Source organism: Patiriisocius hiemis (genome assembly GCF_031846325.1).
Taxonomy (GTDB): domain Bacteria; phylum Bacteroidota; class Bacteroidia; order Flavobacteriales; family Flavobacteriaceae; genus Patiriisocius_A; species Patiriisocius_A hiemis.
Genome location: NZ_JAVRHZ010000003.1, coordinates 173,015 through 213,986, shown reverse-complemented (window position 1 = coordinate 213,986; position 40,972 = coordinate 173,015). Strand labels below are relative to the sequence as shown.

The following is a 40,972-nucleotide window of genomic DNA, read 5'->3' as shown; positions in this document are numbered from 1 at the left end:
ATGGAGATTGTGATGGTGATGGAGTAACTAATGGAGATGAAGTAATAGACGGTACAAGCCCAACAGATCCTTGTGAGTTTATGCTAGAGAATGCAACTGTTCCTCAGACACCAGAATGGGAAGCATTAGACTGTGATGGCGATGGTGTTACTAACGGAGATGAACTTATAGATGGTACAGACCCATTAGACCAATGTGACTTAGATGTTGCTAGTCAAACAGTACCACCAAGTCAAGATTGGATTGATGGTGACTGTGATGGTGATGGAGTAACCAATGGCCAAGAAGTGATTGATGGTACTGATCCAGTAGATCCATGTGAGTATGACCCAGCTAATCAAGACGTAACTATAGTTACAACTGAGTGGAATGACTTAGACTGTGACGGTGATGGAGTAACTAATGGTGATGAGTTAGCAGATGGTACAAATCCGCTTGATCAATGTGACTTAGTATTCACAAGCCAAACAATATCGCCAAGTCAAGAATGGATTGATGAAGATTGTGATGGAGACGGTGTAACTAATGGACAGGAAGTAATAGATGGAACTAATCCTGTAGATCCGTGTGATTATGATACAGATAGTCAAGACACAACTATTATTAGCGATGATTGGGATATTCTTGATTGCGATGGCGACGGTGTAACCAATGGAGATGAAATAGCAGATGGAACAGACCCATTAGACATATGTGATTTTGTTTTAGCAAGTCAAACACTACAGCCAAGCCAAGAGTGGTTAGATGCTGATTGTGATAACGATGGCTTAACTAATGAAGAAGAAATCTTAATTGGTACAGACCCACTTGATGAAGATACAGATGGAGATGGTGTGCTTGATGGAGATGAAGTAAATGATGGTACAGATCCATTAGACGAGTGTGATTTAGTATTTAATAATCAATCTGTAACACCTTCAGATGAATGGTTTGATTTAGACTGTGATGGTGATGGTGTAACAAATGATCAAGAAATTGAAGATGAAACAGACCCAACAGATTTATGTGACTTTGTTTCAACAAGTCAAGATATATCTCTTGTAAGTGAAGAATGGTTAGCTGCAGACTGTGATGGTGATGGATTCCCTAATGGTGATGAAGTTGCAGATAATGATGATGACGGTACTCCTGACTATGAAGAAGAAAATAATGGAGATCCAGACGCAGAGATAACTGTCTTCGATATCATGACGCCTAATGGTGATGGATTAAATGATGTTCTTGTTATTCAAGGAATACAAAACTTCCCTAACAACACTGTTAGAATATACAACCGTTGGGGTGTACAAGTATATGAAACAAGAGGATATGGACAAGGAGATAACTTCTTTAGAGGCTTCTCTAACGGAAGAGCAACCATTAAAAATGGTGAGCAGTTACCAGTAGGTACCTACTACTTTGTTATTGAATATGTAAACGCTAATGGAGAAAACAAAAACCTTGCAGGACCATTATATATTAATAGAAAATAAGAAAATAAGTTAAAAATACCTGCCAAGTTTTCTTGGCAGGGTAAATATGAAACCAATGAAAAATTTTAACATAGCTATTTTAGTTCTTTTTGCACTAGGCTTATTTACTACAAATTCCTATGCACAACAGGATGCTCAGTACACTCAATATATGTACAATCCAATGAGTATAAACCCTGCTTATGCTGGCTCAAGAGATGTACTTAGTTTAGTAGGAATATATAGAAGTCAATGGGTAGGCTTAGATGGAGCTCCTCGTACTTTAAACTTTTCTGGACATACTCCAGTAGGCGAAAAAGTAGGCTTAGGTTTAAATATCACCAGAGATGAAATATTTATTGCAAATGAAACATACATTAACGCAGCATTTAGTTATACTGTTGATGTTTCAAGTGGAGGAAAATTAGCTTTTGGAATTCAAGGAGGAGCACATTTACTTGATGTAGATTCCAGAAGAGCAAATACTGGAGCTTTTCAAAATGAAAATCAAGATCCTTTTGCAAATATTTTTATTGACAACAAATTTTCGCCTCAGATTGGAGTAGGAACATACTATTATACAGATAAATTTTATATGGGCTTAAGTGTTCCAAACTTTATTGAAACCGAACATTTTGATGATTCTGAAAACAGTAACTCTAGTGCAACTGCAAAGGAAAAAATAAACATATATGGATTAATAGGATATGTTTTTGACCTTAATGAAGATGTAAAATTTAAACCAGCAGGTTTAGTTAAGGTTGTTGAAGGTGCACCATTGCAACTAGATTTATCTGCTAATTTTTTAATTAAAGAGAAAGTTACCTTAGGTGCTGCATATAGATGGAGTGCTGCTTTAAGTGGAATGGTAGGGTTTCAATTAAGTGATCAGTTAATGATTGGGTTTGCTTATGATAGAGAAACTACAGAACTACAACAATACAATGATGGTTCTTATGAAATTTTATTACGATACGAATTATTCAATAACAAGAAAAGATTATTAAGTCCAAGATTCTTCTAGACAAAAAATATATATAATATGAAAAATAAATATCACATAGCTCTTTTTATTTTTTTGAGTGGTATAACACTTTTTGCTCAAGAAAATAAGGTAGAAAAGGCAAACGAAGAATTTCAAGATTTAGCTTTTATTGATGCTAGAAAAGCCTATTTAAAAGTTGCAGAGGATGGATATAGATCTGCAGATATGTTAATGAAGCTTGGAGATTCATATTACTTTACTGCAGATTATGAAAACGCAGCAAAATGGTACGGTGCATTACGTGAGCTTTCTCAAGAAACGCCTTCAGAATACTTGTACAGATATGCCTTGTCATTAAAGAGCACTAAAAATTATCTAGCTTCAGATAAAATAATGGAGGAGTTTTATGCTTCCAAAGGTGAAGATTATAGAGCAAACCTTTTTCTAAACGAGCGTAATTACCTTTCAGAAATTGAACAACAATCTGGAAGATTTGAGCTTATAAACGTTGGCTTTAATTCTGAACTTTCAGATTTTGCTCCTGCATTTAATCAAGGCTCTTTAGTATTCGCTTCAAATAGAGCTAGGAGGGGAGCAAGTAGAAATATTCATGAATGGAACAATCAACCATTCTTAGATATTTATGGTGTTTCGGACACAAGTGGTTCAGAAACAAATAAATTAGATAAGAATATTAATAGTAAGTATCATGAGTCTACCGCTACTTTTAGCAGCGATGGGCAAACCATGTATTTTACTAGAAATAACTATACAAAAAAGAAATTTAAAAAAGACAATGAAGGTACCAATCGCTTAAAATTATATAGATCAACATGGAGTGATGGCGAATGGTCAACTGCTGAAGAGTTACCTTTTAATAGTGATGAATACTCAGTAGCACATCCAGCACTTAGTAAAGACAATAGTATATTGTATTTTGCTAGTGATATGCCTGGTGGGAAAGGACAAAGTGATTTGTATAAAGTTTCTGTTGAGGAAAGTGGCTTTGGTGAACCTGTTTCACTTGGAGACAATATTAATACAGAAGGAAGAGAAACATTTCCTTTTATAAGTGAAGATGACAAGTTATATTTTGCATCAGACGGGCATATTGGTCTAGGAGGCTTAGATGTTTTTGTTACTGATATAACTGAAGAAGGTTTTGGTGATGTATACAATATTGGACGCCCAGTAAATAGCCCTCAAGATGATTTTACTTTTATTATAAATAGTACAACAGGAATTGGATATTTTGCGTCAAATCGTGATGGTGGAGTAGGAGATGATGATATTTATAGTTTTAGGTCTATAAAACCACTTATTACAAAATGTGATCAAACTGTTACTGGAACGGTAAGAGATGAAAATACTAGTGAGATAATTGCTGGAGCATCTGTTTACTTGTTAAGTGACACAAACGATATAATTTCTGAAACAACTTCTGCAGAGGACGGTTCTTTTACTTTTGAGTTAGAATGTGCAATGCAATATTGCTTAAGGTCTATAAAGGAAGGATATACTACTGCAGAAAAGTGTTTTGCTACTACAAGTGAACTTGGTAAAGTAAATAATAAAACGCTGTTTATGAAGTCTGGAAAAGACTTAGGTATTACAGCTGCTCCTATTGGTTCAGATTTATTCAAACTTTTAGGGTTAAATCCAATCTATTTTGATTTAGACAAATCTGATATTAGGCCTGATGCTGCTTTAGAACTCCGTAAGGTGTTGGCAGTAATGCTAGAGTACCCAACTATTAAAATTGATGTAAGATCTCATACAGATAGTAGAGCAAGAGATGCGTATAACTTAGATTTATCTCACAGAAGAGCTCTTTCTACAATTAACTGGTTAGTAAATAATGGAGTCTCAAGAGACAGGATTACTGGTAGAGGATATGGAGAAACCCAGTTACTAAATAGATGTGATGATGGGGTTGCTTGTAGTGAAGGTGAACATCAAATTAATAGGAGGTCTGAGTTTATAATTGTTGAAAAATAAATACTTAAGAAGTAAATATGTATTTATAAAAAAACCCTGCAATCGCAGGGTTTTTTGTTTTTTAAGAAGATAATGTTTTATTTACCTCCGTCAACAGCTTCTTTCATGTCATCCCCTGCTTTATCTGCAGCATCTTTCATGTCGTCTGCAGCGTCTTCCATCGCATCTCCAGCTTCTTTCATAGCATCTTCAGTTTCTTCAACAGCATCTTCTACTGCTTCTTCAACATCGTTTGCAGCCTCTTCCATTGTGTCTTCAGCTTTTTCCTTTGTAGTTTCACGACAAGATGATACTGCTACGATCATGCTAAGTGCCGCGAATGATAAAAATAATTTTTTCATTATTGATTACGTTTAGTGTTAATATTAGTAAAAGTACGATAATTTTTAAAATGGTTGCTTTTCTGATAGATATTTCCAATATCTTTTAGGCACATGTTTAATATGTAATTTCATGTTTTTTCTAGATTCAATATTTGTGCTTTTAAAATAGTTTTTCCAAAGCTCTTGAAATGCTTGTTCTTTTTCAGAAAAATAGAGAGATTGTTTAGATTCCTTTAAAGAGTCTTTTTCAAGCGCTATTTCTATAAAATTAACCTCTTTTAAATTGTAATGAACACCATACTTTCTTTTTAGGTCATAAATAATCCATTCTTGGTCTGCAAATCTGTTTTTAAAGTGAGAAACATTAAGTGGTAAAACATTAAAGTCGGGCTCTATAGTTGCAAAGTAGACACCATCTTTAGTTTGTTTAAAACGAACAAAAGCATCCATTCTATGTTTTTCACGACGAACCACTTTAACAACTTGAGCAATTTTTAAGATTATAGGGTCTGCGTAATTACTATTCCAATGCTGTTTTGAGGATAATTCAAGTTGAATGTAATAGGATAGTTTGTCTTCAATGTCCGGAAATTCACTTAAAAATGCACGATAAATATTTTTTCTTCCATTTACAGAACATTTTTTTGAAATGCCTTTCCAAACCCTTTTAGCTTTTTCTGTTTCAGTAGGTATAGTTATTGTTTCATCAAAAAAAGTTGTAGTGGCTAGGCTATCTTTTTTTATGGAAAAGTGGGAAAGCTTTTGCTCATAGGCATAAAAAATAGTGGAGAGAAAACCTTCAAAAGAACCATCGTATTTTAAAATAAAACTCACGCCAGTATTTTGTTTTCTAAAGTGCTAAATAAATTAAGTTGATTACTGTATGTTTTGTGAAATTTACTCTTACTGTTTTGTAAAATCAATCCTTTTATTTGAGCTGCTGTTCTATCTTTAGTTTCAAAATCTTTAGAATTGCATGTGATAAAGTATTTTGCTCTGTTTAGTGCAATTCCTATGGCTTTTAGATTTTCCCAACTAAGCCTTCTGTATCTTCGTGCTTGGATAATTTTATGAACAGATTTCATGCCTACACCTGGAATTCTTGCTAACATTCTTTTGTTTGCCTTATTAACGTCAACTGGAAAGTGTTTTAAGTTGCGTAATGCCCAGCTTAATTTGGGGTCAATATCAGTATCAAGATTAGGGTGCTGTTTGTTTAGTAGTTCGGTTACTTCAAATCCATAAAAACGCAGCAGCCAATCTGTTTGATAAAGTCTATTTTCTCTTAATACAGGCACTTCTGTCCCAATAGAAGGAAGTCTTTGGTCATAACTTATCGGGATGTAACCAGAATAATACACACGCTTCATATTATAATTTTTGTAGAAAAAGGCAGATGTGTACATAATTTCTGCGTCTGTTTCCCCACTAGCACCCACAATCATTTGTGTGCTTTGCCCAGCGGGTGCATATACAGGCGTACTTTTTATAATTTTCTTTTCATGACGATATTGTATTATTTCATTTTTTACCTTTTTCATGGGTTTTATAAAATCCTTCCTATCTTTATCTGGTGCCAATAGTTTTAACCCCTTTTCTGAAGGAATTTCTATATTAATTGATAATCTATCTGCATACAATCCGGCCTCTCGCATTAACTCATCACTTGCTCCAGGAATAGATTTTAAATGAATGTAGCCGTTAAAGTTTTCTTCTTCTCTTAATTTTTTTGCCACTTGAATAAGTCGCTCCATAGTATAATCTGCATTTTTAAAAATACCGCTACTTAAAAAAAGTCCTTCTATATAATTTCTTCGGTAAAAATTGATGGTAAGATCTACTACTTCTTGTACTTTAAAAGCAGCTCTTTTTATATCATTGCTTTTTCGAGTAACACAATAGGCACAATCAAAAATGCAATGATTAGTTAGTAAAATTTTTAATAAAGAAACACAGCGCCCGTCCTCTGTATAGCTATGGCAAATTCCCATCCCGCTACTATCACCTAAACCTTTATTTTTATTAACCCGTTTGCTACCGCTAGAAGAACAAGAGACATCATATTTTGCAGCATCTGCAAGGATGTTTAGTTTTTCTTTAATGCGCTCAAAATTCATAAATATTGTGATTTGGAATTATTACAAATTTATGGAATAAATCCATTAAAAGGAATATTTCCGAAATAAAATTGGATATATTCCACCAAAAGAGTACTTTAGATATATGGATAAAGAACTTTCTATAGAAGCACGTAGATTTAAAAAAGTGCGTGAAGAACAAAACTATACGCAACAATCTTTTGCAGAGCTATTGGGTATAGGTGCTACCACGGCAGATATCGAGAGAGGTAAGACCAAAATTTCTGGTAAAGCAGTTATGGAATTACTTCGCTTATTTAATGTAAATCCTTTATGGTTGTTTGGTAAAAGTTTTACTCAATATGTAAACATTAATGGAGGAGATGTAAGTCCTAAGGTAATAACTTTAGATCTCGAAGAGCGAGAAACCATAGCTTTAGTAAATCAAAAAGCTGCTGCTGGTTACCCTCATAATATTCAAGATTTAGATTGGTATGAGTCTTTACCTGCTTTTAATATTCCGTTACCTCAATACAGAAATGCAACCTATAGAGGTTTTCAAGTAGAAGGAGATAGTATGTTACCTAATATTAGGCCAAATGAGTGGGTGTTGGGTAAAGCTGTTTCTAGTATCACAGAAGCAACAGATAGTAAAATTTACATAGTAGTTTTAAAAGATTCGGTACTAGTAAAAAAACTACAAAAAGTATCTTCTAATCCAGAAAAAGTAAGACTTATTTCTCTTAACCCTGAATATCTACCAATTGATGTTGATATAAAAGATGTGCAAGAACTTTGGATGGTAAATAGTAAATTAACTTTTGGTATTGATGAGCCTACAGATAGCTCATTATTAAGACAGTTGCAAAAGTCTATGGAAGATTTAAAAGGCCAGATTAATAATTTAAACACATAAAAAAAGACCTCATATTTGAGGTCTTTTTTCTATAAAATTTAGATGATAAACTAATCATTTTCTTTTTCAACCTTTATAGTTGTTTCCCCATCTTCTTTTTTGATTTTCACTTCTTTTTCTTCGGTTTCCATTTTAATTTTTGTTTCGTCACCGTCGGATTTAATTTTTACATCAGCCCCATCTTCTTTCATTTCTTCAATTAAATCTTCTTCGGCTGTCTGTTTTTTATCTCTACAAGATGTAAAAACTACTGCCAACAAAAATATTGATACTATTGTATATGCTATTTTTCTCATGTTTTCTATTTATTTTAAAATTTCTAGGCGTCGTCGTTACCTATTTTGTCAATTTCCTCGTTAATTTCTTCATTAACTTCCTTGTCAACTTCTTTTGCAGTTCTTTCTAGAATTCCTTCTGCTTCTTCAGTTTTTTCTTCTACTTCTACCTCTACTTCTTTAATTACTTCTTTGGTTTCAGTTTTTGTTTCTCTACAAGATGTAATAGAGATGGTAAAGGCTACTACTGCGATACTTAAAATTAGTTTTTTCATTTTTGATTGTTTTAGTGTTAAATTATTAAACAAACATAGTTTTTTTAACATTTGTACAATTATAAAGTTTTCACAATCTTTTTTAAGGTTCTCTTAATCAGTATCTCTAACTTTGTTGTATGGATTTTAAAAAAATGTATTCATTCTTAGAGAAACTTACTCGGAATAACCATAAAGATTGGATGGACGCAAACCGCAAAGAATATCATAATGTACGAGACGCTTACATTAAATGGTTAGATGAGATGAATATTAAATTGGCGCAAATTGATCCAGACTACTTTAATACACCTGGTAAAAAAGCAATAAATAGGATTAATAATAACTTGCTTTATCACCCTAACAAACCAATATACAAAGACCATTTTGGTGCTGGCTTAGATCAAGAAAGTAAACAAGGGGATTTTTATATTCACTTGGGTGTAGAAGAATCATTTATAGGAGGTGGTTACTGGCACCCTTCCAGCAAAACATTAAAAAGCATTAGGGAGGCTATAGATTATAATGGCGAAGAACTATTGCGAATTTTAAATAAAAAGAGTTTTTCAAAAATGTTTGGAGGCTTACTTATTGATAACCCATTAAAAACGGCTCCTAAAGGCTTTTCTAAAGATCATCCGCATATAGATTTACTTCGTAGAAAAAGTTTTGCAGTTTCTTATAACCTTTCTAGGAAAGAGGTTCAAAGTCCTTATTTTGATGCACAGGTTATCGAAATTTACAAAGAACTATTGCCCTTTAGGCGATATTTAAACCAAGCAACTACTGTTTAAAGTGTTCCCTTATATGATTCATTACAACATTTGTTGCTCCTGTATTGCTATTTATAAAATGCCCAGCAATCATACCTGTTTTATTTCTAAAAGAAGCATCATTACTAAGTTTTTGTATTATTTCACTACACTCTTCTTTGGTAGCTATAGAAAACAACCCTGCTAATGATTGTAAACGTTTGGCTTCAGGAAATTCATCATAATGCTTCCCAATAACTATTGGAATTCCAAAAGTAGCTGCCTCTAGAATATTATGAAGCCCTGTACTTCCCATGGCTCCGCCAATGTAGGCTATATCTGCGTAGCTATAAATCTTAGTTAGTAAACCTATTGTATCAATAATAAAGATATTGGTTTCAGAAAGTGAACTAGTTTGTGTTTTTTCAGAAGTATTAACTTCAGAATATAAAATAGAGGTTTGTGTAATCTTTCTTCTGAAGGCTGAAATTTTTGAAGGTTCAATTTTATGAGGAGCAACAATAAATTTTACATTTTCTGAAGCATTATTGATTGTATCTAATAAAACAGCTTCGTCTTCTTTCCAAGTACTTCCGCAGACAATACAAAGTGCATCTTGTTTAAACTCTTCTATAATTGAAATAGAGTTATCTTGCTCTATTTGATTGCTCACTCTATCAAAGCGCGTATCGCCACTTACCGAGGTATTTGTAATACCAATCTTGTGCAATAAATCCTTTGAAGATTCATTCTGTAAAAAATAATGGTTAAATGTTTTTAATGCATCTTTCATAAAGCCACCATACGCCTTAAAGAAAACCTGATTGGGTCTAAAAAGTCCAGACAAAAGATAGATAGGAATATTACTTTTTTGAAGAGTAAATAGATAATTAGGCCAAAACTCGTATTTCACAAAAAATACCATGCTTGGATGTACTGTTTTTATAAATCGCTTTGCATTACCCTTTGTATCTAAAGGTAGATATACAATTACATCGGGTAGTGAATCATTCTTTTTGTTCTCATAACCAGAAGGAGAAAAAAAAGATACAACTAATTTATAATTTGGATACTCCTTTTTAATAGCCTGCATTATTGGGACACCTTGTTCATATTCGCCAAGTGAAGCACAATGAAACCATATAGTTTTGTCCGTTATCTTTATTGATGAAGAAAGGGTAGCAAAGGTTTGTTTTCTTCCATTAACGAACAGCTTCATTTTAGAACTAAACCATTGCGAAAGCCAAATGCCAAGAAATGATAGGTGTGTTAAAATATTATATACAATACTCATAAAAAAGCTACTTATGCTAAAATACGTTTCTTTACTTACATACAATTGGTTTAGCAGTTTGTATTTTCGTAATTTTACAAGAAATAGTAGTACTACTTTATGCGAAAAATACAAATGGTAGACCTTAAAGGTCAATATAAGGCTATAAAAGAGCAAATAGATAGCTCTGTGATTGATGTAATAGAGTCCACAGCTTTTGTAAATGGTCCAGAAGTGCATGCTTTTCAAAAAGAATTGGAAGACTACCTTGGTGTGAAGCATGTAATTCCCTGTGCTAATGGTACAGATGCGTTACAAATAGCTATGATGGGCCTAGGGTTGCAGCCTGGAGATGAGGTGATTACTGCAGATTTTACATTTGCTGCTACTGTAGAGGTAATTGCATTATTAGGACTTACTCCAGTCTTAGTTGATGTTGACCCTGTTACATTTAACATTGATGTTGAAGCTATAAAAAAAGCAATTACACCAAAGACAAAAGCGATTGTTCCTGTGCATCTTTTTGGACTATCTGCTCAAATGGATGAAATTATGGAGCTTGCAAATGCACATGATTTATATGTAATTGAAGACAATGCACAAGGCATTGGTGCTACTTACACTTCTAAGGATGGGACAAAAACAAAAACAGGAGGGATAGGACATGTGGCTTCTACTTCTTTTTTTCCATCAAAAAATTTAGGATGTTACGGAGACGGTGGAGCTATTTTTACTAATAATGATGACTTAGCTCACACTATTCGAGGGATTGTAAACCATGGGATGTATGTACGTTATCATCATGACGTGGTAGGTGTAAACTCTAGACTAGACTCTATTCAAGCTACAATTTTAAGAGCAAAGCTTCCACTTCTTGATAACTATAACGCCAAAAGAAGAAATGCTGCAAGGAAATATACTGCTGCATTTACTGGGATTAAAAACTTAATTACACCAACAGGTTTCTGTGATGCAAAAAACTCAATCTGTGATGTCTGTGATTGTCATGTTTTTCACCAATACACATTACGAGTTACAGGTGCAGATCGAGATGCTTTAGTGCAACACCTTAACAACAATAATATTCCTTGTGGGGTGTATTATCCTATACCTTTACACTTGCAAAAAGCATACAGAGATGACAGGTATAATGAAGCAGATTTTCCTGTAACTAATAAATTGGTAAAAGAAGTAATTTCATTGCCTATGCACACAGAGCTCGATGATGAGCAAATTGCATTTATTACTAAAACAGTTATTGATTTTGTTACAAAATAAAATTCTAGTTACTGGCGGGTTAGGATACATTGGTTCTCATACTGTAGTTGCCTTGCAAGACGCAGGATTTCAAGCAGTTATTGTGGATAATCTTTCTAATTCTACAATTAATGTATTGGAAGGAATCACTTCGATTACACGAAAAGCTCCAATTTTTGAACGATTAGATTTACGAGTAAAGCATGATGTTATTGAGTTTTTTAAAAAGCATGATGACATTACTGGAATAATTCACTTTGCTGCAAGTAAAGCAGTAGGCGAGAGTGTTAAAAACCCTTTGCTATATTATGAAAACAATCTGCATACACTTACGTATTTGTTACAAGAGTGTACGGCTAGAAATATTGATAACTTCATTTTTAGTTCTTCATGTACAGTATATGGTGAACCAGATAGTTTGCCTATTACTGAAGATGCTCCAGTTAAAATTGCTAACTCTCCCTATGGTAATACCAAACAAATAAGTGAAGAGATATTAAAAGATACATGTGCAATTTCAAAATTAAAAACAATTTCACTCCGCTATTTTAACCCAATAGGCGCACATGATTCAGCAAAAATTGGAGAATTGCCTCTCGGTGTACCTCAAAATTTAGTTCCTTTTATTACACAAACTGCTGCTGGTTTACGAAAAGAACTTTCGGTTTTTGGTGATAATTATCCTACGCCAGATGGGAGCTGTATTCGTGATTATATACATGTTGTTGACTTAGCCGAAGCTCATGTAATTGCGCTACAACGCTTACTAGATAATAAAAATGAAACGCCTTTTGAAATGTTTAATATAGGGACTGGTAAAGGGAGTTCTGTTTTGGAAGTAATAACAGCTTTTGAAAAAGTTAGCCAACAAAAATTGCCTTATAAAATTGTGGATAGGCGTGAAGGAGATGTGGTTTCTGTGTATGCTGATACCACAAAGGCAAATAATATATTAGGTTGGAAAGCCAAAAAAACTATGGAAGAAGCATTAGCTTCAGCATGGGAGTGGGAGAAAGTAGTACGTAGCACTACTTAAAATTATGTTAATTTTTTAACCAAGGTTTAACGACTATTAATTTGATTAGGATATAAAACCTTGTAAATTTGCACTTTAACATTAAAAGTTTGTAATGAAACTGATTTCAGTTACTAGAAAAACAAAAAACGAAAAACGATTTACAGAAAAAATGGGAATGTTTACAGCTAAGGTTGTATATGTTAAGAAAACCATTTTAAGTATACCTTTTAAAACAATCCATAAATACCGTGAAACTTATTACGGTAAGGTAAAGGATTGTGAAGCATGCAATTTAAGCGCGTAATAAACTTATAAAATAAAAAAGTACAGTCTTTACAGGTTCTTCTTGTAAAGACTTTTTTTATAGCGCTGCTTTACTTGCCGTAACAGACCTATCTATTTTTCGCATTAACCCTTGTAGTACATTTCCTGGTCCTACTTCAATAAACTCTGCAGCGCCATCTGTAACCATATTCTGGATACTTTGTGTCCACTTTACAGGTGCCGTTAATTGAGAAATAAGGTTTTGCTTTATTTGGTCTGCGTCTGTAACCGCCGTAGTACTTACATTTTGATAAATAGGACAAGCTGGTGCCGTAAATTTTGTTGCTTTAATAGCGGCGGCAAGTTCTTCTCTAGCAGGCTCCATCATTGGGCTATGAAATGCACCACCTACAGGAAGGAGTAATGCACGTCTTGCTCCAGCTTCTTTTAAAGATTCACAGGCCGTTTTTACAGCTTCAATCTCACCGCTAATTACTAATTGTCCTGGACAGTTATAATTGGCAGCAACAACAATGCCTTGGGTTTCTTGACAAATTTTTTCTACTACATTATCCTCTAGACCTAATACAGCAGCCATTGTAGATGGGGCTGCTTCGCAAGCTTTTTGCATGGCAAGAGCACGCTTATAAACCAATTGTAATCCATCACTAAAAGCTAATGTTCTATTAGCCACGAGTGCAGAAATTTCTCCTAAAGAGTGACCTGCTACCATATCTGGTTGAAAGCTATCGCCAAGAACTTCAGCAAGGATAGTGGAATGTAAAAAAATAGCAGGTTGAGTTACTTTGGTTTCCTTTAATTCTTCCGGAGTTCCCTCAAACATTATTTTTGCAATGTCAAAACCTACAATTTCATTAGCCTGAGTAAACAATTCTTTTGCTTTTTTTGAGGTGTCATATAGGTCTTTTCCCATACCTGTAAATTGAGCCCCTTGTCCTGGAAATATATATGCTTTCATATTTTAATGGTTTGTTTTAGCTAGATTTCAAAGTTAAGAAAACCTATTAACAATCTCTTTTGCTTGATGAAAATAACTTCCGCCAAATAAATTTACGTGTACTAAAATATAGTATAACTGAAATAATGGTATCCTATCTTCCCACCCATATACCAAAGGAAACGTAGAATGATACTGCTTGAATACTTCTGAAGGAAAGCCGCCAAAAAGATGCATCATTGCAATGTCCATTTCTCTGTTCCCAAAACAAACTGCTGGGTCAATTAAAACAGGGGTTCCATTTTCTGAAATTAAAAAATTGCCATTCCACAAATCACCATGTAATAAAGAAGGTTTTTCTTCAGGAATAAGACCTGAAATGTTACCATAAAAAGAATTTAAATCTCCAAAATCATACCCATTGCCTTTTGCCAAATTAAATTGTGGTTTTAACCGCTGTTTAATATAAAAATCTACGGCTAATTCCTCTTTAGAATTGTGTTGTGGTAAGTAAGCAATAAAGTTATCATGGTCAAGACCAAAATTTTCTTGGGATGTTTTATGGAGTTTTACAAGATTATTGGCAAAGGTTTCCCAAAAATCTTGACTAGGCTTTTCTTGTGAGATAAAATCAATTAGTAAATAGCCATATTCCTCTATAGTTCCATGCCCAATTACTTTTGGAATGATAAAACTTTTGGAAGTTCTAAGTAACTCTAAACCCAATGCTTCAGCATGAAACATTGCTGTACTATTTTTACTATTATTCAGTTTTACAAAATAGTCTGCTTGGTTTGTAGTTATTTTAAAAACATGGTTTAACGCGCTTCCCGAAAGTGGCTTATAATCTTTTAAAACAAGATTATATTTTGCTACTATTTTACTTAAAAGCGATTGCATAATGAAACTGAATGGTGCTTACTTCCTAATCCAAGTTTCATAACTAAAAGCAAAATCATGTTTTTCATCTTTTTCATGCTTCACTTCACTTATTAGTTTCCAGTCTTCTTTTGGTATTTCTGGAAAAAAAGTATCGGCTTTAAATGTGCCAAAAACTCGAGTTAATTCTATACAGTCACTTACTTCCATCCCAAGTCTGTATATTTCGCCACCTCCTATGATAAAGGGTTGATTGTCGTTTTCAACTTTTTGCAATGCTTCTTCTAAGGAGTGTGCTATAATTACATCTTTATGGTGGTAGTTTTTATCTCTAGTTATAACAATATGTGTTCTATTAGGAAGTAATTTTGGGAAAGACTCAAAAGTTTTTCGCCCCATAATTATATGGTGCCCAGTAGTAAGTTTTTTAAAGCGTTTAAAATCGTCAGGAAGATGCCAAACTAGATCGTTATTTTTTCCAAGTTCATTGTTAAGCCCTGCGGCAGCTATCATTGTAATCATTCTACGTCTGGGGGTAGGAGGTTGGGGTTCTCGTTTTTTTTTACTTCTTCTTTCTTAGGTAGTGGCATCTCTACATCAACTTGTTGTTGAAGTTCTTGGATGCGTTTTGCTTGTTTTGCTTTTAGTTTGTCTAATTGTTTGTTTTCCCATTCTTTGTCCATGAATTTATTCATGATAAACACATTAAAAACATGAATTAAAAATAAAAATGCCCACAATAAAATAGCCCATATAAACCAATCTTTAATAAAAAAATTATCTCCAAATCCTAAAACAGGATTAATAACAATTAAAAGAACTGACCCCACTAAAAAAATAATAAAGTGTTGCATGAGTCTTTTTTTCTGAACCACTCTTTTACGTGCATATTCGTACTGTTCGCGTTGCTCAGTATCAATTCTTTCGGTTTTTTTAGATTTTGAAAACATTGTTGGTTACTTTTAGTGTATTATAAAAATACCCTTTTTTTAACACTTCAGAAAACAATAATAGCATGAGAGAAGATTTTCCAGTTTTAGAAAAGTATACGTACTTAAATACGGCATCTTGTGGTTTGCTTTCAAATTCTTTAGTGCAATGGCGAAGGAGGCAAGACGAACAATTACTTGAAGGGGGAAGTGTTTTTAGAGATAAGCATAAAGAACACTTGAGCTCTATACGTAAAACTGTGGCTACTTTTTTTGGAGCTGGTATCCGTGAGACAGCTTTAGTTCCTAACTTTTCTTTTGGACTAAATACTTTTATTGAAAGTTTAGGAAAAAAACAAAAAGTACTCTTACTTACTAATGAGTATCCATCTGTTAGTTGGGCATTTTTAACCAAAGATTTTGAAGTTTGTTATGCTCTAATTACACAGGATTTAGAAAATAATATTGAGCAAGCTGTTGAAAAACACAGACCAACCATTTTTGCCTTTAGTTTAGTACAATATCTTAATGGAATAAAAATAGACATCGATTTTTTAAAAAGATTAAAAGCTTATCATCCGGATTTACTGTTAGTAGCAGATGGAACACAGTATTTAGGGACAGAAGTGTTTAATTTTTCTGAAAGTCCTCTAGATGCTTTGGGTTGTAGTGCCTACAAATGGTTGATTTCAGGGTATGGGAATGGCTTTTTTCTTGTAAAAGAAAGTCTACATAATAAACTACACCCTACAACAATAGGTTTTAATTCTGCTGAAACGTTTGATACAAGAAGAGAAGACGTCTCTTTTATAAAACATTTTGAGCCTGGTCATCAAGACACGTTAAATTACGGAAGTCTTGAGCAATCTCTTTTAAAATTAAATGAATTAGGCATGGAAACTATTTCAAGCAAGCTAAAAGAATTGATTAATTATAGTAAAGAGGCATTTACAGAAAAAGGCTTATTAGAAGATTCTATATTGCATAGGGATAATCATTCGTCAATTTTTAATATTAAAGGAGATGCTAGTGTTTTTCAAAAATTAAAAGAAAATAATATTATATGTTCTTTACGAGGTAGTGGTATTCGTGTGAGTATGCACTATTACAATACAAAAGAAGATTTAGATAAATTACTAAGTTTAGTGTAAACTACTCAGTAACTTCAACACCTTTCCAAAAGGCAACATATCCCTCAATAGACTTTGCCGCGTGGCTTGTTTTTGGATAATACCAAGCAGCATCTGAATTTGTTTGCCCATCAACTTCAATAGAATAATAAGAAGCATCCCCTTTCCATGGACAATGTGTAGATGTATCACTTGATTTAAAAAACTCTTTTTTTATAGTATTTGGAGGAAAGTAATGATTGTTTTCTATTACAATGGTTTCGTTACTTTCTGCAACTACTGTATTTTTCCAAACTGCTTTCATATTTTATTTATTGTTTTCTTTTAAACAAATAGTTTTTGTAATACCCTTTACTGTCTGTAAAATCTTTCTCAATGTGTAATCCAGATTCTTTTGCAAGCCAATTCACAACTTTGTCGTTATATTTTTGAGAAATTTCGGTATGTATTGTTTCCCATGCATCAAAACTAATGGTGATGTCTAGTGAGTCTATAGTTACTAGCATCTCTTTTGTTGCTACTAAATAACTTTTTGCAGTACCCGTTTCTGGGTCATATACTTCCCAATGTTTAAAATTATCAAGATTAAAGTTTCCTCCTAACTCTTTATTTATTCTGTTTAGTAAGTTTTTATTAAAAGCTTCTGTAATTCCAGTTAGATCATTATAAGCGTCTAGTATAGTTTGTGGATTTTTTTTCTGATCAAAACCCATAAATAGTAAATCGTTTTCATTCATACTATCCTTAAGCTTTGATAAAAAATCGATTGCTTTTGGGTGCAGAAGATTTCCAATATTAGAGCCTAAAACCATAATTACTTTTTTTCTGTCTTTAAAGTTTTTAAGGCGTTCTAAAACTTCAAAATACTCTCCTTTTTCACCTGCAACCTGGATTTTTGGTATCTCTTTTGAAAGTGCTGTAACTAAATTATCTATGGCATTTTGACTAATATCAATTGGTTTATATGTGTAATTGACATTTTTTTCTTGAAGGTGTTTTAATAGTACTTTGGTTTTTTTTCCATCTCCAGCACCAAGTTCAATTAAGTCAAATCCCTTTTCGGTATCATTAAATGCATTGGCTATAGCTTCTTTGTGAGTTTTTAAAATTTCGAACTCACAATTAGTAAGATAATACTCTGGCATTGCCATAATATCCTGAAAGAGCTTGTCTCCTTTTTTATCGTAAATATATTTTGAAGAAAGATACTTTGGAAAGCTTGTTAAACCCTCAAGAACTTCTTTTTTAAATGTGTTGTCCAATGTGTTTTGTTACATTATTTGAGTAGATGGTCGGTATTATTTAGCGAGTCTTACGCCAGTATATTGCCATCTTAAATTAGTTTGAAAGAAGTTTCTATAGGTTGGTCTTGTATGTTTTTCAGCTGTTACGACAGACCCTCCTCGAAGTACTTTTTGGTTTACCATAAATTTCCCATTGTATTCTCCTATGGCTCCGGGAGCTTTTTTGTAATTGGGATAAGGTAAATAGGAGCTTTCGGTCCACTCCCAGCGTGTCCCCCAATTAAATTTTTCTTGGGCAACTTCCCATTCGAACTCTGTTGGAAGTCTATGGCCTTTCCATTGCGCATAGGCAAAAGCTTCAAAATAAGAAATATGACAAAGAGGTGCGCTAGCATCTACTTTTTTCAAGCCTTGAAGTGTGTAGTAATACCAATCGTTTTCAATTTTATGCCAGTACATAGGTTGAGTCATCTTCTCTTGTTTTACCCATTCCCAACCATCTGCATGCCAGAAATTAAAATCTTTATAACCACCTGCTTCAATAAAGTTTATATATTCTCCATTAGTAACAAGCGAGTTAGAGATTGAAAATTTGTTTAAAAAAACTTTATGTCTTCCTAGCTCATTATCATAGCAAAAACCTTGATTAGTATGCCCTATTTCATAAATGCCTTCTTCTATCGTAATCCAATCTTGTTTTTCTTTTTGAATAGGATACTCAACAAAACTATCATTGTACTTTGGGAGAAGTGGGTTATTACCAAGAATGTATTTAATATCTGTCATTAGCAACTCTTGGTGTTGTTTTTCGTGATGAATACCCATAAGTAAGAGGTGTTCAATCTCTTTAGAAACTTCATTTTCAAGAAGCTCTTTTAACTCATTAGTTACATAATGTATATAGTCATAAACTTTAGCTACACTTGGTCTCGAGAGATTTCCACGGTCATTTCTAACAACTCGTTTTCCAATAGTTTCGTAATAACTATTAAAGACAAAAGCAAAATCTTCGTGGAATAAAGTATAATTGGGTTTATGATGCTTTAAAATAAATTCTTCATAGAACCAAGTAGTGTGCCCCAAATGCCACTTAGGAGGTGAGACGTCTAGACAAGGCTGTACTACATAGTCTTCAATTTCAAGGGGTTTACAAAGGGTTTCGGTGCGCGCTCTAGTTTCAATAAAAAGCGTTTGTAATGTGTTAATTGCAATCATAAAAAAAGAGTTGATTTTATCAACTCTTTAAAGATACTAATATTTATGTTTCATTGCTAGTACTACACCTTAAAGTTAAAAGGTACTTTGTACTTAATAGCTCTTGGTTTTCCTCCCATCATTCCAGGTTTCGACATTTTTGGGATTGCCATTATGTTTTGTTTAGCAGCTTCCTGTAATGCTTTGGTTCCACCTGTTACGCTTTTTATCTCTACAAGCCCTTTTTCGTTAATTACGAAACTTACTATTACTTTTCCTTGTACTTTGTTTTTATACTCTGTTGCTGGGTATTTAAAATTTTGTGCAACATGCGCATATAATTTCTTTTTGAAACAAGCTTTTCTAGCCGTTACGTTCCCTTTTTCGCAGCCAGGCCAAATAGGTGGAATTTCATTAAGGGTTACTTCATTTTTCTGAACATTTCCCCATTCTCTTTGAGCAAATACTGATGTAGACACAAGTAAAGAAAGGACAATAATTAAATTTTTCATAAGTAGGGTTTTAATTTTTAAATAGCAACTGCACCTTTAATGTGCGGATGCGGATTATAATCGACCAATGTAAAGTCATCAAATTTGAAGCCAAAGATATCTTTTACGTCTGGATTAAGCAACATTTTCGGTAAAGAGCGTGGCTCTCTGGATAGTTGTAGTTCAACTTGTTCCATATGGTTACTGTAGATGTGGGCATCTCCAAAAGTATGCACAAAGTCTCCAGCTTCATACCCACAAACTTGTGCCATCATCATAGTGAATAATGCATAAGAGGCTATGTTAAAAGGAACACCGAGAAAAATATCGGCACTACGCTGATACAATTGGCATGATAATTTATTATTAGCAACATAAAACTGAAAAAAGGCGTGGCAAGGCGGTAATGCAGCTTTTCCATTTGCTACATTTTCTGAAAAAGAGACACTTGTATTTGGCATTACGCTAGGATTCCATGCGCTAACTAGCATCCTACGACTATCAGGGTTGTTTTTAAGTGTTTTTATGATATCTGAGATCTGGTCGATTTCTTCACTATTCCAATTGCGCCATTGGTGACCATAGACCGGGCCTAAATCACCATTTTCATCTGCCCACTCATTCCATATTCGAACTCCATTTTCTTGAAGATATTTAATATTTGTATCTCCATTTAAAAACCACAGTAACTCGTAAATAATAGATTTTAAATGAAGTTTCTTAGTAGTTACCATTGGGAACCCTTCACTTAAATCAAATCTCATTTGGTAACCAAAAACACTTTTGGTTCCGGTACCTGTTCTATCTTCTTTAAAGTTTCCGTTGTCTAAAACGTGTTGTAGTAAATCGTGGTATTGTTTCATGCTCATTCCCTGCAAAAACAGGAATCATTTAATATTCAACTTTTTCAAAAAATAAAACTAAAAAAAGCTTCCGTGGTATATAAACAAAACTATAGTAGAATTATTATAAGTTATTAACTTTTTTCTTAACTTCATGGCTGTTAGCAATTTTTTTGCAATGATAGAGCAACGTATAACCCCTTACGGTATTTTAGATTTTTACAAAAAATTTGTAATATTTAATCTAACATGTGATTTACTTGACAAGGAAATCGCAAAAGAGTTGCTTGCTATAACTGATAGCTTTTTTGGGCAAGAACAGTACGTTTTTATATCATATCGAAGTTTTTTTACGAATATTGACCCTGAAGCCTACTCTGTTATTAACCCAAAAAAATTAGCTGGAGTAGCAATTGTTTCAGATTTAGAAATTGTAAAACACTTATCAATTTCTGAACAAAGATTATATAGCGGTTCTTTTTCTTTTTTTCGAACTATAGAAGATGCTATGATTTGGGCAGAAACAGTTGTTTAGGCTTACCCAATCAACATCCCAGCAATCGTAGCTGTAAGTAGGGCGGCAACCGTACCCCCAATAAGTGCTTTAATTCCAAATTTTGCTAGTGTAGTACGTTGCGAAGGGGCTAGTACTCCAATACCTCCAATCTGGATACCAATAGAAGCAAAGTTTGCAAAGCCACATAATGCATAGGTTGCAATTACTATAGAGCGATAATTTTGTATTGCACCAGCCTGCTTTAAATCACTTAAAGAGGCATAGGCAAAGAATTCATTTAGTATTGTTTTTTCTCCAAGTAGTTGACCAATTACTGTTATATCTTCGGCAGGTACTCCAATAATCCATGCAACAGGAGCAAAGATGTTTCCTAAAATATATTGAAGTGAAAACCCATCGTACCTACCATCGGTACTACTTGTAATTAAATCGTTAAGTCCAGTTGGTGCTCCAATTAAATCTACTGTTATCCAATTAAATACTGCCATAACAGCTGTAAAAACTAATAACATTGCGCCTACATTTACGGCAAGTTTTACTCCTTCTGAAGTTCCTCTAGAGATAGCATCTAGTATGTTAGAACCAATTTTATCTTTTGAAATATCTAGCTTTCTATTTACTTCTTCAGTTTCTGGATATAACATTTTTGCAATGAGAATGGCAGCCGGAGCAGACATTATAGAGGCGGTTAATAAGTGTTTTGCAAAAATTATTTTTTCAGCATCACTATCGCCACCTAAAAAGGCAATAAAAGCGGCAAGTACACCTCCGGCAATGGTTGCCATACCACCTACCATAAGACAAAGCATTTCAGACTTTGTCATTTTGTCTAAATATGGTTTTACAACTAAGGGTGCTTCGGTTTGACCTATAAAAATATTGGCAGCGGCAGCTAGACTTTCGGCTCCACTTAAACGCATAGTTTTACTCATTACCCAAGCAAATGCCTTAACAAATAATTGTAAAATACCTAAGTAATATAATAACGAAGTAAATGCCGAAAAGAAAACAATAGTGGGTAATACTTTAAAGGCAAAAATGTATCCAAAAGAGTCCATATCTGTTACCAGACCTCCAAATAAAAACTCAGCACCTTTTTCACTAAAATTTAAAAAGGTAACTACTTTGTCACTTATCCAATCGAAAACGGTTGCAACAAAAGGTACTTTAAGTACTAAGATGGCAAAAACTAATTGTAGTGCTAACCCAGTAAGGACTAATCTCCAATTTATTTTACGTCTGTTGCTGCTTAATAAATAACAAACAAAAAGCAAGAATACCATTCCTAAAGCACCTCTTGCAATACTTTGCAGGCTAAAACCTAACCCCTGGTTTGGGTCTAATGCTAACGATGTTTTTTCGTCATCATCTAGGACAACTTCGGTAAGCTCAGTTTGGGTTGGAGCTGAAAAAGAGTAGCTAATATTATTTTCAGAAAATACTAAACTGCTCTCGGTGAGTGAAGTCACTCTATACCTTCTAATGGTGTCGTTAGGCTGGTTATAGAAAAGAACTAATAGATTATTTTGATATATATAGTCTCCATAAGCTTTTAGACTATCTTTCGCTTTCAAGTTATATGAAAAAACTCCTTCTGAAAGTGAAAAAGTATCATTTTCATCTATCTCAAATAGATTGTTCCCAAGGGAGTCTGTGATGCTAGAAAAATTCCAATCTTTTTCAATACTCTGTGCTATTGAATTTTGAAAACTTCCTAAAAAGATAAAAACAAATAGGTAAAGCACACCTATTTTTTTAAGTACTGAATAATAATGGTGTTGCATTTACGACCTTTTTGAAATTTCATCTCGAATACTAGCCGCTTTTTCATAATCTTCATTAGCAACAGCTTCATCAAGCATTTGGTTTAATTCTTTTATAGTAAATGTGGTATAATCTTCTTTTGAGCTACTTGACGGTGTGGGATCTCCAGTAATCAACTCTTCGATAACAGCATCTTCTTTTTGTGATTGTTTTCTGCTTTTTTTCTTAGGTGTATTTTTAAGCTGAATACCTGCTTTATCAAGAATATTTTTATACGTAAAAATAGGAGCTTTAAACCGAAGAGCTAGTGCAATAGCATCACTCGTTCTGGCATCAATAATTTCTTCAATTTCATCTCTTTCACAAATAATACTAGAATAAAAAACTCCGTCTACTAGTTTGTGAATAATAACTTGCTTTACTTTAATATGAAATCTATCTGAGAAGTTTTTAAACAAATCATGCGTTAATGGGCGGGGAGGTGTAATTTCTTTTTCTAGCGCTATGGCGATAGACTGTGCCTCAAAAGCACCAATCACAATAGGTAATTTTCTGTCACCTACTTCTTCACTTAAAATGAGCGCATAAGCACCATTTTGTGTTTGGCTATAAGATATTCCTTTTATGTTCAGTTTTACTAAACTCATTAAATCTAATGCAAATAAAATTAAAAAAGGCTGTTTAAATTAGGTTGTTTAGATACTAATTTAAACAGCCCTTTATCAAAGGCACAAATTAACAAAAATTATGCGTTTTGAGCTTTAAAGGCTTTTAATTTTTCATTTAGTTGTGGTACAAACTCAAATGCATCACCAACAATACCGTAATCTGCAGCTTTAAAGAAAGGTGCTTCTTCATCTGTATTAATTACAACTTTTACTTTTGATGCATTAATACCAGCAAGGTGTTGGATGGCGCCACTAATACCTATTGCAATGTATAGATTAGAAGCAACTGGTTTTCCTGTTTGCCCTACGTGTTCGCTATGAGGTCGCCAACCCATATCACTTACGGGTTTTGAGCAAGCTGTAGCAGCACCTAAAGTTTCTGCAAGCTCTTCTATCATTCCCCAGTTTTCAGGTCCTTTAAGACCACGTCCACCAGATACTACGATTTCTGCATCTGCAATAGTTACTTTATCTGTTGCCTTATCAACTGAGACTACTTCAACTCCATTATTTTCTGAAATATTAGGGGTATAAGTTTCAGCTGCTGCTGCTGCTTGATTTTCTTTTAAGCCATACGCGTTTTTGGCTAACCCAATTATCTTGACATCTGTTTTAATTTCTGTAGATGCAAATGCTTTGTTGGTAAACACACTATGTGTTACTTTAAAAGGAGATGTACTTTCTGGAAGTTCTGTTACATTGGCAACATAACCTGCCTCAAGATTTACAGCTACAAGAGGGGCCATAAACTTAGAGTTTGCACTAGAGGTTAAAACAACTACGTTAGCACTTTCTTGTTTTGCAGCTTCTGCAACAATGCTTGCGTATGTTTCTGCATTAAACTTGTTGTAAGCTTCATTAGAAACTTCTAGTACTTTGTCGGCTCCATATTTTCCAAGTTGAGAAGAGTCACCTCCGTTAACAGCAACAGCTGTAACCAAAGTTCCTAACATTTCTGCAATTCCTTTTGCATAAGAAACAGCTTCAAAAGCTACTTTTTTATATGTATTATTTTCTGATTCTGTATATACTAATACTGACATTTTTTTTCTTTTTTTAGGATTGTTAAATCACTTTTGCTTCGTTGTGTAATAAGTCTATTAAATCATCTACGTTATCCACAAGCTTAACTGCACCTTTTGGAGCAGGTTTTTTAAAGGATACAGCAGTAGTTTCTGCATTAGCATCAACCGGGTCTTTTACCGTTAATGGTTTGCTTCTTGCCTGCATAATTCCTCTCATATTAGGAATACGCAAATCACTTTCTTCTACTAATCCTTTTTGTCCTCCAACAACTAATGGCAATGCTGTTTTTACAGTTTCTTTACCACCATCAATTTCTCTTATAGCTGTTGCGTCTGTTCCTTCTATTTCTAAGCTAATACAAGTGTTAACAAAGTTAGCCCCTATAATTTTAGCTACCATGCCTGGTACCATCCCACCATTGTAGTCTATAGATTCACGGCCTCCAATAACTAAATCATAACCACCTTCTTTTACTACAGCAGCTAATTGTTTAGCAACTGAAAAACCATCTGTAGCAGGAGTATTTATTCTAATAGCCTCGTCAGCTCCAATAGCAAGTGCTTTACGCAGGGTAGGTTCAGTTTCTGGTCCTCCTACATTTACAACATGGACTTGTGCTCCTTGCTTTTCTTTAAACCACATGGCTCTAGTTAATCCAAACTCATCATTGGGATTAATTACAAATTGAACACCATTGGTATCAAACTTTGTGTCGCCATCTGTAAAATTAATTTTTGATGTAGTGTCGGGTACATGACTTATACATACTAATATCTTCATAGCATTGCCCGCAAAACGGGTATCTTTTAAAAGTTAAACATCTATTGCGAATTAAATGAAACTCGAATTTTAAAGCTTCAAATAACGGCTAGCAAAGATACGTAATATAAATAAAATTTACTATGCATGCATAGTAAATTTTATAGAAACTTATTTTTTTATATACCTATACTATTTAAAGTGTTATTTTTGTTATTCTTCTTTCAAGAATTATCTTTTCAGAAGAAAAAAATAACGAGTTATTCCATTTTTTAGAGTTATAGAATAGATGAAAACACTACAATTTAGAGAAGCAGTTTGTGAAGCAATGAGCGAAGAAATGCGCCGAGACGAAAGTATTTACTTAATGGGCGAGGAGGTTGCAGAATACAATGGAGCCTATAAAGCAAGTAAAGGAATGTTAGATGAGTTTGGCGAAAGACGTGTGATTGACACACCTATTTCTGAACTTGGTTTTGCTGGTATTGGTGTAGGTAGTGCAATGAATGGAAATAGACCTATTATTGAGTTTATGACCTTTAATTTCTCTTTGGTAGGGATTGATCAAATTATAAATAATGCCGCAAAAATGCGCCAAATGAGTGGTGGGCAGCTTAATATCCCTATGGTTTTTAGAGGGCCTACAGCTTCTGCTGGACAGCTAGCTGCAACGCATTCTCAAGCTTTTGAAAGTTGGTATGCAAACTGCCCTGGTTTAAAAGTAGTGGTACCAAGTAACCCTGCAGATGCAAAAGGATTGCTTAAAAGTGCCATTAGAGATGATGACCCTGTAATCTTCATGGAAAGTGAGCAAATGTATGGTGATAAAGGAGAAGTTCCAGAAGGAGAGTATTTAATTCCTTTGGGAGTTGCAGATATTAAGCGTAAAGGAGAAGATGTAACTATTGTTTCCTTCGGAAAAATTATAAAAGAAGCCTACAAAGCTGCAGAAGAATTAGCTAAAGAAGGAATAGAATGTGAAATTTTAGATCTTCGCACAGTACGTCCTATGGACCATAAAGCAATTATAGAATCAGTTAAGAAGACTAATAGGTTAGTAGTTTTAGAGGAAGCATGGCCTTTTGGAAATGTAGCCACAGAAATCACGTACCAAGTGCAAAGCCAAGCTTTTGATTATTTAGACGCACCAATTGTAAAATTGAACACAGCAGATACTCCTGCGCCCTATTCACCTGTTTTACTGGAGGAATGGCTGCCTAATAGTAATGATGTTATTAAGGCGGTTAAAAAAGTAATGTATAAAGAATAGTCTGCTTAAAATTCTTGTTTCTTTACTATAGAAACTGGAACACTATTTGTGCATTAAAATTTTTATCAACAGACTACGTTTACCTACTTATGAAGAAACTCCTACTTGGATTTTTACTATTTCCCCTACTACTTTTTGGACAAACTAAGGTAAGCGGTATTGTAAAAGATAATTTTGGTGAACCCGTTGCCTTTGCTAATGTTATTTTTAAAGATTCTAACGAAGGTACTATTACTAATGAAGAAGGTAGATTCTATCTAGAGAGTGATGATACCTATACTACCTTAATTTTTTCTTTCATTGGATATGCAGAAAAAGAGCTAACACTTACTGAAAAAACCACATACAACATTGAAATAACTTTAGAAGAAGAAACGGCTGCATTAGATGAAGTAGTAGTCTATAGTGGGAAGACTTCAAAAAAAAATAACCCAGCTTTAGACATTCTCCGGAAAATCTGGGAGAACCGTAGAGAGAATGGAGTCAAAAAGTTTAATCAGTATTCATATGATAAGTATGAAAAACTCGAATTTGATTTAAATACCATAGATAGCGCCCTTATCAAAAATAGAATATTTAAGGGGATGGAGTTTGTCTTTGATCAAGTAGATACTTCAAATGTGACAGGAAATACTTATCTGCCTATTTTTATTAATGAAGCTTTTTCTAAAGTGTATGGAGACAATCTGCTTGATGAGGAAAAAGAAATTCTTGAAGGAAATAAAAACTCTGGATTTGAAAATAATAATACGCTTATTGCTTTTGTAAAGGATTTGTATAAAGAATATGACGTATATGATAATTATTTAAAATTCTTTGACAAGTCTTTTACTAGCCCACTTTCAAAAACTGGAATTGACGTTTATAATTACGTTTTATTAGATAGTGCCTTTAGAGATAATAAATGGTGTTACAATATTGTGTATTACCCAAGACGTAAGAATGAATTGACTTTTAAAGGAGATTTTTGGGTAAATGATAGTACCTGGGCAATTAAAGAAATTAACCTTCAAGCCTCAAAAAGTGCTAATGTGAATTGGGTGCGTGAAGTTTATATAGAACAAGAGTTTGATGTGTTAAATGACTCTATTTTTCTACTTACACGTGATTACTTTTTAAGTGATTTTAGTCTTAGGAAAAAAGAAGGGGCAAGAGGAGTTTACGGAAAGCGAACTACTTTATACGATAACTACGATTTTGATAAACAAAAAAGTAAAGACTTTTATAAAGAACAAGTAGACCCTTACCAATACGAAGTATATAATCGTCCTGATGATTTTTGGGAGACAAGGCGTCTTGAAAAACTTAGTAAAGATGAGAAAGGTGTTTATAAAATGCTTGATACTCTTAAAACGGTTCCAAGATTTAAAACCTTGTATAATGTAGGAGCAGTTTTAGCTTCTGGGTATTATGAAGTAGATAACTTTGATATTGGTCCTGTATTTTCTGTTTTTGGGTTTAATGAAGCAGAAGGACTCCGAATTAGATTAGGAGGTAGAACCTATTTTAGCCAGAATGATCCGTGGCGTATAGAAGCTTTTGGGGCGTATGGATTTAGAGATCAGCGCTTTAAATTTGGTGTTTCTGGAAAGTGGCAATTAGATCGAAAATCTAGACTCAATGTATTTGGTGGTCACAGAAAAGACGTAGAACAAACAGGAGCCAGTTTAACTACAAGTACAGATGTTTTGGGTAGAAGCTTAGCTTCTTCTTCACTAATTACAGTAGGTGCAAATGATAGGTTAAGTCGTATTAATCTTACAACTGTTGGGTTTGAAGTAGAACCCTCTAAAAATTTTGTGGTGCGTTTAACAGGTTCCCATAGAACTTTAGAGTCTGTAACAGATACTTTTAGTATCGATTATTTTGATGAAGACGGAAATATTAAAAGCACTATTAGTCAACCAGAAATAGAACTTGGATTTACTTACACACCTAGACGTAAAACCTCTGGATATGGGGTTGAAAGAACAGTCATTAATGACGGTGATTTTCCAACAATTTATTTGGGATATACCTATGGTTTAAAAGATGTTATAGATGGAGATTTTGAATATGCAAAACTACAAGGGCTCTATACTCAACCATGGAATATAGGAGGACTTGGAAAAGCCTATACTACTGTAGAAGTAGGTAAAATTTTTGATCCCGTACCTTTAAGTTTATTAAGTCCTATTCCTGGGAACCAAACATTATTTAGTATTTATAACAGTTTTAATCAGTTAGATTTTTATGAATTTGTAAGTGATACGTATGCTTCTTTTCATTTACAACATGATTTTGGTGGACGTATCTTTTCTAGAATTCCTTTTTTACGAAAGTTTAATCTAAGAGAAGTAATAGGTTTTAGAGCTGTTTATGGAGAAATTTCTCAAGAAAATATAGCACTTAATGCCTCAAATATTGTATACCAAGCTCCAGAAGATATTTATTATGAATATAGTGTTGGAATAGGAAATATATTTAAAATCTTTCGATTAGATTTTAATTTCAGAGGTAACTACCTTGATAATCCCGGTGCACGAAAGTTTGGAGTGACAGGCATTTTTGGATTTGAGTTTTAAAACCAATTCAAAAAAGCACTATATTTACCTCATTATGAAGTCAGCAATAATTGTTCAGTAGTTTATTCTGTTAGATTTTTTCTCCAGAATATAGCATGCGCCATCTTTTAGCGCAGTTTCAACTATACCTAATTATTACTATTAAAAAACTTCGATAATGACTTCATTAAAAAAAATATTCAGTTTAACTAAGCAAGCGCTTTCAGGTGAACAAATAGACCTTACCAAAGGCAGCATAAAAAGGGCAATTTTTCTACTATCTGTACCTATGATTTTAGAAATGTGTATGGAGTCCATCTTTGCCTTGGTAGACATAGCTTATGTTTCTCAAGTAAGTACCAATGCCGTTGCTACCATTGGTCTTACAGAATCTGTAATAACATTAGTATATGCAGTTGCAGTAGGTTTGAGTATGGCAGGTACGGCTATTGTGGCAAGGCGTATTGGTGAGAAAGATAAAAATGGTGCTAACAAAGCAGCCGTACAAGTAATATTTCTTGGCGTATTGGTTGCTGCAATAGTAAGTGTGATTGGAATCTTATTTCCAAAAGAAATTTTAGGACTTATGGGAGGTGAACAATCTCTAATTGATGAGGGTTATAGATATACTCAAATTCTTTTTGGGGGGAACATCACTATTGTATTATTATTTTTAATAAACGCGGTTTTTAGAGGAGCAGGAAATGCTTCTATGGCAATGTGGGCATTGCTTTTATCTAATGGTCTTAATATTATTTTAGATCCCATTTTTATTTTTGGTTGGGGTCCCGTTCCAGAATATGGAGTGGCAGGAGCAGCCATTGCAACTACCATAGGTAGAGGGACAGCTGTATTATTTCAACTATTCATTCTTTTTTATGGTGCTACTCGTATCAAACTAGCTTTAAAAGACTTAGTGCTAGATGCTAAGGTTATGCTTAATATGATTAAGGTTTCCTTAGGTGGAATAGGGCAATTTCTAATTGGAACTTCTAGCTGGATTTTTTTAATGAGAATTATGAGTGAATTTGGTAGTGAAGTACTAGCTGGTTATACTATTTCTATACGTATTATGATGTTTACTTTATTACCTGCTTGGGGAATGAGCAATGCAGCAGCTACGTTGGTAGGTCAAAATTTAGGTGCGAAACAGCCAGATAGAGCAGAAAAATCTGTTTGGATTACAAGTAAATATAATGCATGGTTTATGGCAATTGTATCTATTGCTTATTTACTCTTCGCAACAACTATAGTAGGGTGGTTTAGTAATGCACCAGATGTGGTGTATTACGGGGCAATTAGTTTGCAAATTGTGACTGCTGGTTACGTTTTTTATGCCTACGGGATGACAGTTACCAATGCTTTTAACGGTGCAGGAGATACCAAAACACCTACGATTATTAACTTTTTCTGCTTTTGGCTATTTCAATTGCCTTTTGCATACCTAGCTGCTATTGCCTTTGATTGGGGGCCTAAAGGTGTTTTTTGGGCAATTGCAATTGCCGAAGTTGCTATCGCTATTATTGCAATACTTTGGTTTAAAAAAGGAACTTGGAAAAAGGTTAAGGTTTAATGGTTTCTTAGGGAGCTTTCAGTTAGGGGTACTAAAAAAGATATCTCCTAAATGAATCTATAACTTAGTTTTAAAATAGTTAGTTATAAAGTTATATTTTCTTGCCTATACTCAAGTGGATAAGTATCTTTGCACCCCTTTTCAAAAGAATAAAATGACAGTAAGCAAAACAAAAACAATAGACGTTTTAATAGAAATCCCTAAAGGGAGCAGAAACAAATACGAATACGATTTTAAACTAAAGAAAATTAGATTTGATCGTATGTTGTTTTCTTCTATGATGTATCCAGGAGATTATGGGTTTATTCCAGAAACTTTAGCACTTGATGGTGATCCACTAGATGTATTGGTAATGGGAACAGAGCCTACATTTCCAATGTGCGTGATGGAGGTCAAACCTATTGGTGTATTCCATATGGCAGATGAAAAAGGACCTGATGAAAAATTAGTATGCGTACCAGTAAGTGACCCAATCTGGAATAGCTATCAGGATATTGAAGACCTAAATCCTCATAGAAAAAAGGAAATTACACACTTTTTCCAAGTGTATAAAGATTTAGAAAAAAAGAGAGTAGATGTAGGAGGATGGGGCAACGCTGCCGAAGCCTATGATATACTTAATAAATGTATTGAACGTTACGATACAAGTAAGCATAAAAGTAGAGGAGAGTTTAGTATTTAACTTAGACTTATAGACCATACTATTTTAGCCCTTTTTTATATTGTAAAGAGGGCTTTTCTTTTATACCTTATTTTACTACTTTTGCCCAGCTATTTTTTAGCATTTCATTAACAATCAATACAAAAATATGGAACAAAACATTATTTATGTACCAATCGCATTAGCAGTCCTTGGATTGTTATTTATGCTTATTAAAATGAGTTGGGTAAAAAAGCAAAGCGCAGGAAATGAGCGTATGCAATCTATCTCAAAAAGTATTAAAGAAGGAGCTTTAGCATTTTTATCTGCTGAATACAGACTCCTTGTAATTTTCGCAATTATTGCTTCAGGACTTTTATTCTTAGTATCTACTATGGTAGAATCTACGAGTTGGATGATTGTTCCTGCATTTATTTTTGGGGCTATCTTTTCGGCTCTAGCAGGAAATATTGGGATGCGTATTGCTACCGAAGCAAATGCTAGAACCGCAGAAGCCGCAAAAACATCCTTACCACAAGCCTTAAAAGTATCTTTTGGTGGTGGTACAGTAATGGGACTTGGAGTTGCTGGATTAGCAGTTTTAGGCCTTAGTTTATTTTTCTTATTCTTCATGGGACAATTCATGGGTCAAGAAGGTTCTTTTTATGATAACATGACAATTGTACTTGAAGCCTTAGCTGGATTCTCTTTAGGAGCAGAGTCTATTGCTTTATTTGCACGTGTAGGTGGAGGTATTTATACAAAGGCAGCAGATGTTGGTGCAGATTTAGTAGGTAAAGTAGAGGCAGGTATTCCAGAAGATGACCCTCGTAATCCTGCAACAATCGCAGATAACGTAGGTGATAATGTTGGAGATGTAGCAGGTATGGGAGCCGATTTATTTGGTTCTTACGTTGCAACTGTTCTAGCAGCAATGGTATTAGGGAACTATGTGATTAGAGATATGTCTGTAGGAGCACAGTTTACAGATGCTTTTAATAATATGGGACCTATCTTATTACCACTAGTAATTGCTGGTGTTGGAATATTAGCTTCTATTATTGGAACATTTTTAGTAAGTATTAAAAATAATGATGCAAAAGAATCTAAGGTGCAAGCTGCATTAGATAGAGGTAATTGGGCTGCAATTATAATAACATTAATTGCAAGTTATTTCTTAATAGATTGGATGCTTCCGGCAACCATGGAGATGAAGTTTTTTGGAGAAGGTGTTGTTGAGGTAGCTTCTATCAATGTATTTTGGTCAGCATGTATCGGTTTAGCTGTAGGAGCTTTAATTTCTATGGTAACTGCTTACTATACTTCTTTAGGTAAGAAACCAGTAATGGACATTGTTGAGAATTCTTCAACTGGAGCCGCAACAAATATTATTGCTGGATTATCTGTAGGGATGTATTCTACATTTGCCTCTGTAATTTTATTTGCAGCAGCTATTTATGGTTCTTATGAGCTAGCAGGATTTTATGGAGTTGCACTAGCCGCTTCTGCTATGATGGCAACTACTGCAATGCAGTTAGCGATAGATGCTTTTGGACCAATTGCAGATAACGCAGGTGGTGTAGCAGAAATGAGTGAATTAGAACCTCATGTTCGTGAGCGTACAGATATTTTAGATTCAGTAGGAAATACAACTGCAGCAGTTGGTAAAGGATTTGCTATTGCTTCTGCAGCATTAACAGCATTGGCTTTATTTGCTGCCTATGTAACTTTTACTGGAATTGATGGTATAAACATTTTCCGTGCAGATGTACTAGCAATGTTATTTGTAGGAGGTATGATTCCTGTTGTATTCTCTGCCATGGCTATGAAATCTGTGGGTAAAGCAGCTATGGAGATGGTACAGGAAGTACGTCGCCAGTTTAAAGAGATTCCTGGTATTATGGAAGGGACGGGAACTCCAGAATATGCAAAATGTGTAGATATCTCTACAAAAGCGGCATTAAAAGAAATGTTATTACCTGGTTTACTTACCATTATTACTCCAATTGTTATTGGATTATTATTTGGAGCTGAACCACTAGGAGGTTACATGGCTGGTGTATGTGTAAGTGGTGTAATGTGGGCTATTTTCCAGAACAACGCTGGTGGAGCTTGGGATAACGCTAAGAAATCTTTTGAAGCAGGTGTAATGATTAATGGAGAAATGACTTACAAGGGAAGTGATGCTCATAAAGCTGCCGTAACAGGTGATACTGTGGGTGATCCATTTAAAGATACTTCTGGACCTTCAATGAATATCTTAATAAAACTAACATGTCTTGTAGGTCTTGTAATTGCTCCAATACTTGGTGGGCATACTGGAAGCCATGACGAAGCAATGAATACTTCTGAAGAGATGTACTTTATTGACGAAGATGGTAACAAAACATTATTAACAGACAAACAAGCAAAACAAGTTGTAGAAGCAGACATGTCTGAAGTTTCAAAAGAAATTAAAGTAGAAATGTCTTCTGAAGGGGATGAAAGTATTGCTGCTGTAACTATTGAAACTACAGTTGATGGTGAAACAACTACCGAAGAAAAAGAATTTAGAGGAACTGAAGCTGAAGTAAAAGCACAAGTAGATGCTCTAAAAGATATGGAAGCAAAAAGTGCTTCAAAGAAAGTGGTGAAAGAGGTTATTGAAGAAGTAGAGGAAAATTAAACTTTTTTACTAGATTAAAATTTAAAAATCCTGAGTATAACTACTCAGGATTTTTTGTCTTAAAGTAGTTGTAGGTTTCTATTTGAGACTGTATATTCTCACCATTTTTTGCAACATATTTATTGCTTTGCTCCGCATCAATAATTCTAGCTTTCACAGTATCATTAATTTGAAGTTCAATAAGATCCTTAATTGTTTTTTTGTGATCTTCGTCAAGAACAGGAGCTATAACTTCTATACGATGACTTAGGTTTCGGGTCATCCAATCTGCAGACCCAATGTAAATTTTTTCTTCACCTCCATTTTCAAAAATATAAATACGTCCATGTTCTAGATATCTGTCTAGAATACTTGTGATATAGATATTTTCGCTTTGGTTTTTTATACCAGGTACTAAACAACAAATACCTCTTATAAGTAAGCGTATTTCTACACCCGCATTACTTGCTTTGTACAGTAGCCTAATCATTTCTTTATCTTGGAGGCTATTCATTTTTAAAGTAATCTTAGCCTTCTTACCTTCATTTGCCTGTAAGATTTCAGTTTGAATCATTTCAGAAAAACGAAAACGAGAAGTAAAAGGCGAAACTAATACACGTTTGTTTTTGGGAACAATAGTTTTTCCTTGTAAAACCAAAAAGACATTATTTATTTCTTTTGTTATTTTCTTTTTAGTGGTTAAGAGCCCAAAATCTGTGTAAAGTTTTGCCGTTTTTTCATTAAAATTTCCAGTACCTATATATGCAAACCCAACTTTACTATTATCAATTTTTCTTTCAATGTACATTATCTTAGAGTGTACTTTTATATCTGGATAACTGTAGATTACTGTGGCTCCATTTTCTTTAAACTTTGCTCCCCAGTATAAATTGTTTTCTTCATCAAATCGTGCTTTTGCTTCTATAAAAACAATTACTTTTTTACCATTTTTTGCAGCTGTAACTATAGCATCGTTTAATCTAGATTTTTTTGCAGCCCTGTAAATAGTAATTTTAATTGTACTTACAAGTGAATCTACTGCTGCTTCTTCTAATAACTTTATTACTGGTTCAAAACTTTGATACGGAAAATGTAGCAACTGGTCTTTTTCTCTAACAGTTTCAAAAACAGACTTGTTACTTAATAGTAATGGATGAGAGAGAGGAGGAAGTGGTTCTTGCTCTAATTTTTTAAGTGTTGGATTTGGAAATCTAAAAAAGTCTTTAAAATTGTGATAGATACCACCTAATATAGTATCTGTTTCATTAATATCAAGTGCTTTATAAACTAGCTCTATTAAAGATTTTGGAGTTGTCTTATCCATCAACACTCGTGTAGCTTGCCCGGTATTTCTTTTAGGTAATGCTTCTTTTATTTTTTGCATCAAGTTACCCGATATTTCATCTTCTATGTATAATTCTGCATCTTTAGAGAGCTTAATTGCATAAAAAGAAAGGTCTCTTTCTAATTGAGGAGTTTGCTTTAAGGTGTATTTTAATATATCATCAATAAATGTGATGTGATGTTTTTCAGATTGTTTTGGGAATACAAAAAACCTACCTACACTTTCAGGAATTTTTACAAAAGCAATTTTGTTTTTAGCTGTCTGGCTTATTAAGTATAGGCTTTCGTTTTCAATAGAAATAGTGTTGTTTTCTGAAACATTATATACTTGAATTTCTAATATTTCTTTTAGTACATCTTCATAATAATTTTGAGCGGCTAATTTTTGGGTACTGTTAAACTTAGTGTGGTTTATCAAGAAAATATTTTCTTTGGCTAATTCCAAAATAATTTCAGAAGTAAAAATTTCACCAAATTCTTCTTGCTGAATATCAACCTGTTTCTTTATCTCTCGTAAAACTTTATTTGGTTTTGAAATTAGCTTTTTCCTAAGAGGCTTTTCAATCTTTTTTGCCTGCCTAATATCTGAAACACGCACTTTAAAAAACTCATCTAAGTTTGAAGAAAATATGGCTAAAAACTTTATGCGTTCATATAAAGGGTTTCTAGTATCTGCGGCTTCTTGCAAGACACGGTGATTAAAGCGTAGCCATGATAAATCTCTATGGTAATATTTTGAAGAATATAATTTACCCATCTGTACTTTTAGATAATTTAGTACAAAGTAAGGGTATTAATAAAAATAAGTGTGTTTTTTTATTGTTAAGGTTTAAAAAGGCCTCCAAGCTCTGCATCAATCCTATTAATAACATCTCCAAGATGTTCTGGGTTGTCAACAAAATCAAGGTCATCTACATCAAGAATAATAAGGTTGCCTTTATTATACTCATGTATCCAAGCTTCGTAGCGCTCATTTAAACGGCTTAAATAATCAATACTTATGGAGTTTTCGTAATCGCGTCCTCTCTTATGTATTTGTTTTACAAGATTAGGAATTGAGCTTCTTAGGTAAATTAACAAATCAGGACCTTCTGTTACACTTTCCATAAGATCAAAAAGAGAGCGATAATTTTCAAAATCTCTATTGGTCATTAACCCCATTGCATGGAGGTTAGGGGCAAAAATGTAAGCATCTTCGTAAATAGTGCGATCTTGAATTATATCCTTACCACTTTTTCTAATATCTAAGATTTGACGGAATCTACTATTTAAAAAATAGATTTGTAGGTTAAAAGACCAACGTGCCATCTGGTTATAGAAATCATCCAGATAGGGATTATCATCTACTTCTTCAAAATGGGCTTTCCATTTATAATGTTTTGCTAGTAAGCGAGTTAGTGTGGTTTTTCCAGAGCCTATATTTCCTGCAATAGCGACGTGCATAAATCTTACTTCTTTGGTTGGGTTAGTGTATAAGTATGTAAATTTGTACCGTCATAAATATACATGAAATCTTGGGTAAGGTGCAAGTCTTTTATAGTAATTTCGGGTAGTTTATAAGTTTTAACTTCTTCATCACTTTTTGGGACACTTACAAGTGTTTTGTCCTTGATTAAGAAAAGGACATCGTCTAGTTGTATAATAATTTCAACCCCTTCTGAGGGTTTTTCAAACAAAATACTACCATAGATATTAAATGCACGTAATTTTAAATCGGTTAATGTGTAGCAGTAATTAAAATTACTTGTAATGGCATTTAATGTTCCAGGAAATGGCTGCGAAACGGTCACTTTAGAGTTATTTCGGTAATTATATAATTCTATTTGTTGAGTGTCTATGTTAAAAATCCAAAGTCTATTGTTACCTGCATTTTTTGCATGACTAACGTTTACAAATTCTTGGAGTTCATTAAAATTAATGCGTTCAATTTCAGCTAATTTATTATCAAGAAAAACAACAATATTCAAAGATTCATAAAAAACCATCACTTTTAAAGGGTTTATAATATCTATAATGGTAGGCTGCCCAAGTTGAAAGTTTGCATAAACGAAGTCTCCATCATTTCCTTGTTTGTGGAGGGTCATATCCTTAATAAAATAAGTGTTTTTATAATTGTCTACTCCTATAAAACTATCTGCAAGGAGCTCATTTTTTTCTACAAAAGTATACTCTTGGGTATAGCCAAGTTGTGCAAATAAAAAAAGTAAAATAAAAAGCTGTTTCATAAGGTATCAAGATACAAAATCTATGCCTTTGAAACATTAATTTGTAACTTTCGTCTATAATAGTACAACCAAAATATTTTTTTATGAAAACACTAAGTATCGTTTTACTTGCATTTAGTTTATCACTTGGAAATCTTATTGCGCAAGAGATTTCCGGTATAGCAACCTATAAAACAAACCGAAAAGTAGATTTGAAAATGGATGGAGATGGCGTCACAGAAGCAATGCAGGAACAAATACAGGCACAATTACGTAAGCAATTTCAGAAAGAATATACTCTTACATTTACTAAAGATGAATCTATTTATAAAGAAGTTGAAGGGTTAAATACTCCAGACCCTTTAGCATCATCAGGTGGAATGCAAATTACTATAAGTGGTGGTAATGAAAATTTTTACCGAAATATTAAAGAAAATCGCTACGTGGATGAAACCGAAATAATGAGTAAGCCTTTTTTAGTTAAGGATACTCTAGAAAAACCAGAATGGGAACTTACTAAAGAATCTAAAAATATTGGAAACTACACTTGTTTTAAAGCTACATATTCTAGAGAAGTAGAAGAAGAAACCTTTGATAGTGCTACAGATAGTATAGTTAAAATTAAAAAGCAACGTGTTACAAATGCTTGGTATACTCTAGATATACCTTTACAGCATGGTCCAGGAAGACATTGGGGGTTACCAGGATTAATTCTTGAAGTTACAGATGGTGACATGACTATTTTATGCTCGAAAATTGTATTAAACCCAGAAAAAGAAATAGTTATAGAGGAACCGTCTAAAGGAAAGGAAGTGACACAAGAGGCCTTTAATGAAATACAAGAAAAGAAATCCCAAGAGATGATGGAACGTTTTCAAAGTGATAGTAGAAGAGGAGATGGAAATAGTTTTAAAATTAGAATAGGAGGATAAAAAATTATTTTAAACCTTTTCTCTTAAGAAGAGTCCAAATAACTTGTAACAATACTCTATAAATGTTACTAACCTCATATAAAAATTATATTATGAAGAAATTGACTCTTATTCTTACACTCTTAATTTCAATTACAACCTTCGCTCAAAACATTAGCGGTAAAGCATATTATCAATCTAAAACTACGGTTGATATGGATAATTTTGGCGGTAGAGAAATGAATGAAGAAAGAAAAAAACAAATAATGGAGCGTATGAAGAGTATGCTTGAGAAAACGTTTATTCTAACTTTTAATAATAATGAGTCCATATATAAAGAACAAGAGAAGCTAGAAACAGGTGGTGGCGGAAGAGGCTTTGGGATGATGATGAGTAGCTTCTCGGCAGGAGCACAGTATAAAAATATTGAAACCAATCAAATTCTTGAGGAGCGTGAGTTCTTTGGTAAACAGTTTCTTATTAATGATACAGTTACAAATCTAGATTGGCAAGTAGGTAAAGAGTCTAAAATGATTGGTCAGTATTTAGCAATTAAAGCTACTGCTATGAAAAAGATTGATGAGAATGATTTTAGCATGGCTAGAGCGAGACGTGGAAGAGGTGATAGAGGAAACAGAGAAGAAGACGCTAAAGATGAGGAGTCTAAAAAAGAAGTAGCAAAAGATTCTACAGAAACTAAAAACGATGACCCATTTGACCAAATTGAAATACCCAAAGAAGTTCTTGTTACAGCATGGTTTACTCCACAAATTCCAGTTGGTAATGGACCTGGAGAATACGCAGGATTGCCAGGATTAATCTTAGAGTTAAATATAGATAGAACAACCATATTATGTTCAAAAATTGTTTTAAACCCTAAAGATGCTGATAAAATTGAAGCGCCTGATAAAGGAAAAGAAGTAACAAGAGAAGAGTACAATGCCATTATCAAAGAGAAAATGGACGAAATGCGTGAAAACTTTAGAGGCCGAGGAGGTCGTGGTCGAGGAAGAGGATAAACACCTTTTTAACTATTCAACAAAACAACTAATGAAAAAAACAATACTACTAATATCATTACTGGTAGTAGGGGTAACCTCTGCTCAAAGTATAAAAGTGCAAGGGTTTGTTAAGGACAGTCTTGGGGTACCATTAGAATTAGCCAACGTAATTGCTACTGTTCAATTTTCAGGAGATATTGAATCTTACGCTATTACAAATTTTGAAGGTCGTTATCAGCTTGATGTTCCAAAAGGAGAGAGCTATGTTCTTAAGGCAAGTTTTCTCGGATATCAGCCACAAGATAAAACGATTACTGTACCAGAAAATGGAGAAGACTTAACTATTAATTTTGTTTTAAATCCATTGGCAGATCAACTTGATGGAGTTGAAATTGTCTATGAAATGCCAGTAACGGTAAAGGGTGATACTATTACTTACAATGCAGACTCCTTTAAAACAGGAGAGGAACGAAAATTGGGTGATGTAATGAAGAACCTACCAGGTGTTGAGGTGAATGACGATGGAGAGATTCAAGTAGAGGGAAAAACGGTCTCTAAAGTAATGGTAGAAGGAAAAGACTTTTTTGATGGAGATTCTAAATTGGCTACTAAAAACATTCCTGCAGATGCCGTAGATAAAGTAGAAGTACTGCGTAACTATAATGAAGTTGGACAGTTACGTAGTGTTCAAAACAATCAAGATAATGTTGCCATTAATATTAAACTAAAAGAAGGGAAAAAGAATTTTTGGTTTGGAGAAGTAACTGCTGGAGGAGGATTGTTAGGAGATGATGAAGCTGGCTACTTAGCACACCCTAAACTATTTTATTACAGTCCTGAGTATAGCATTAATTTAATTACCGATTTTAATAATATAGGGGAGGTGCCTTTTACCTTTAGAGACTATTTCAATTTTACAGGAGGTTTTAGAAATTTTAATAGAGGAGGAGGAACCAATTTTTCTATTCAGGAGAGCGACTTAGGTTTTGCAGTAGCACAAAATAATAGAGCTAATGAGATTGAAACTAAATTCTTGGCAGGTAATTTTAGCTGGGCAGTTAATAAAACGTTAGACTTAAGTGGTTTCTCAATACTTTCAGATAATAAAACAAATATTGTCACTAATTCTATAAGACAATATATCGCTTCAGGTAGTACAGAGATTACTTCTAGTGACACAGACCAGCGCAACCAACTTGGTATGTTAAAACTAAGTGGTGTTTATAAACCTAATAGCAACTTTCAATTAGATTATGATGTTCTAACCAAAGTTTCAAAACAAACAGAGGATGCAGGTCGTCTCTCTCAGTTTGATGAAGTAAATAATAACATTACTGAAGAAAAAGAGAACAAACCTTTTTCTATTAATCAAAATGTAAATGCTTACTACACTTTAAATGACAAGAACATTTTTGCAGGACAAGTTCAGCATTTGTATCAGGAAGAAGATCCATTTTACAATGCTGTTTTAGATGTATTGCCTTTTGCTGGAATTTTACCAATTGATGAAAATCAAAATAGATTTGACATCAATCAAAATAAAAATATTGAAACCAATAAAATTGATGCTAAGATTGATTACTACTATGTGTTAAAT

At 33.7% G+C, this 40,972-nt stretch carries 40 protein-coding genes (1 of these 40 only partly in view); 18 read left to right on the top strand and 22 right to left on the bottom strand.

Going from position 1 to position 40,972, the window contains the following annotated elements; genetic code table 11:
* The 3 genes from RM538_RS07810 to RM538_RS07800 form a co-directional block, all read left to right on the top strand.
* Positions 1–1,472, top strand: a 1,472-nt coding sequence (locus RM538_RS07810; RefSeq protein WP_311332855.1) for a T9SS type B sorting domain-containing protein, incomplete at its 5' end; no start/stop codon positions are given.
* A 55-nt stretch (positions 1,473–1,527) separates the two neighbouring features.
* Complete coding sequence (locus RM538_RS07805; protein ID WP_311332854.1) at positions 1,528–2,475, top strand: PorP/SprF family type IX secretion system membrane protein; 948 nt, start codon at positions 1,528–1,530, stop codon at positions 2,473–2,475.
* Positions 2,476–2,493: 18 nt separating this feature from the next.
* Complete coding sequence (locus tag RM538_RS07800; protein ID WP_311332853.1) at positions 2,494–4,434, top strand: OmpA family protein; 1,941 nt, start codon at positions 2,494–2,496, stop codon at positions 4,432–4,434.
* 77 nt (positions 4,435–4,511) lie between these two features.
* On the opposite strand, the gene RM538_RS07795 is transcribed toward RM538_RS07800, so the two are convergent.
* Genes RM538_RS07795 through RM538_RS07785 form a run of 3 tightly spaced genes read right to left on the bottom strand, consistent with a single transcriptional unit; the run spans position 4,512 to position 6,874 of the window.
* The gene (locus RM538_RS07795; protein WP_311332852.1) at positions 4,512–4,775 is read right to left on the bottom strand and encodes a hypothetical protein; all 264 of its coding nucleotides are present in this window, start codon (positions 4,773–4,775) and stop codon (positions 4,512–4,514) included.
* Positions 4,776–4,820: 45 nt separating this feature from the next.
* Positions 4,821–5,591 (bottom strand): TIGR03915 family putative DNA repair protein, encoded by a 771-nt coding sequence (locus tag RM538_RS07790; protein ID WP_311332851.1) that lies wholly within the window; start codon positions 5,589–5,591, stop codon positions 4,821–4,823.
* The gene (locus tag RM538_RS07785) at positions 5,588–6,874 is read right to left on the bottom strand and encodes a putative DNA modification/repair radical SAM protein (protein ID WP_311332850.1); all 1,287 of its coding nucleotides are present in this window, start codon (positions 6,872–6,874) and stop codon (positions 5,588–5,590) included. The genes RM538_RS07790 and RM538_RS07785 overlap by 4 nt, the downstream gene beginning before the upstream one ends.
* Before the next feature lie 106 nt (positions 6,875–6,980).
* Between RM538_RS07785 and RM538_RS07780 the strand changes: the two genes are divergently transcribed.
* Positions 6,981–7,751, top strand: a complete 771-nt coding sequence (locus RM538_RS07780; protein ID WP_311332849.1) for an XRE family transcriptional regulator — start codon at positions 6,981–6,983, stop codon at positions 7,749–7,751.
* A gap of 50 nt (positions 7,752–7,801) precedes the next feature.
* Here the strand turns inward: RM538_RS07780 and RM538_RS07775 are convergent, their stop codons facing one another.
* Together RM538_RS07775 and RM538_RS07770 are read right to left on the bottom strand one after the other, a co-directional pair.
* The gene (locus tag RM538_RS07775; RefSeq protein WP_311332848.1) at positions 7,802–8,047 is read right to left on the bottom strand and encodes a hypothetical protein; all 246 of its coding nucleotides are present in this window, start codon (positions 8,045–8,047) and stop codon (positions 7,802–7,804) included.
* Between the two features lie 23 nt (positions 8,048–8,070).
* Positions 8,071–8,301, bottom strand: coding sequence for a hypothetical protein (locus RM538_RS07770; RefSeq protein ID WP_311332847.1), 231 nt, complete (start codon positions 8,299–8,301; stop codon positions 8,071–8,073).
* A gap of 119 nt (positions 8,302–8,420) precedes the next feature.
* On the opposite strand from RM538_RS07770, the gene RM538_RS07765 reads away from it, so the two are divergent.
* On the top strand, positions 8,421–9,074 hold the full coding sequence (locus tag RM538_RS07765; RefSeq protein WP_311332846.1) for a DUF2461 domain-containing protein: 654 nt from the start codon (positions 8,421–8,423) through the stop codon (positions 9,072–9,074).
* On the opposite strand, the gene RM538_RS07760 is transcribed toward RM538_RS07765, so the two are convergent.
* Positions 9,064–10,326, bottom strand: a complete 1,263-nt coding sequence (locus tag RM538_RS07760) for a 3-deoxy-D-manno-octulosonic acid transferase (protein WP_311332845.1) — start codon at positions 10,324–10,326, stop codon at positions 9,064–9,066. The two genes, RM538_RS07765 and RM538_RS07760, sit on opposite strands and share 11 nt — an antisense overlap.
* 99 nt (positions 10,327–10,425) lie before the next feature.
* Here RM538_RS07760 and RM538_RS07755 point away from each other — a divergent pair, with 99 nt between their 5' ends.
* From RM538_RS07755 to RM538_RS07745, 3 genes are all read left to right on the top strand, one after another.
* Complete coding sequence (locus RM538_RS07755; protein ID WP_311332844.1) at positions 10,426–11,583, top strand: DegT/DnrJ/EryC1/StrS family aminotransferase; 1,158 nt, start codon at positions 10,426–10,428, stop codon at positions 11,581–11,583.
* On the top strand, positions 11,570–12,598 hold the full coding sequence (gene galE / locus RM538_RS07750) for a UDP-glucose 4-epimerase GalE (protein ID WP_311332843.1): 1,029 nt from the start codon (positions 11,570–11,572) through the stop codon (positions 12,596–12,598). The genes RM538_RS07755 and galE overlap by 14 nt, the downstream gene beginning before the upstream one ends.
* A gap of 94 nt (positions 12,599–12,692) precedes the next feature.
* Positions 12,693–12,884: a hypothetical protein gene (locus RM538_RS07745; protein WP_311332842.1), complete on the top strand. Its 192-nt coding sequence runs from the start codon at positions 12,693–12,695 to the stop codon at positions 12,882–12,884.
* A 57-nt stretch (positions 12,885–12,941) separates the two neighbouring features.
* Here the strand turns inward: RM538_RS07745 and fabD are convergent, their stop codons facing one another.
* The 4 genes from fabD to RM538_RS07725 are packed head-to-tail and all read right to left on the bottom strand — an operon-like array spanning position 12,942 to position 15,631.
* Positions 12,942–13,823: an ACP S-malonyltransferase gene (gene fabD / locus RM538_RS07740; RefSeq protein WP_311332841.1), complete on the bottom strand. Its 882-nt coding sequence runs from the start codon at positions 13,821–13,823 to the stop codon at positions 12,942–12,944.
* A gap of 33 nt (positions 13,824–13,856) precedes the next feature.
* Positions 13,857–14,702, bottom strand: a complete 846-nt coding sequence (locus RM538_RS07735; protein ID WP_311332840.1) for a fructosamine kinase family protein — start codon at positions 14,700–14,702, stop codon at positions 13,857–13,859.
* Positions 14,703–14,720: 18 nt separating this feature from the next.
* On the bottom strand, positions 14,721–15,203 hold the full coding sequence (locus RM538_RS07730; RefSeq protein WP_311332839.1) for a dihydrofolate reductase: 483 nt from the start codon (positions 15,201–15,203) through the stop codon (positions 14,721–14,723).
* Positions 15,200–15,631, bottom strand: coding sequence for a 2TM domain-containing protein (locus RM538_RS07725; protein ID WP_311332838.1), 432 nt, complete (start codon positions 15,629–15,631; stop codon positions 15,200–15,202). Before RM538_RS07725 ends, RM538_RS07730 begins: the two co-directional genes overlap by 4 nt.
* Positions 15,632–15,696: 65 nt before the next feature.
* Here RM538_RS07725 and RM538_RS07720 point away from each other — a divergent pair, with 65 nt between their 5' ends.
* Positions 15,697–16,761 (top strand): aminotransferase class V-fold PLP-dependent enzyme, encoded by a 1,065-nt coding sequence (locus tag RM538_RS07720; protein WP_311332837.1) that lies wholly within the window; start codon positions 15,697–15,699, stop codon positions 16,759–16,761.
* A gap of 1 nt (position 16,762) precedes the next feature.
* Here RM538_RS07720 and RM538_RS07715 read toward each other — a convergent pair whose 3' ends face one another.
* From RM538_RS07715 to RM538_RS07695, 5 genes are all read right to left on the bottom strand, one after another.
* The gene (locus RM538_RS07715) at positions 16,763–17,044 is read right to left on the bottom strand and encodes a DUF427 domain-containing protein (RefSeq protein ID WP_311332836.1); all 282 of its coding nucleotides are present in this window, start codon (positions 17,042–17,044) and stop codon (positions 16,763–16,765) included.
* Positions 17,045–17,051: 7 nt separating this feature from the next.
* Complete coding sequence (locus tag RM538_RS07710) at positions 17,052–18,002, bottom strand: L-histidine N(alpha)-methyltransferase (protein ID WP_311332835.1); 951 nt, start codon at positions 18,000–18,002, stop codon at positions 17,052–17,054.
* Positions 18,003–18,038: 36 nt separating this feature from the next.
* A complete protein-coding gene (egtB, locus tag RM538_RS07705) occupies positions 18,039–19,199 on the bottom strand; it encodes an ergothioneine biosynthesis protein EgtB (RefSeq protein WP_311332834.1) in 1,161 nt (386 codons plus the stop codon).
* A 62-nt stretch (positions 19,200–19,261) separates the two neighbouring features.
* Entirely contained in the window at positions 19,262–19,690 is a 429-nt protein-coding gene (locus RM538_RS07700) for an energy transducer TonB (RefSeq protein WP_311332833.1), read from the bottom strand.
* Positions 19,691–19,707: 17 nt separating this feature from the next.
* The gene (locus RM538_RS07695) at positions 19,708–20,532 is read right to left on the bottom strand and encodes a thymidylate synthase (protein ID WP_311332832.1); all 825 of its coding nucleotides are present in this window, start codon (positions 20,530–20,532) and stop codon (positions 19,708–19,710) included.
* A 133-nt stretch (positions 20,533–20,665) separates the two neighbouring features.
* On the opposite strand from RM538_RS07695, the gene RM538_RS07690 reads away from it, so the two are divergent.
* On the top strand, positions 20,666–21,046 hold the full coding sequence (locus RM538_RS07690) for a hypothetical protein (protein ID WP_311332831.1): 381 nt from the start codon (positions 20,666–20,668) through the stop codon (positions 21,044–21,046).
* A gap of 2 nt (positions 21,047–21,048) precedes the next feature.
* On the opposite strand, the gene RM538_RS07685 is transcribed toward RM538_RS07690, so the two are convergent.
* The 4 genes from RM538_RS07685 to RM538_RS07670 form a co-directional block, all read right to left on the bottom strand.
* Positions 21,049–22,812, bottom strand: coding sequence for a nucleoside transporter C-terminal domain-containing protein (locus RM538_RS07685; protein WP_311332830.1), 1,764 nt, complete (start codon positions 22,810–22,812; stop codon positions 21,049–21,051).
* Entirely contained in the window at positions 22,813–23,439 is a 627-nt protein-coding gene (locus RM538_RS07680; RefSeq protein WP_311332829.1) for a bifunctional nuclease domain-containing protein, read from the bottom strand.
* 98 nt (positions 23,440–23,537) lie between these two features.
* Positions 23,538–24,503: an electron transfer flavoprotein subunit alpha/FixB family protein gene (locus RM538_RS07675; protein WP_311332828.1), complete on the bottom strand. Its 966-nt coding sequence runs from the start codon at positions 24,501–24,503 to the stop codon at positions 23,538–23,540.
* A gap of 22 nt (positions 24,504–24,525) precedes the next feature.
* Positions 24,526–25,266, bottom strand: a complete 741-nt coding sequence (locus tag RM538_RS07670) for an electron transfer flavoprotein subunit beta/FixA family protein (RefSeq protein WP_311332827.1) — start codon at positions 25,264–25,266, stop codon at positions 24,526–24,528.
* A gap of 268 nt (positions 25,267–25,534) precedes the next feature.
* On the opposite strand from RM538_RS07670, the gene RM538_RS07665 reads away from it, so the two are divergent.
* The 5 genes from RM538_RS07665 (at position 25,535) to RM538_RS07645 (ending at position 33,936) form a co-directional block, all read left to right on the top strand.
* A complete protein-coding gene (locus RM538_RS07665; RefSeq protein WP_311332826.1) occupies positions 25,535–26,515 on the top strand; it encodes a pyruvate dehydrogenase complex E1 component subunit beta in 981 nt (326 codons plus the stop codon).
* 89 nt (positions 26,516–26,604) lie between these two features.
* Positions 26,605–29,079, top strand: coding sequence for a DUF5686 family protein (locus tag RM538_RS07660; RefSeq protein WP_311332825.1), 2,475 nt, complete (start codon positions 26,605–26,607; stop codon positions 29,077–29,079).
* Between the two features lie 157 nt (positions 29,080–29,236).
* Positions 29,237–30,631 carry an MATE family efflux transporter gene (locus RM538_RS07655; protein ID WP_311332824.1) on the top strand — a complete coding sequence of 465 codons (1,395 nt, stop codon included), beginning with the start codon at positions 29,237–29,239 and terminating at the stop codon, positions 30,629–30,631.
* 154 nt (positions 30,632–30,785) lie between these two features.
* The gene (locus RM538_RS07650; protein ID WP_311332823.1) at positions 30,786–31,313 is read left to right on the top strand and encodes an inorganic diphosphatase; all 528 of its coding nucleotides are present in this window, start codon (positions 30,786–30,788) and stop codon (positions 31,311–31,313) included.
* A 127-nt stretch (positions 31,314–31,440) separates the two neighbouring features.
* Positions 31,441–33,936 carry a sodium-translocating pyrophosphatase gene (locus RM538_RS07645; protein WP_311332822.1) on the top strand — a complete coding sequence of 832 codons (2,496 nt, stop codon included), beginning with the start codon at positions 31,441–31,443 and terminating at the stop codon, positions 33,934–33,936.
* Positions 33,937–33,976: 40 nt separating this feature from the next.
* Here RM538_RS07645 and ppk1 read toward each other — a convergent pair whose 3' ends face one another.
* The 3 genes from ppk1 to RM538_RS07630 form a co-directional block, all read right to left on the bottom strand.
* Positions 33,977–36,016, bottom strand: a complete 2,040-nt coding sequence (gene ppk1 / locus RM538_RS07640; RefSeq protein ID WP_311332821.1) for a polyphosphate kinase 1 — start codon at positions 36,014–36,016, stop codon at positions 33,977–33,979.
* A gap of 65 nt (positions 36,017–36,081) precedes the next feature.
* A complete protein-coding gene (locus RM538_RS07635; protein ID WP_311332820.1) occupies positions 36,082–36,702 on the bottom strand; it encodes a deoxynucleoside kinase in 621 nt (206 codons plus the stop codon).
* A gap of 5 nt (positions 36,703–36,707) precedes the next feature.
* Positions 36,708–37,484 (bottom strand): hypothetical protein, encoded by a 777-nt coding sequence (locus RM538_RS07630; RefSeq protein ID WP_311332819.1) that lies wholly within the window; start codon positions 37,482–37,484, stop codon positions 36,708–36,710.
* 83 nt (positions 37,485–37,567) lie between these two features.
* Here RM538_RS07630 and RM538_RS07625 point away from each other — a divergent pair, with 83 nt between their 5' ends.
* The 3 genes from RM538_RS07625 to RM538_RS07615 form a co-directional block, all read left to right on the top strand.
* The gene (locus RM538_RS07625; protein WP_311332818.1) at positions 37,568–38,395 is read left to right on the top strand and encodes a GLPGLI family protein; all 828 of its coding nucleotides are present in this window, start codon (positions 37,568–37,570) and stop codon (positions 38,393–38,395) included.
* 92 nt (positions 38,396–38,487) lie between these two features.
* Positions 38,488–39,393, top strand: coding sequence for a GLPGLI family protein (locus RM538_RS07620; protein WP_311332817.1), 906 nt, complete (start codon positions 38,488–38,490; stop codon positions 39,391–39,393).
* A 31-nt stretch (positions 39,394–39,424) separates the two neighbouring features.
* On the top strand, positions 39,425–40,972 hold the 5' portion of the coding sequence (locus RM538_RS07615) for a TonB-dependent receptor (RefSeq protein WP_311332816.1). Its footprint extends 1,179 nt past the window's final position; the window shows 1,548 of its 2,727 coding nt (coding positions 1–1,548); its start codon is at positions 39,425–39,427; its stop codon lies beyond the right edge, outside the window.

Excerpts from the sequence above, each read along its gene's own strand:
- RM538_RS07805 (WP_311332854.1), top strand. The coding sequence starts at position 1,528 with ATGAAAAATTTTAACATAGCTATTTTAGTTCTTTTTGCACTAGGCTTA.
- RM538_RS07800 (WP_311332853.1), top strand. The coding sequence starts at position 2,494 with ATGAAAAATAAATATCACATAGCTCTTTTTATTTTTTTGAGTGGTATA.
- RM538_RS07795 (WP_311332852.1), bottom strand. The coding sequence starts at position 4,775 with ATGAAAAAATTATTTTTATCATTCGCGGCACTTAGCATGATCGTAGCA.
- RM538_RS07785 (WP_311332850.1), bottom strand. The coding sequence starts at position 6,874 with ATGAATTTTGAGCGCATTAAAGAAAAACTAAACATCCTTGCAGATGCT.
- RM538_RS07780 (WP_311332849.1), top strand. The coding sequence starts at position 6,981 with ATGGATAAAGAACTTTCTATAGAAGCACGTAGATTTAAAAAAGTGCGT.
- RM538_RS07775 (WP_311332848.1), bottom strand. The coding sequence starts at position 8,047 with ATGAGAAAAATAGCATATACAATAGTATCAATATTTTTGTTGGCAGTA.
- RM538_RS07770 (WP_311332847.1), bottom strand. The coding sequence starts at position 8,301 with ATGAAAAAACTAATTTTAAGTATCGCAGTAGTAGCCTTTACCATCTCT.
- RM538_RS07765 (WP_311332846.1), top strand. The coding sequence starts at position 8,421 with ATGGATTTTAAAAAAATGTATTCATTCTTAGAGAAACTTACTCGGAAT.
- RM538_RS07760 (WP_311332845.1), bottom strand. The coding sequence starts at position 10,326 with ATGAGTATTGTATATAATATTTTAACACACCTATCATTTCTTGGCATT.
- RM538_RS07755 (WP_311332844.1), top strand. The coding sequence starts at position 10,426 with ATGCGAAAAATACAAATGGTAGACCTTAAAGGTCAATATAAGGCTATA.
- RM538_RS07745 (WP_311332842.1), top strand. The coding sequence starts at position 12,693 with ATGAAACTGATTTCAGTTACTAGAAAAACAAAAAACGAAAAACGATTT.
- fabD (WP_311332841.1), bottom strand. The coding sequence starts at position 13,823 with ATGAAAGCATATATATTTCCAGGACAAGGGGCTCAATTTACAGGTATG.
- RM538_RS07735 (WP_311332840.1), bottom strand. The coding sequence starts at position 14,702 with ATGCAATCGCTTTTAAGTAAAATAGTAGCAAAATATAATCTTGTTTTA.
- RM538_RS07730 (WP_311332839.1), bottom strand. The coding sequence starts at position 15,203 with ATGATTACAATGATAGCTGCCGCAGGGCTTAACAATGAACTTGGAAAA.
- RM538_RS07725 (WP_311332838.1), bottom strand. The coding sequence starts at position 15,631 with ATGTTTTCAAAATCTAAAAAAACCGAAAGAATTGATACTGAGCAACGC.
- RM538_RS07720 (WP_311332837.1), top strand. The coding sequence starts at position 15,697 with ATGAGAGAAGATTTTCCAGTTTTAGAAAAGTATACGTACTTAAATACG.
- RM538_RS07715 (WP_311332836.1), bottom strand. The coding sequence starts at position 17,044 with ATGAAAGCAGTTTGGAAAAATACAGTAGTTGCAGAAAGTAACGAAACC.
- egtB (WP_311332834.1), bottom strand. The coding sequence starts at position 19,199 with ATGATTGCAATTAACACATTACAAACGCTTTTTATTGAAACTAGAGCG.
- RM538_RS07700 (WP_311332833.1), bottom strand. The coding sequence starts at position 19,690 with ATGAAAAATTTAATTATTGTCCTTTCTTTACTTGTGTCTACATCAGTA.
- RM538_RS07695 (WP_311332832.1), bottom strand. The coding sequence starts at position 20,532 with ATGAAACAATACCACGATTTACTACAACACGTTTTAGACAACGGAAAC.
- RM538_RS07690 (WP_311332831.1), top strand. The coding sequence starts at position 20,666 with ATGGCTGTTAGCAATTTTTTTGCAATGATAGAGCAACGTATAACCCCT.
- RM538_RS07685 (WP_311332830.1), bottom strand. The coding sequence starts at position 22,812 with ATGCAACACCATTATTATTCAGTACTTAAAAAAATAGGTGTGCTTTAC.
- RM538_RS07680 (WP_311332829.1), bottom strand. The coding sequence starts at position 23,439 with ATGAGTTTAGTAAAACTGAACATAAAAGGAATATCTTATAGCCAAACA.
- RM538_RS07675 (WP_311332828.1), bottom strand. The coding sequence starts at position 24,503 with ATGTCAGTATTAGTATATACAGAATCAGAAAATAATACATATAAAAAA.
- RM538_RS07670 (WP_311332827.1), bottom strand. The coding sequence starts at position 25,266 with ATGAAGATATTAGTATGTATAAGTCATGTACCCGACACTACATCAAAA.
- RM538_RS07665 (WP_311332826.1), top strand. The coding sequence starts at position 25,535 with ATGAAAACACTACAATTTAGAGAAGCAGTTTGTGAAGCAATGAGCGAA.
- RM538_RS07660 (WP_311332825.1), top strand. The coding sequence starts at position 26,605 with ATGAAGAAACTCCTACTTGGATTTTTACTATTTCCCCTACTACTTTTT.
- RM538_RS07655 (WP_311332824.1), top strand. The coding sequence starts at position 29,237 with ATGACTTCATTAAAAAAAATATTCAGTTTAACTAAGCAAGCGCTTTCA.
- RM538_RS07650 (WP_311332823.1), top strand. The coding sequence starts at position 30,786 with ATGACAGTAAGCAAAACAAAAACAATAGACGTTTTAATAGAAATCCCT.
- RM538_RS07645 (WP_311332822.1), top strand. The coding sequence starts at position 31,441 with ATGGAACAAAACATTATTTATGTACCAATCGCATTAGCAGTCCTTGGA.
- ppk1 (WP_311332821.1), bottom strand. The coding sequence starts at position 36,016 with ATGGGTAAATTATATTCTTCAAAATATTACCATAGAGATTTATCATGG.
- RM538_RS07635 (WP_311332820.1), bottom strand. The coding sequence starts at position 36,702 with ATGCACGTCGCTATTGCAGGAAATATAGGCTCTGGAAAAACCACACTA.
- RM538_RS07630 (WP_311332819.1), bottom strand. The coding sequence starts at position 37,484 with ATGAAACAGCTTTTTATTTTACTTTTTTTATTTGCACAACTTGGCTAT.
- RM538_RS07625 (WP_311332818.1), top strand. The coding sequence starts at position 37,568 with ATGAAAACACTAAGTATCGTTTTACTTGCATTTAGTTTATCACTTGGA.
- RM538_RS07620 (WP_311332817.1), top strand. The coding sequence starts at position 38,488 with ATGAAGAAATTGACTCTTATTCTTACACTCTTAATTTCAATTACAACC.